Below are 52,988 nucleotides of genomic sequence, written 5' to 3'. Positions count from 1 at the left end.
CCGGGGTTGTATGACATCAATGGGTCGGCTGCATTTTACAACAAATGCGATTTTGGAATGACCGTAGACAGGGATGATCAGGCGAAGGTAGTGCGCATACATATACAAAAGGTGAAGTTTAAACATCTGGGAAGCAGAGGAGAGGTGGCGCTGAAATATAACGAACGCAATGGGAGGTATGGTGACGATAGTGAGCCGCTGCTGTAGTTTACCTGTTAAACAACTCGAAGGTTACTTTGAAGCCTATGCTTTCATATTTACAATTTATGCTGCCTACGAATATGCCGAAATCAAAGACATGGGTTCCGATGCCATAACCCAGTTCAATATAGGGGTTTAAGTGGGGCATGATCAAGACACCGGCATAAAGACGCTCATTTAGGACGTTACGGGTACGGCGCAATAGTCGTGGCATAGCCAGGAATGGTGCTTCATAAGTTACGTTTGCCCGCATATATTTTCGCGAAGCATTATACCATCGCCTGTCGAGCTCCTGGAATACACCACCTATTTCATCGTTCCAGCCCATAGGCAGATTATTGCGGGAGAAGTTCACAAAGTCGACAAAGTACATTTGATCTTGATCGGTAAACGCTCCCATTCCCGCCCGGTAATAAAGCGTCTGCATCAGCCCCAGCGAGATACGGTGTTGCATATCAAACTCAAGGCGTTCATACACCCCGGTACTGCCGAAAATGCCTTTTATGCCCCGCTCCCAGTCTACCGAAAAGGTTGGAAACTTTGAGTGAAGGTTTATTTTTCGTTCGCCATTCATATAATAGTATTGTCCCGGTGTCCAACTTAACACCAAACGGGGAGCAAAACTGGTGTAGGAATTACGGAATCTCTCCGTTACGTCCTCATCTGCATCCGTATCGGGCGATGGGTCTATTGGAGTAAAGTCGGATGTTTTTCCTGCTACTCTTTTATGCGTCGAGATACCCACATCCAGCGTCAACCCATTTACGATTTCTACGCGATGGCGAAGATCTACATAAAAGTCTTTAAAGTAATCCAGATGTATTCTATTGAAGTCGAAGATGGTATCCGGCATTTCTTTGATCTCATCCAACACCTCACTGGTATAAATGCGGTTACCATTACCTATACGTAGATGCAACGAAGCACGCTTACGGGGCCAGTAATCATAATCGCCCACTATTCGCCAGTAGAATTCCCGGTGCTTAAAGTTATAACCGATGCGAGGAGCTATACGCAATAGTCTGTCGTGCGAGAACAGACGGCTATATTTAAAGTCCTGCCGATACGAGAAGCCATCCCGTCCGCTATATTTTACCAGAAATGGATTAAGCAGAGGCGAACACTTTACACTGCCGATCTGATCAAGATCAACCGTGTAATTACTGATAAGCATATCTCCCATCTGCCCCCAGAACTGACGTGCCTGAGTTTTGTGACTTTTCACAGGCAACGTATCTTTATTCAAATAATAATTCTCGTAGATATGCAATTCGTTCTCCGAAAGCGGACAAGGGCGCAACTGGTTAAAGGTCAGGCTATCACTATAGTGACGTGCCGTATCAGTTTGCAGGTTATAAGATTCCGTCAGGTCATAGTTCGTACCTTTCTTCCAGGTAAAGAAGCCCTCATCGTCATCATCATTAGCATTCTCCTGCAATTCTATTGCACTATAATCCAACATTGCCGTATAACTGCCATCAATCGTATTGCCCAGATAATCAAAAGTCATATTCAGGTTATACTGTTGGGGCAAGTATTCATCATCACTCCCAACGCCACCCATCCTTATCAGATTTTCAAACCGCAAATATTCCGAGCGACCGGAGAACTGTAATTCACGTACACTCCAAACGCCATCACTAATAACCATATGGCCTTCCACCAACTGGTAGCTCTTGTTTTTGGGAGTAAAGGTTACACGGTAGGCCAGCTTATCTTCCCTGGTCAGTATGGAGTCTATTTTGTATGAATAGTATTTTTCGCCGCCAGGAGAAAGTGGAGACAGTAGCTTGGAGTGAAGCAAAAAGGGGGCATAAATGTTAACATGGAAATAATCGAGTACATCTCCTTCTACTCCCCTATACCTATCTACTGTTCCATATACGGCTTTCACCTTTTGATCGTATATATTAGGCGCGGTGAAATGAAGGTCGCTACAGGACTCTACAAGATATTCTTTTATTCCTTTCTTTAACCTGAATAAGGAAGGGACAAAACGAACCAGAACATTTTTCTTCCGGATATACATCCGGCCTTTGACGTACAATTCGGCCCGGTAATCGCGCACAATGCTTCCATACACAGGCGCTTTATCCATAGCATTTCCTACGATGGTTTCAACCGATATTGAACGGTTACGCAAGTCTCTCTGTAGCGTATCCGTTTGAAACTCTGACGCGAAGACAGAGCATGTGGTAAAAAGCAATATATATACTAATAATGTATGTTTCAAGAAGCTCCAAATTCTACTCTAGCAAACTTAAGAAAAATAATTTAGATTTCATTCGTTTGCTTGCGCTATGCATTATGTTTTAACTACAGATAAACAAGAATAAACCTTTTTTTGTTGCAAGGTGCCGCTGCCAGGCTTCCATGCGGATGGGGTTCGGTTGCTAATTTAAGGTTATATAAGGCCTGCCCCTACAACCAATAGAAACAACCCATAAAATAAAAACAACCCCTTAAATTTTAGGGTTAAAACATAAAAACCACACCATTTTCAGAAAATACCCCTAAAAATATAGGGGTACTCTCACAGAAAACATATAATTTTGCAGCAACAACCAATAAATATTGCATTTATATGTCAAAGATGAGATTTTTTGCTCTTCAAGAGCTTACGAACAGAACCGCTTTAGAAATCACCCCTCCTTCCAACAAACTATCCGATTATTATGGCAGCCATGTTTTCGACCAAAAGAAAATGCAGGAGTACCTTCCGAAGGAAGCGCTCAAGGCTATTAATGATGCGATAGAAAGAGGGCTTCCCATCAGCCGCGAGATGGCCGACCTGATAGCCAACGGGATGAAAAGCTGGGCAAAGTCGCTTAATGTGACCCACTACACCCACTGGTTCCAGCCTTTGACAGATGGTACAGCCGAGAAACACGACGGGTTCATTGAATTCAGCGATACGAACGAAGTGATCGAGCGCTTTTCGGGCAAACTTCTTATCCAACAAGAACCGGATGCTTCTTCTTTCCCTAACGGAGGTATCCGCAATACGTTTGAAGCCCGCGGATATACGGCATGGGATGTATCTTCTCCTGCGTTTGTGGTAGACACTACCCTTTGTATCCCTACCATATTTATATCGTATACAGGTGATGCACTGGATTATAAAACACCTTTGTTAAAAGCACTGGCCGCAGTAGACAAAGCCGCAACTGACGTTTGCCAGTTGTTCGACAAGAATATTACCCGTGTATACTCCAACCTGGGTTGGGAACAGGAGTATTTCCTGGTCGACCTGGATCTTTATAATGCCCGTCCCGACCTTTGCCTGAGCGGACGTACCCTGATGGGGCACTCTTCTGCCAAGGATCAGCAGTTGGAGGACCACTATTTTGGTTCTATCCCGCCACGGGTAACGGCTTTCATGAAAGAGCTTGAAATAGAATGCCATAAGCTGGGTATCCCGGCAAAAACCCGCCATAATGAGGTGGCGCCTAACCAGTTTGAGTTAGCGCCTATCTTCGAGAACACCAACCTGGCCAACGACCACAACCAGTTGGTTATGGACCTCATGAAACGGATTGCCCGCAAGCATCATTTCGCGGTATTATTCCACGAAAAACCATTTAGCGGAGTAAACGGATCGGGTAAGCACAACAACTGGTCGCTGTGTACAAGCACAGGTGTTAACTTGTTTGCACCGGGAAAGAATCCCAAAAGCAACATGCTTTTCCTTACGTTCCTGGTGAATGTACTGATGATGGTATATAAGAATCAGAATTTGCTACGCGCTTCTATTGCCAGTGCGGGCAATAGTCATCGTCTGGGAGCGAATGAGGCTCCTCCTTCCATCTTGTCGATATTCCTGGGCAGCCACCTTTCGTATATGTTGGACGAAATAGCCAAGCAGGTGGGCAATACCAAGATGACGCCGGAAGAAAAGACTACCTTAAAGTTAGGCATCGGACGTATTCCGGAGATTCTATTGGATAATACCGACCGCAACCGTACATCGCCATTTGCTTTTACCGGAAACCGTTTCGAGTTCCGCGCTGCCGGTTCTTCTTCTAACTGTGCCGCTGCCATGATTGTTATTAACGCTGCGATGGCTAATCAGCTTAATGAGTTCAAGGCGTCGGTAGATAAGTTAATGGAAGAAGGTGTGGGCAAAGATGAAGCGATCTTCCGCATTCTTAAAGAAACGATTATAGCTTCTGAACCTATCCGCTTTGAGGGTGATGGTTACTCGGAGGAATGGAAAGAAGAGGCTGCACGTCGCGGGTTAAGTAATATCTCGCATGTTCCGGAGGCCTTGATGCATTACACGGATGCACAATCGCGTGCTGTGTTGATTGGCGAGCATATCTTTAATGAGAGCGAGTTGGTGAGCCGTCTTGAAGTGGAATTCGAAAAGTATACCAAGAAAGTGCAGATCGAAAGCCGCGTATTGGGCGATCTGGCGATCAACCATATTGTGCCGATAGCCGTTAGCTACCAGAACCGTTTATTGGAAAACCTGAGAGGACTGAAAGAGATATTCCCGGCGGAAGAGTACGAGACGCTGAGCGCCGACCGCAAGGATCTTGTGCGTGAAATATCGCGCCGTGTGACGGCAATCAAAACGCTGGTACACGATATGACGGAAGCACGCAAGGTAGCGAATCAATTGGAGCACCATCAGGAAAAGGCGTATGCTTATGAGGAGCAGGTACGGCCTTATCTGGATATGATCCGCGATCATATTGATCATTTGGAAATGGAGGTGGACGATGAGATCTGGCCATTGCCGAAGTACAGAGAGCTGCTATTTAATAAATAGAGCAGCGAGACTTAATTATATTAAAAAAAGAAATACCTACCACAAGTATTTCTTTTTTTGTTTATATTTGTGTAGTAAATGCCACAACTATGAGATCTACCAATGAATACATTGAACTACTCAAACAGTTCAAAGAGAAGCATTCCAGTCAATATGGAATAAAACGACTGGGAATATTTGGCTCTGTTGCCCGTGGAGAGCAAACAGAAGACAGCGATGTTGATATCTGTGTAGAACTTGACTCACCCAGCTTATTCAAGCTCGTACATCTGAAAGAAGACCTTCAAAACCTTTTCAATACAAAGGTTGACATTGTGCGATTGCGCGATACAATGGACTCATTTCTCCGTGGTAGAATAGAAAAAGAAGGGCTATATGTTTGACAAAGAGCTGTTGACTCCGATTCTCGAGAAGATTGAATTTGCATTAGATCGGATTTTGGCTAATTCATCTGAAATAGTATCGCCTAGCTATTACCTCTTGACTGTTGCCGGCATGGAGCGACTTGAGAGCACCTGTATGTTGCTAATTGCCATTGGAGAAAGCATTAAGAATATAGACAAGATTACCGAAAAGAAATTATTGCCCAATTATCCAACAATGGATTGGAAAGGAGTAATGGGAATGAGAGATATCATTGCTCACCACTATTTTGATATTGATGCAGAAACTGTATTTGATGTACTAAAGAACTACTTACCAGAGCTAAAGACTGTTATCCATACAATCAAAGTAGATATCAACCTCCTTCACGATGAGCGAGAGTGAAATCAGAAAGCTACTAAATAAGCTCACCCATACCAATACCGAAACGATCTTCCGGCAGTTTTACTACCTCTGCTACGACCGTTTTTTCCGTATTGCTTATTACTATACGCACAACGAGGTATGGTCGCAGGAGATTGTGCTCGATGCTTTCATGAAACTCTGGGAGAAGCGGGATGCATTGTCCCTGATTTCGGGCATTGAAGACTATTGCTTTATTCTGGTAAAGAACACCGCATTGAACTATCTGGATAAAGAAGAAAGACGCGGGGCACACTTCTCCCGCAACGAGGCTGAGCCATCGGAAAGAGACAACTCTCCCGAAGAGGTACTCCTCTCGGAAGAGCTTTTCGCGGTTTATGTAAAAGCACTGGATACACTTCCCGAACGTTGCCGGGAAGTGTTCATCAGCGTAAAAGAAGAAAAGAAAAGCTATGCCCAAGTGGCCGAAGAAATGGGGATCAGCGTAAAAACGGTAGATGCGCAATTGCAGAAAGCTATCGGCAAACTGAAAGAAGCCATCCGGGGTTACCTGTAAGGATCGGCATATTGAATCTCCCCGTTGTCTACGAGCCGGATCATCTTCCCCTTTTCCGAACTAATCCCGACAAAACCATTTCCACCGTGCACATTACCCGGAATCTTTACCGGGTCGTTGATATAATCGTCGAGAATATCGGAATCAATCATATTCATCGTAGTGAGGTAATAGAACTCGGCTTCGGTAATGGACAGCAGCCGGACAACCAGGTCCAGATCCAGATATTGGGGAACGAAACCCAGCTCGGAAGAATAATAGCGGTTGCGCATTGGTATTTGCAGGTTCAGGATGTATTCGTTGTTCTGGAACCAACTGTCATCGAATACGCCGTAAATGTTAGTGACGCGTTCGAAAATATCCGCATTCAGTTCTTCGGAGGTTGCCGGGCGACCGTCCGTCAAGGCGATATCCTCCCACGGCCAGTAGGTGTAATCTTTCAGGTCGGCAGACATGGGCATGCCGGCGCTTCCGCCCTTCACGTGATGGCGTTGTTCGAGTACAATGCGATAATAATTCTTCTTATCCACCTCATCTTTGAAACGTACTTTCACCCGCAGGCTTTTATCGTAAGCATAAAAAGGTTTAGGCATCACAACCACCTGGCTGGTATCTATTTGTTGTATTTCTACCGGGTGAGGAACGGTTTCCTGTATCCAGGCATGGTATTCACCATCGGTGGTATAGGCATCTATGCGTACCACGTCGCCCGGTTGGAAACGGGTGGTAATCTCTACGGTTCGCAACTGGGTGCCCTCTTCGCGGATGGCATTCAGGGTTTCTTTCAGTTCATCATTCACGCGGACTTCTACCACGCTGTTGCTGACGGATTGAATGGTTGTCTCTCCGGTCATGCTGAGGTAGAGTTTATTTTTAAGACTATCCACGTAGATAAACGCATTCATGGTTAGTTTGGGAGTCGTTTCGCCCCCATTGTAAGATATTTCGTTCTCACAAGAGTGGATGAGCATCAACAGCAGCAGGATGCAGGGGACAAACAGGATATGTGGTTTACTGTTCATAGGCTAAAACTTATATGTATAGGTTACGGATGGAATACAGGGCAAGAGCGTGAGCTTTTTGAGCACAGGGCGGTAGACCACCTCGTTCGCTCCTTCATTATAAATGGTTACGGGGCGGTACGAGCGATGCACAAACGTTGGGGTCATGGCATTATAGACGTTATACAGGCTAACGTTCCACGTGCGCATGCCGTGTTTGGTTTTCTTGTGAAAGTTGATTCCGACGTTCAACCGGTGACTGGGCGGCAGGCGGAAATTATTGCGGTGTTCTACGTACTCCTGTTCTTTGATGACTTCGGGATCGGACGTTTCTATCGGGGCCCAGCCCGGGGTGTGGGGACGAATGGCGCCGGTTACTTCGCGCGCAATCGTTGTCGTGGCGCCGGAGGCAAAGAACCAGGAGCCGCTCACGTCGATACGGTCGTTGAATTTGTGGTTGACAACCAGGTTCACGTGGTGCCGGCGGTCGTATTTGTATGGAAAACGCTCTCCGTTGTTGATTCCGCCTTTGGCGAACTTCCGGTCGCTCTTGGCCAGGGTATAATTGAGCCATCCGGTGGTCTTGCCTACGGTTCGCTGTGCCATGAATTCCACCCCGAAAGAGCGGCCTTTGCCCATTTCAACCTTCTCTTCCCAACTGGCCGAACTGCCGATGAAACGGGTGGCGTCTTTATATTCAAGAATGTTGTCCATGTCTTTATAATAGCCTTCGACGGAGAATTCCCACCCTTTCGCGCCGGTGTAGTAAGTGCCCAGGGCATACTGCCGGGACAGCATGGGTTTGAGGTTCCTGGTCACTGGAACCCACAAATCGGTGGGCATGGATATGGGCGCCGAGGTGAGCAGGTTGATGTGCTGATTCATCTGCGAATAGGAGGCTTTGAGAATCACATCTTTATCCAGCTGGTACCGGGCAGACAGGCGGGGCTGCACTGAAAAGTAGCTTTTGCCTTGCACGTGGAATGACGAAAGATGCAGTCCGACATTCGCCCGCAACCGGGGCGTGAGGTCTACATTATCTTCCATATAGGCCGACAGCTCCCAGGCCTTGATCCGGCTGTTTGAATTGGCGTTGTAGGTACTATCCAGCTTGGATTCTTCGTCTACGGTAGATATTTTGGTTGTGACCACTTCGGGTTTGAAACTGTGGTTGGTGTAGCTGCCGCCAAACTTAATGTGGTGCCGGGGATTGGGCGTATAGTCAAAGTCGATTTGTGCCGACCAGTCGCGAATGCCCGAATTGTAATTGGTGCGGTACTTTTCGTCGAATGTGCCGTAACGCAACTCCGATTTGGCATTCGCCGCCATCTTGTACTGATTGTAGGAGATGGTGGTGTTGCTGAATAGTTTGTTATTAATGATGTTGTTCCAACGGAAGGAGGCAATGGTGTTTCCCCATTGAAGGTCCATATTGTAATTGTCCCAAGAGGTATTTTCGCTTCCGCCCCACTCGTTTTTAGACTCGCTGTCGAAGAAGTCTTTGCCGTGGTAAAGGCTAAGGTATATCCGGTTTTTATCGGAGAATTTATGGTTCACCTTGGCGTTGATGTCGTAGAAGTAGTATCCCAGTATATTATCGTCCGACATGAAGGGACGGGTAACGAGATCGAGATAAGACCGCCGCAGGGATACGTTGAACGAGGTTTTCCCTTTGATGATGGGGCCTTCGAGGTTGAGTTTGGAGGTGAGCAGGCCAATGCTCAGCGTGCCGTGATAGGTGTTCATGTCGCCATCGTTGGTGCGTACATCGACCACGGATGACAGACGACCGCCGAAACGGGCCGGGAAGGAGCCTTTGAAGAGGGTTACTTTCTTAACGGCTTCGGGTGTGAAAATGGAGAAGAACCCCAGAACGTGATCGACACTGTAAACGGGTGCTCCGTCTAACAGAATCAGGTTTTGGTCGGGACTGCCACCGCGAATGTAGAGTCCGGCCGATCCTTCTACCCCACTCTGCACACCGGGCATGAGTTGAATGGTTTTCATCACATCGGCCTCGCCCAATATGGTTGGTGTGTTTTTGATGTGGCTAAGGGGGATGTCAAGCGCTCCGGTATGGGTAGACATGAGTCCGGCTTCCACCCTGTCGGAGAGGATGAGGACTTCTTCGAGCCGGTTATCCGAAGAAAGCCGGATGTTGAGTACGGTGTCGCCGCGCAGTGCGAAGGAACAGACCTGCGAGTCGTAACCCAGATAAGAGAAACCTATGCGGGTTTCTCCTTCGGGCAACGTGATGGTGTAGAAGCCATAGGCATTGGTGGTGGTTCCGTTGCTGCTGCGGGTTTCGAATACGTTGGCACCGATCAGCGTTTCTTGCGATTGGCGATCGGTGATGTAGCCGCTGATGGTGTATTTGCGGCTTCCGGGTTTGGGCTTAGGTTTAGCTTTTTGCAGAAGAATGTGCTTGCCGGAGATTTTGTAACTTATGGGTTGGTAGGCAAAGGCTTCGTCCAGCACTTCTTCGAGGGTTTTATTGTTGAGATTCAAGGTTATGTTGTCGCCGATAGTCACGTCTTCGTTATATATAAAGGAGTAGTCGGTGGTGCGTTCGATGAATTGGATAAACTCGATAAGGGTAGCATCGCGGAGTTGCACGCTGATTTTCTTCGGGGGCTGCTGCGCACAGAGTTGAAGGCCGAACCAGAGCATCCAGCTTGTCAGGAAGAATTTCCTGACAAGCTGAAAGTGAGGACAGGGTTGGATCATGAATAGTTTGGATTAGATTGTACAATAAGTCAAGGAATGGCAGGCCAGTCTTTAGTAAACTTCTTCTCTTCCAGGTCGTTGATCTGAAGCTTATCGTTCTCATCAACCGACACATTGAATGTAATGATGGCGCTATGTCCTATTCCCCTGGGATAAGGTATGTCCATCCGGGTTTCATGCACTGGTTTAAGCCTTTTCTCATACTCCTTTCCACCCGTTTTGACGATGACATGGAGGGTGTAAAGATAGTTGCCCGGAAACACAAGAGCTTTGTAAGAATCCGGGTCTTCGGCATCGCGGAGGGGTGTTATCATTTGCCGATGATGCTCTTCGTGTATGTACACTTCCGCATCGGCAGGCAGATCTACCGTTTTAAACATCAGTAAAGCGTTCTCGTGAAAGAGGGAAAACGAGATGTTTTCCATTGCCGTTCCGCTATAATCCCCCCGCAGGACATCGCAGGAGAGGAACTTTTCGGGCGTGCTCTGATCTTTGATATTGGCGGGAAGAGAACCGGTGGCTCTGGTTTTGAAATAATCTCTGGAAATGAAAGTCATAATGGCATGACCGTTTTTATTATTTGCTGTGACCTCAAAGGCATACGGATTGGAGGGGTTTTGCGGTGTGGCCGACAGTTTGTTGCCATCTATTTCGAAGGCATACGGGTGGTTATAAACCAAGAGTTGCCAGTCTTTCCGGGCGGAGAGGTCGATATTGATACTGGCTTCCAGACCAAGGAGGCGGACAGTTTGCGGGGCGTCTTTGTACGGATCGGTACTGTCGCACGAATAGGTTGCGATACAGAAACAGCAGATGAAAGCGGTTTGCCAAAGTTTAGTTAAATTCATACGTTGGGTTCTTTAGGGTTGGACAGGATGTATAAGGTTGGGTTTTCTCTCTTTATCTCAAATTTGCCGGCATCTTGCAGGAGCGACAAAATGGTGTCTAACGTTTCGCCATGAATGAAGCGCCCGGTCAGCCGGTGTTCTTCCAACTGCTGGTCTTCAATGACGATCTCTACATTAAACGCGTTGGATAGCTGGCGGCTGATTTCTTTCAGGGAGATGTGGCTAAAGATCAATGCACCGTCTCGCCAGGCAATTTCATCGTTGGTTTTAGGGGCGGCAGACTTGCTCAGGAGCTTGGATGCTTTATTGTAAACAGCCAGTTCGCCGGGCACAAGGACGAGGCTGTTATCGCCTGGGGTATCTATAGCCACGGAACCTTCGAAGAGGGTGGTCCGGATTTGCTCGTCGCGGGGGTAAGCCTCGACGTTGAACTCGGTTCCCAACACGCGTACATCTACCGCGCCGGTCTGCACGATAAACGGATGGTTTTTGTCTTTGGTTACGGCGAAGTAGGCTTCTCCCGTCAGGGAAACCTGCCGGTTGCGGTCTTTAAAACGGTCGGGATAGGTCAGCGAAGTGTAACGGTTCAGCGTCACTTCGGTGCCATCGGGCAACTGAACGACTTTCGTCTCGGCCAGCGTGGAGACGATAATCATATCGGCGGGAGCCATATATAAATAGGTGTTCCAGCCCAGGACGCAAAGGACTACCACGGCAGCGGCAGCAGAAACCATGCGCAGGAGGCGGGTGCGGCGGCGTGCCGCGATGCGTTTTTCGAGCAATGGACGCGTGGCTTCCATCGAAAACTCGCCGCGGGGCGAACGGGTGGAGGTGGCCAGTTTGTCCAAGGCTTGTTCTATGCGTTGTTCTTTGTCATTCATATTTATTTTATTATAGGTATATAGGATGTATCGGTAACGGGCTTTCCGTTGAGGTATATATTATGGTGTACGGTGGGTTCGCGCTTGCTTTTCCAGGTGATATAGAGGTCGAAGGTTATTTCGTCCTTGCTCCCGTCTCCCCAGTATATTGTAAAGGGTTGTCCGTAATAGTTGCTTGATGGAGAAAATTCGCCGAAACAAAGATAGTATTCATTCTCTGTATTCTTCATCAGATAAAGCTCTAAAAAGCTGGGCGGAAGCTCACGGGTCCTGTCTTTGTATTGCGGATCTCCCTGATAGAGGTCGAACTTTTTATCTTTGTATATTACATAGGGGGGTTGCTCCCACGGGCCGCCGGGAGTCTCGGCACTGAACAGGTTGTTCCCGTCGGCATCTGTCACTTGCATGGGAATGCTGTGGCACAAAAAATCCCAGATAATGTCGTCATCATCATCAGGGTCAAGATTGTCGCATCCCGTAAGGACAAAAGACAATAATAGGAAGAAGGAAATAAATTTCTTCATATCGTTACTCGTGTTTAGTAATTATAAAACGTTTTTCTCATATTCTGATTATAAAGACAGAACGGAAGAAAAAACTCCCTATGACTACTTTCTAAAAATAAGTTAAAGCTATTTTCAGGCACACAAATAACAATCCGACAAAAATAACAAAATGATAATTAAAACCCGCCAGAATGGGGTGTTTCAACCCATAAGCCCGACACCACAAACCGAAGCAAAAACAGCGGCACAAACACAAAACAAATTGATTGCAAAGAAACAACAATCAAATCAAAACAACACAGACAGAACGATTGCATTAACAACACGACACAAAACAAACGCAGATACAGACAAAACAACAATCACAACACGCTCAAACTTTCAACACAACCAGAAGAGAAAAACCCGAAAACCCTCACTTTTTCATTCTGAAACTACCAAAACAGTCAAATGAAATAGGCATATTCACCAGATGCAAGTAGCATATCAAGCTCGAGAAACTTTCTTATGAACGAAATGCCGGTTTCTCAAACCCGGAATGATACTTGCAGATGAACGGTTTATCGGTATTTATTCGCATTTAACACAATATATCCCGTATTTTTATTCACTTTCGCTTCTGGAAGAAGAAAATTTAAAAACCAACGCGTTAGCGTTTTACGAAATACAAGAACTATTTGATATCAAACTACAGAAAATAAAACTTTTTTGATAATTTCACTTACATTTCAAGCTATTATTGTTTCATCTCCGCCATTATTCCAATTTAAAAATCATCCGAAAACTTACCACCAGCCATTGTAAAACGTTTGTAACCTTATTGCAAACTTTTCTTCCAATTCAATAAAAAATCGTTTTTTCTTGTTATATTTGTGCTTTATAACACAGTTTTGCAGCATTTATGGTAAAAATGAACTTATCGGACATTGTCGTATCGGATTACATTGCCGACATGTGGTCTCCGCTTACCACGGAGCAGAGAGAGTTTTTATCCAGCAACTTCACTTTACAGAATTACAAAAAGAACGAAACCATCTATTGCGAGGGCGATAGCGCAACACACCTTATGTGTCTTCTGACCGGGAAAGTCAAAATATACAAAGACGGTGTAGGAGGCCGGAGCCAGATCATTCGCATGATTAAACCCGTTGAATATTTCGGATACCGCGCCTACTTTGCAAAAGAAGGATACGTTACCGCAGCCGCAGCCGTGGAACCCTCCATCATCTGCATGGTACCCATGAGTGCTGTTGTGACACTGGTTCGGCAAAACCCCGAAATCGCCATGTTCTTCATTCGCCAACTGTCTGTCGACCTGGGAATAGCCGACGAAAGAACCGTCAGCCTCACCCAAAAACACATCCGCGGACGACTGGCAGAATCACTCCTTTTCCTCATGGAAAGCTACGGACTCGAAGAAGACGGCTCCACGCTGAGCATCTACCTGTCGAGGGAAGACCTGGCCAACCTGTCGAACATGACCACCTCCAACGCCATCCGCACGCTGTCCAACTTTGCCAACGAACGGTTAATTACAATCGACGGACGCAAAATCAAGATCATAGATGAAGAAAAGCTTAAGAAAATAAGCAAAATAGGATAGGTCGCTATCCACACTATTAATTTAACACACATTTGAACCATGAAACAAGGAATCTATCTCCTTCTTTTGTGCCTGATGTTCATCTCCCCCGGATGCCAACAGACAAAAGAGATCGTGAATGAGTACCAAATCATTCCGCAGCCCAACACCCTAGTTGCACACGAAGGGCGCTTTAAGTTGACCCCGAAAGTACAGGTCATCACAGCGCAATCCACCCCCGAAGTGAAAGCCATTGCCGATGCCTTCATCGAACGCATCAAACAAACCTCCGGCATCACACTAACAACAACCGAAGAAGAGCACCCACAGGGGCCTGCCATCCGCTTTATGACCATCGACGGCATGGAAAAAGAGGCATACGACCTGTCCATTACCCCTGAAAACATAACCATTACCGCCTCCCAGCCCAACGGATTCTTCTACGCCATACAAACCCTTTACCAACTACTTCCCGTAGAAGTCTACGGCGACCAGCTCAAGAAACGTGCCGAATGGTCCATTCCGGCAGCCGACATTGCCGATGCCCCACGCTTCGGATACCGCGGAATGCACCTCGACGTATGCCGCCATTTCTCAACAGTAGAGTATATCTATAAGTACATCGACATGCTGGCGATGCACAAAATGAATACCTTCCATTTCCACCTCACCGACGACCAGGGGTGGAGAATCGAAATCAAGAAATACCCCAAGCTCACCGAGATTGGCGCTAAGCGCAAACACACCCTCGTTGATTACTATTACGTAAACTGGCCACACGTTTTTGACGGAAAGGAATACGGTCCATTCTATTATACCCACGAGCAAATCAAAGATATCGTAGCCTACGCCGCCGAACGATACGTCAACGTCATCCCCGAAATAGAAATGCCGGGCCATGCCCTGGCAGCACTCGCCTCCTACCCCGAACTGGGTTGCGAACCGGCCAGCGGATACGAAGTGACAGGACTTTGGGGCATCTTCCCCGAAATCTTCTGCCCGAAAGAAGAAACATTCCAATTCATGGAAGGGGTAATAGACGAAGTGATCGAACTCTTCCCCAGCCCATACATCCATGTTGGTGGCGACGAAGCCCCTAAAACGGCATGGAAGAACTGCGCGCATTGCCAGGGACTGATCAGGAAGCTCGGCCTTAAAGACGATACCACCCCCAACCCCATTGACGGCATTAAACATACGAAAGAAGAAAAGCTGCAAAGCTACTTCATCACCCGCATGGAGAAATACATCAACGGTAAAGGAAGGCAAATCATCGGATGGGACGAGATCCTCGAAGGCGGACTCGCGCCCAACGCCACAGTCATGTCATGGCGCGGCGTAGAGGGCGGAATGAATGCCGCCAAAGCCGGACATGACGCCATTATGACCCCCAATCAGTACGCCTACCTGGATTATTACCAGGAAGAACCATCGACTGCCCCCACCACCATCGGCGGTCACAACACATTGAAGAGAACCTACAGTTACAACCCCGTACCGGACGATGCCGACGAACTAATCAAGAAACACATCATCGGCGTACAAGGCAACCTGTGGAACGAATACATCCAGACGAACGAACGCCGCGATTACCAAACCTTCCCACGGGCCATCGCCCTGGCCGAAACCGGATGGACACAGAACCAGAACAAGAACTGGCAAAGTTTCTGCGAACGGATGGTCAACGCTTACGAGCGCATGGAACTGAGGGACGTACACGCCTGCCGCAACTTCTTCGAAGCAAACATCAACACCCACGTAGACGAAAGCAACGAACTGAAAGTGGTATTGGAATCATTCTACCCTAACGCAGAGATACGCTACACCACCGACGGAAGCACTCCGACCGCCAAATCGGAACTGTACACCGCACCATTCACCTGGACGGGTGACATCAACCTGCAAGCCGCCGCATTTAAAGATGGTAAAATACTAGGTAAAGTAACCTCCAAACGCCTATACGCCAACCTGATCAGCGGTAAACCATTCACCGTTAACCCACGGATGGGATGGACCACAGGCGACATATTCGGAGAGAACGATGCACTGGGAGCGGACAAAACAACCTTCGGACTAACCAACGGCAAACGCGGTGATGTGGCATCCTACACCCCGTGGACGAGTTTCAGAGTGAGCCAGAACAACAACGAATTGGAGTTCACCGTAAACCTTGAAAAGCCTACTCAAATCAGTAAGGTAGTATTCGGTACGTTATACAACCCGGCATACCGCATTCTTCCGGCAAGTGCAGCCATCGTACAAATATCTGCCGACGGACAGGAATTCACCACCGTAGCCGAAGAATCATTCACCCGCGAATTCCCCGAAAGAGGTCGCAAAGCATTCACCGACGAGGTGTCCTTCAACCCGGTTGAAGCTACCTACGTAAGACTAAAACTAAAAAGCGGAGGTACAATAAGAAACGGCATCGACTGCCGGAAAGATACACCCGAAGATATTATTCCTTCGGATATGTATGTGGATGAGGTAGAAATCTATTAGATTTACGATTGGACGATTTACGATTTACGATTGGAGTTACTAAAAACAGCAAGTAAAGGTAACTTCAATCGTAAATCGTCCAATCGTAAATCATAAATCGTCCAATCGTAAATCCAAAAAGCTATTTGCTTTTTAGCCTGTATTCGCATTCCGACAAGTAGCGTTCCGCTTCTATAGCCGCCATACAGCCACTTGCAGCAGCCGTAATGGCCTGTCGGTAATTAGAATCAGCCACATCACCGGCAGCAAAAACTCCGGGAACCTTTGTGCAGGGAGTACCCGGTTCGGTGATGATATACCCAACCTCATCTGTATCCAGGTATGGTTTAAATATATCAGAATTAGGTTTATGGCCAATAGCCAGGAAGAACCCATCAATAGCCAGGTCATATTTCTCTTCGTCCGGTTCGCCGGCGCGCTTCACCAGATGCACACCTTCCACACCATGCTCACCAAACAAACCGATAGCATTGTGCTCAAACAGGATTTCGATATTCTCATGATGATGTACACGCGCCTGCATAATCTTGGAAGCACGCAGATAAGGCTTACGCACAATCAGGTACACTTTAGATGCAAGGCCAGCCAGATAAATAGCCTCCTCACAAGCCGTATCACCACCACCTACAACTGCCACCACCTTCTTGCGATAGAAAAAGCCATCGCAGGTAGCACATGCGCTAACACCCATTCCGGCATACGTATCCTCATCCGGCAATCCCAGATATTTGGCAGCAGCACCGGTAGCTATAATTACCGATTCCGCTTCAATTGTCTTTTCGCCATCAATCGTAATCTTATATGGAGGAGCGCTTAAATCGGTTGCTGTTGCAATCCCGAAACGGATATCCGCACCAAAGCGCTCGGCCTGCTCACGGAAATCTTCCATCATCATCGTACCCGAAGTCCCGGAAGGATATCCCGGGAAGTTTTCTATATCTGTAGTGGTAGTCAACTGTCCACCAGGCTGTATCCCTTCGTAAAGTACAGGACTAATGTTTGCACGTCCGGCGTAAATAGCTGCGGTGTATCCCGCAGGACCCGAGCCTATAATCAGGCATTTTACTTTTTCATTTCCCATATTATTATTCTTATTATTATATTATAACTATCATTCCTCACTATAGAACGTGCCATTCGTCCTTATAGCGCAGCGCGGCTTGCCGCACCTGGTTGCCGCGCCTCGCGGCCTAGCGAAGGTCGATGATTTCGGCACGGGGGTATTGTTTCTTATCGAATACAAAGATCGAATCGTCGAACTTTTGTCCCGCCCGGTAACTTGTTATTGTAATCTCGTTCCGACTGCCATTATTCAGTTCGGCTAATATATATAATGGTTGATACGTATCTTTGGCAACATACAATATCAACTTAGACATTTCCTTCGTTTTATCTGTAGGAGTAAGTACCACCTCATAAATAGAACGGCCCTGATACGTGCGGGTCTTACCCAACACATACGAGAACCCTTTCTCATAGATAGACAGCAAAGCATATGGATTTATGCCCTGCAATTCCTCCTCCGTCGGGTTACTGATATTCACCTCCTCACTATCCGTCAGATAGCTCCATTGCGTTTCGCCATCAAACCAGGTTATGGCATCTGTGGTTTTAAGTACAAACTTATCTCCTTTCAGGCGGATAGTTCCAACCATTAAGCCATCCGTCTGGCCTTTGGCCTTTATCCTAATCGTAAAGCCCGCCTCTACTCCACCTGCTTTGCGGAAATTAGCTGAGGTTTTGTCCAGTACATCCTTAGCTTCCTTTTGTTGGGCAAATACCGGCAAAGCAAGCAGACCGGCTATACATATTATAATTATACTTTTCATAACTCTTGTGTTTAAATAAAACTTCGCAGCGGCACGTTGCCGCGCCGTTATAGGTTGCTCAGGCGCATTTCCAGGTCAGTTTCGTCCATGCACATCACCTGACGCGCTTTACTTCCTTCGCTTGGTCCAACGATACCCGCTTTCTCCAGCTGATCCATGATACGACCGGCACGATTATACCCAATCGCAAACTTACGCTGTATCATAGACGTAGAACCCTGCTGGTGAATAACAATCAAGCGGGCGGCATCTTCGAACAACGGATCAAGACGATCCATATCCACATCGCCCAAATCACTGCCACCATCGGGGTTAACATATTCCGGCAAGTAAAATGCCGTAGGATAACTCTGCTGGCGGGCAATATACTTGGTAATATCCTCCACCTCGGGCGTATCTACAAATGCACACTGCACACGCACTGGATCAGCCCCCTGTAAGAAAAGCATATCCCCACGACCAATCAGCTGATTAGCACCCGGACGGTCGAGGATCGTACGCGAGTCCATCATGGCCGACACACGGAACGCCACACGAGCCGGGAAGTTAGCCTTAATCGTACCCGTAATGATATTCGTAGTCGGACGTTGCGTAGCAATAATCATATGTATACCAATGGCACGCGCCAACTGGGCAATACGGGCAATAGGCAATTCAACCTCCTTGCCGGCGGTCATAATCAAATCGCCAAACTCATCAATCACCACCACGATATAAGGCATATATTTATGTCCTTTTTCCGGATTCAGTTTACGGTTGATAAACTTCTCGTTATATTCCTTTATATTACGAACATGGGCCTTCTTCAGTAAGTCATAGCGGCTATCCATCTCCACACAAATTGAGTTCAAGGTCTGCACCACCTTGGTTACATCTGTGATGATAGCCTCTTCACCATCAGGCAATTTAGCCAGGAAGTGGTTCTCAATAACCGAATAGATGCTAAACTCTACCTTCTTCGGGTCGACAAGCACAAACTTCAACTCAGCCGGATGCTTCTTATATAATAAGGAGGTAATGATAGCATTCAGTCCAACAGATTTACCCTGTCCCGTAGCCCCCGCCACAAGAACGTGCGGCATCTTACACAGGTCAACCATAAACACCTCATTGGTAATGGTCTTACCAAAAGCGATAGGCAAATCAAACGTTGATTCCTGGAATTTCTTACTGCTGATAATAGATTGCATAGACACAATCTTCGGATTCGAATTCGGCACCTCAATACCAATCGTACCCTTGCCCGGTATCGGCGCAATAATACGAATACCCAGTGCAGAAAGGCTCAACGCAATATCATCCTCCAATCCGCGGATCTTCGAAATACGTACCCCCTGTTCGGGAGTTATTTCATAAAGCGTTACCGTAGGCCCAACCGTAGCTTTAATACTGTTGATTTCGATACCGAAACTACGCAGGGTATTGATAATGCGATCTTTATTCGCATTCTGTTCCTCCATATTGATCGTCGGCTCGTTATTATCATACCGCTTCATGAGGTCAAGCGTTGGGAAGCGATAGTTTTCCAGGTCCAGTTTGGGATTATAAGGCTCTCGTTCGGGTCCCTGATAATTTTCATCATCGCCCGATGCTGCTGCAATTTCAAATTCAGGTCCAAGTTCCTCTTCCTCATCTTCTGATGGAACGATTTCCGGCAACTCCTCCTCTCCGGCAGGTTCAAATTCCATTTTAAGGCCGTGGTCAGGTTCAGGTTTAGCAACTGGCTTGGGGGTGAGAGGCTCCTCCTGAGTGAATGTTCTATCCATCTTGAATTCCAGAGTCTGAGGTTCAGTTTGAACAGGAACAACCGGTGCTGTTATATCATCATCATCGGAATCATCAGAATCTACTCCTTCCGGTTCCGGGTCTTTCTTCTGACGTTTCAGGAAGCTCAGGCTAAGCATTTTACGCAACCAGATGATCGTCTGCGCGCTTACATAGATAAAGAAGCAGATAGCTGTGCCCAGCAGAATCATCCATACCCCAGGGGTACCGACTTGTGATTCCAGCCAACGGCTTACGTTATAACCATGTTGCCCGCCCCAGAAGAAAAATGATTCCTGATAATAATCCATGAAAGCAAATCCAAGGAAAATAGAGAACCACACCAGTAGCAATGAACAGCCAATGAACCATTTCCATAAACGGAATACACGCACGCGCATAAGTTTCAGTCCGGCTACAGCCAGAAAGACAATGATGAAGAAAGATGATATCCCGAAACAATCATTGATCAGGTAACTAGCCAACTGCGCACCACGCGAGCCGGCGTAATTTCGCACACCATTATTTACTGAAGAAAGTTCCTGAGGATCGGCTTTATCTATAATACTCTGGTCGTCGGCCCCGGTGAAGAAGAACGAAGAAAAAGCCAGCAACAGGTAAACCGCGAAGATTACCAGTGCCAGTCCGAGCACAAAGTGAGCGGTTTCGCTCTTGAAGAATGCAATAAACTTGTTGGTCGATTCAGGCTTCCTGGAAGCCTCTGTATCTGATTTCTTTTTAGCCATGTAGTGAAAGACGTTGAAACTATATTTGGGGATTAAGCATTTACTTATGCAAATGTAGTAAAAAAATAGATTCCCACTCCCTTTTTTTTCTTACCTTTGCGTTTCTATTCACATTCTATATGAAGAATTACAGTCAGGTCATATTTGATAAAAACACCGTAGAATTCGTAACCGTGGCAGCAGAGTTTTGTGGTTTTCTGGAACGTGCAGAGAACATGAAGCGCTCTACCTTTGTCGATACTACGCTGAAAATACTGCCTTTGCTCTACCTGAAAGCTTCCATGCTTCCGGAGGTTGACTTGTTCAACGACGAAGAGCAGGAACGTTATGTGACCGAAGAAATATATGAAGTGCTACGTATAAACATATCGGCCGTGTTGGCCGAAAAAGATGACTATCTGGAAGTATTCTTACCCGAGATGGCATACAGCGATACTCCAATAAAGAAAACCATATCCGAAGATCTGGCGGATATATATCAGGACGTCAAAGACTTCATTTTCGTATTCCAGCTGGGACTGAACGAAACGATGAACGATGCGTTGTATACCTGCAAAGAGAATTTTGGCCTATACTGGGGACAAAAACTGGTTAATACTTTACGGGCACTCCATGATATAAAGTACAATCCTGATACAGAAGATCAGGAAAATGATGAGGATGGCACCTACCCCAGCCTAGATGAGGACTAATTCAATATGGTAATTAAAAGAAGCATAAATAAAGAAGATCTGAAAGAAATGCCTAAAGCGGTTTTCCCGGGAAGGATATTTGTAATCCAAACGGAGGCCGAAGCGGAAAAAGCAATCAAATACCTCACCTCGCAAAAGGTGGTAGGGATTGATAGCGAAACGCGCCCATCTTTCACCAAAGGACAATCGCATAAAGTGGCACTGTTACAGATATCTTCCGAAGAATGCTGTTTCCTTTTCCGCCTGAATCACACTGGCCTTACAGCACCTATTATCGGATTATTAGAAAACCCTTCTGTAATTAAAGTGGGGTTATCTTTACGCGACGACTTTATGATGTTGCGCAAACGCGCTCCTCTTAAACAACAGTCGTGTATTGAGTTGCAGGAATACGTAAATGCGTTTGGCATTCAGGATAAAAGCCTGCAAAAGATATATGCTATCTTATTCGGAGAGAAAATATCCAAGTCGCAACGGTTGTCCAACTGGGAAACCGATGTACTTACCGATGCCCAAAAAGTTTATGCAGCAACCGATGCCTGGTCATGCCTTAAGATTTATAATCTGCTAGAGGGACTAAAGGTTACAGGAAACTATGTTGTCGAGAGCCCGGAACCCATATCAGCAGAGCGGATTGAAAAGTAACAATCAGCATCGCTAACCAGAATACCGCATGGTAAATCATCCAATCGTAAATCGTCTAATCGTAAATCAATATGTCTTATCATAAAGTATACCTGAAACCAGGAAAAGAAGAGTCACTGAAAAGATTTCACCCCTGGATTTTCTCCGGTGCCATAGCACGCATTGACGGAGAACCCGAGGAAGGGGAAGTCGTTGAAGTATATACTTCCAAAAAAGAATTCATAGCCGAAGGCCATTTCCAGATAGGAAGCATCGCCGTGCGTGTGCTTTCATTCAAACAAGAACCCATAGACCATGAGTTCTGGAAACGCAAACTGGGCGTTGCTTATGAAATGCGCAAAGGCATTGGTATAGCCACCAACCCAACAAACGACACTTATCGTCTTGTACATGGTGAGGGTGATAACCTGCCGGGACTGGTAATCGATGTATATGCGAAAACAGCCGTTATGCAGGCGCATTCAGCCGGCATGCACGTCTATCGTATGGCAATTACAGAGGCGTTATCGGAAGTGATGGGCGACCAGATTGAGAACATTTACTATAAGTCGGAAACCACCTTACCTTTCAAAGCCGACCTGTTCCCCGAAAACGGATTCCTGAAAGGAGGAAGTTCTGAGAATATGGCACAGGAGTATGGATTAAAATTCCATGTAGACTGGCTGAAAGGGCAAAAAACCGGATTCTTTGTAGACCAACGGGAGAACCGGGCACTGCTTGAACGCTATTCCAAAGGACGTTCTGTATTGAATATGTTCTGTTATACAGGTGGTTTCTCATTCTACGCCATGCGTGGCGATGCCAAACTGGTACACTCGGTAGACAGTTCTGCGAAAGCCATTGAACTGACAAACAGGAATGTGGAACTGAACTTTCCGGGAGATGACAGGCACACTGCATATGCAGAAGATGCATTCAAGTATCTGGATCGCATGGGCGACCAATACGACCTAATCGTTCTTGACCCTCCGGCTTTTGCCAAACATAAGGATGCACTCAGAAATGCACTGCAAGGTTACCGCAAGCTTAACGCCAAAGCATTCGAGAAAATTAAACCGGGAGGTATCCTGTTTACATTTTCTTGTTCACAAGTGGTCAGCAAAGATAATTTCCGCACTGCCGTATTTACGGCTGCTGCCATATCCGGACGTAGCGTACGTATTTTACATCAACTTACGCAACCGGCAGACCATCCGGTAAATATTTACCACCCGGAAGGTGAATACCTCAAAGGGCTGGTTTTATACGTCGAATAAGCACCGCGTAACAGAGTTTTTGGATTAACTCTATTAAAATAAGTTAAACTCCGATACTTTTTAGAGATAAAGTATGTTCTATAACATAAAAACACTTATCTTTGCAATGTGTTTTTCATGGTATTAGATTTAAGGTTAATAAAGATTGGATGCCCGTGAGGGTAGCCAATTTTTTTTGCCCATATTTTTAAGATTATCATAGGGCAAACATTAGAACCTGAAGGGATTTTGTATTTACGCACAAATTCTGGCTAATCTGACTCTTGGAATCCATGTTTAAAGCATCTTAAGAAATATCTAACCGATCCACATTCTCCAATATAACAATCAGATTGATTTATTTTCTGTTATTTTATTTTCTTTTTGACAATTCCCCAACACCAATTTTTACCTATTTAAAGTGCAGGACATGCTCCAGAAAGAGTATAAAGCCGATTTATTTATTATCCAAAAGAAGAATTTAAGCTAAAAAAGAGAGGAAAAAGTGTTTTTTCAACTCAAATAAGCTAATTTGCCGATAAAAAGCCGGAATATTTTGATAGTTCTCTCTTTTTTTGTGTTTAACAAGTCAACTCTCTGCTGTAACAGATCAACTCTGGTGTTAATAACTACCAGAGGCCGTGTTAAGTGTGACTGCTCACCGCGTTACTGTAGAAAGTTGACGTGTTAACGTAGCAAGTCTGTGTGTTTAACAAGAAAGCAAAAAAGGTTTTGATTCCATTTTTTCGAACATGAAAAGAGGAGAGAATTGGGAAGAAGAGTAAATTTTAAAGTTATATTTCCTACTTTAATCGTTTTTACCAGAAATCCAAAACAAGCACATTGTCAGAGAAATAGCCGATTAACCAGACCAACAAAACAAAACCATGCTATTCTCAAACAATTAAACAGACAACAGCCCAACACACTATCGTTTTGCATCCACCAAACCACAAATACGGAGCATTTTTCAGCTCACGAACAAAGGTAGGCAATTTTAAACGTTTGGGGACAGAACTAACAAAATGTAAGTTGTGAGTTGTATGGTTTAGAGGAATCAGAGATACAAAATTCGGGGCAAGCAGAAAGTTTAGTTGAAATGATGGGTTTCCCTCATACCCATCCAAGTTTTAACATTAATCCGCTATCATTTCGCTTAGTAGTTGCACATATTACCCACAAAACCACATTTTTACTGCATTTTTCATCCATTTCTCATGAACAAATTATATATTTGTAAGTTATTTATTTAATAACAACCACTTACTTTAGAAAACGAAACAATAATTATGCTTAACCGACTTTATTATTATGCCATTGTAAGCATGGCAGGATTGACCATGATGCTAACATCCTGTAGTGATAAAGACTATTACGACCCCGACTACATAGATGGAGCTGTTGGAGAGAAAGTTTCCACCTTAACCTTTCAGACTGCCAAAGAAGTGCGGATGTACTTCAACTACCCGGTAGCCGAAGGCTTTGTTTCCCAGTTTGAACTATACGACACGAATCCTTACACAAAGGAATCTGGTAGCGGTAGATGGTACAAAGATAAAAATGTGAAACCGATCTCATCGGGTATACATGTTCAAGGCTCGTCTGTTGTGGTGAGAACCATTCCGGCAAATGTAACAACCTTGTATCTATATTCTCCCAGCTTGTTTGTACCCACGCTAATGGTTGCAACGATAAGAGGTACCGAAGCCTCATTTGAAGTATTCAATGTCAATGACCCGATTGAATCGACTTCATCACGCGCCGGTGCCGGTACCCGGAGCGTAACTACACAGAGCGTAGACCAGTATCTATTCCGGGGAGCGCCGGAGATAAGCAAACGGGCAAACATCCCTACGGAAATTCTAAACCAAATAGCCAATACCTTCCCCGAAGATACACCTGTAACAGACTTAAACTATTATCAGGATGCATCCATTGAATTAAAACGGGATGATGCCGGAGAAGGCATTGAGGTATTCCTTTCAGTAATCGCTTCGGCCAGTGGATTCAACAACTCACTTAGTTATTTTTGCTATGACGGACCCAAAAGCGACCTACCCACATTAAGCGAGGCACAGAAAGCAAATCTAACAGTCATTTCAGCCTTCCAATATGCAAAGCTAGTTGATGGCGGGTTAAAAGCCGGCGATTATATCAAACTGAAATATTGGAATGGTTCCGAGCTGGTCGATAAATTCCCCCAGGGCGTCACTATCGGTTGGGTATTAGGTGCCAATAGCTTTATGCAGGAGTGGGATTATGGAACGAATTCATACAATTATTTAATCCACCCCAACTCAGAGCCTTATCCTTGGTTCTACTCGGTAGCAGAATGGAATCCGGAAACAAAAATAAATCCGTCAACCACAGTAAACAAACATACCATTCGGTTTAGCGTAGAAGACAATAGTGGAGTGAACTATATCTGCTTTGGTTTCGAAGACTTAAACAGAGAAAAATCGCAATTAGCCTGGTGGAATAGTGATGGAGACTGCAACGACGTCATGTTCCACGTTGTAACCAACCCGATCAATGCCCTTGATCCTCCACCTTCAATTACAATAGAAGATATTGAATCTGGTGACAACAGAAAAGGAATCGTTGCATTCGAAGATAACTGGCCCAGAAGAGATGATTATGATATGAATGATGTGGTGGCAAAATACAACTCTGATGTAACTTATGTTCAAAGAACAGAAAACGGTGTAGTTACCGGAAATCAATTTGTATCTGCCGTCAAAGACGAATATACACTGATACACACAGGTGCCGATTACCACAATAGCTTTAGCGTTCAGTACCAGATTCCTTATGATTATGTGGAGTCATTGAATATACAAGTAATTGGTAAATCGCAACCGGAATCGACTGTTTATCACGATGGAGATGGCTTTGTACTGCACCTTTGCGAACTCGTTAAAGATGTTATCGACCCCTATGTAACAACCCCTACACCTCAGAGATATATAGTTGATATCAAATTCAAAGAGGGCACAGTAGTTGCCAATGAATTTGACAACAACCGGTATATGCATGCTCCTTATAATATATATATATCGCCATCTCCACACATCCAGGTGCATCTACCCGACTATCCACCGGTGTGGGATGATGAGATGAACACCAATGGAATTGCCTTATTCGGAACAGGTACCGACAGATCCAGAATCAAAGATTCGTCAGACAACTGGCAATGGACCGGCAGATGGTATATCAGTGGTGAAAGAAATTACTACCCCTACGCTATTCATCTTTCCGGGGAGACGTCTTATGCTCTTCCTAAAGAGAAAGTGGCCATTGGCTTCGCATACCCTGACTACATTAAATGGGTAGAAAGCGGATGCCTTGATTTTACAGACTGGTATAAGCGTCCTGGAACACAGGTTCAAAGATAAGTAACGAGAGGCGCACTGCCCAAGTTTCATGCGGCAAGATATCACCACCAAGCCTTCATAAGGAGGCATCAAAACCTGGTAGTGACATCTTGCCGCCTGCTTTTTTCACATTATCCCGGCTATTCTTCGCGGAAAGTATTATATTTGTGGTCATATATTTATAAGTAAACACTTAAATCAGCAATAATATGAGCATGAAATTCCGCTTGATTATCATGAATTTCCTCCAATACTTTATTTGGGGAGCATGGTTAATTTCTTTTGGCAGTTATGTAGGCAATAATCTGGGGTTTGATGGCGTTCAGATCGGTAGTTTCTTTGCTACAATGGGAATTGCTTCGCTGTTCATGCCCGGTCTGATGGGAATCATAGCCGACCGCTGGATGCCCGCCGAGAAATTACTCGGAATATGCCATCTGATTGGTGCGGGATTGCTCGTTACCGCTTCCTTTCAAACGGAATATGTGCCTCTATATACCTGCATGCTATTAAGCGTAATGTTCTATATGCCTACCTTGGCTTTAAGTAATTCTGTAGCTTATAATGCGCTGGAAAAAGAAGGGCTTGACATTGTCAAAGATTTCCCTCCCATCCGTGTATGGGGTACAATCGGGTTTATCGCTGCCATGTGGGTGGTAGATTTCAGCGGATTCAAATATTCGGAGATGCAATTGCTTCTTGCCGCCGGTGCTGCATTAATACTGGGGATCTACGCGTTTACACTGCCCAAATGCGATATCAATAAAAACATTGGAACCTCACTGGTTGATTCCCTTGGCCTGAGAGCGTTCACCTTATTCAAAGACAAGAAGATGGCCATCTTCTTTATCTTCTCCATGCTGCTTGGCGCCGCATTGCAAATCACCAACGGATTTGGAGACTTATTCTTAAGCAGCTTTGCCAGTGTACCGGAATATGCAGAATCTTTCGGAGTAAAACATTCGGTTGTACTGCTTTCCATATCACAGATATCCGAGGTAGCATTTATCCTCACCATACCATTCTTCCTGAAACGATTTGGAATTAAGAATGTGATGCTCATCAGTATGCTTGCCTGGGTATTGCGTTTCGGACTATTCGGTGCAGGCAACCCGGGAGCAGGACTATGGATGCTATTGCTATCGAACATAGTTTATGGAATGGCATTTGATTTCTTCAACATTTCGGGATCTTTATACGTTGAAAAGAATACAGGTTCTGGCATCCGTGCCAGTGCGCAAGGCGTATTTATGATCATGACCAACGGAATCGGAGCCATCGTAGGTTCGTATGCCGCCGGATACGTCGTGAATTATTTCACCAACACACAGGAAGTAGCAGGGAAAATGGTCGAGGTAACCAACTGGCCGAATGCCTGGTTTACCTTTGCAACATACATGATCGTAGTGGCTATACTGTTTGCCATCATATTTAAATACAAGCATGAACCGGAGATTGCTCCCAAAAAGTAAAAATGGATAAGAAGATTGAATTAAGAGTAGTGAATATCTCAAACAGCCAGGCGCAGGTACCAGCCTTTGCCATGCTGTTACAGGAAATGGATGGCGAACGGCAGCTACCTATTATTATAGGGCCGGCCGAGGCACAAGCCATAACCTTTAAGTTAAATAGTATCAGACCCATACGTCCGCTCACCCATGACTTGTTCACGAGTACGCTGAACGTATTTGATATCACCATAGCCGAAGTACTTATTTACAAAGCACAGGACGGGGTTTTCTATTCGCACATTTTCTACAAAAGAGAAGAAGAAATTGTACGCATCGATTCCCGCACCTCCGATGCTATCGCCCTTGCTCTACGTTTTAATGCTCCAATATACATTTATGATTCTATTCTGGAGAAAGAATGTATTTCAATGAGCGATGCATTAGAGAAAGAAGAAGCCGAAATGGATGACAACAGCCTGGCAAACAAAGACATCCAATCTCTGAAGAAAGAACTGGCCAGAGCCGTGAAAGAAGAAAATTATGAACTGGCATCCGTTCTGAGAGACGAGATTGCACGTCGGCAATAATCCATGCACGTATTTTATACACCCGACATATCGACCCAGGCAGAACTTCCTACAGAGGAAGCGCAGCACTGCACCCGTGTGTTGAGACTATCACAAGGCGATGAAATTACATTGACCGACGGCAAAGGCCATTTCTATAAAGCAGAAATTACAGCCGCCAACAATAAACGTTGCATGGTTGCTATAAAAGAAACCATTTTTCAGGAACCTCTTTGGCCTTGCCATCTGCACATGGCGGTAGCCCCAACCAAGAACATGGACCGGAACGAGTGGTTTGCCGAGAAAGCAACTGAAATCGGATTTGATGAACTGACCTTTCTGAACTGCCGTTTCTCAGAGCGCAGAGTAATCAAGACCGAACGTATTGAAAAGATTCTGGTATCGGCCATGAAACAGTCACTCAAAGCACGCCTCCCGAAACTCAATGAGATGATGGACTTTGACGCGTTTATCGAACAGGAGTTCTCAGGCCAGAAGTTCATTGCCCATTGTTATGAGGGTGAGAAGCCCTTATTAAAGAACGTCATTCGTAAAGGTGAAGATGCTTTGGTGCTGATAGGGCCTGAAGGAGACTTCAGCCCCGAAGAAGTAGAAAAAGCTTTAGCTAAGGGGTTCGTTCCTATAAGTTTAGGTAAGTCGCGGTTGCGTACCGAAACCGCTGCGCTGGTAGCCTGTTGCACATTGAATCAAGCAAATGAAGAATAATTCTGAACTTAAAAAAGAATAGTATGAAAAAAAATCTGATTGCCCGGCTATTCACGCTGGTAGTTTTGGTAGCATGCATGGCGTCTTGCTCCGAAAAGTCGTCCGAGTATACAAATGTTATCCCGGCCGATGCCTCTGCGGTTGTCGCCATACACTTTCAATCGCTGGTTGATAAGAGTGGCGTAAGCAATGACGATAAGCAGAAACTTATTGATGCGATGAAAGGCGAGTTGAACGCTGCGACTTTCCAGCATGTTGAAAAGATCATCAAAGATGGTTCAGCTTCCGGTTTATCGATCAAAGACCCCGTTTATTTCTTTACCAGCAGTCTGATTCCATCGGCTGCCGTGGTTATGAAGGTGAGCGATATGGATAAGCTGAACAAAACATTCGAGGTGATGGCTTCCGAGCAAATCAGCGATCCTGTAACCAAGATTGACGGATACTATCTGGTTAAGATTAAGGGAGCAAGCGTATGCGCATTCAACGAATCAACACTACTGATTACGGAAGAACGTAACAGCGACAAGATCGTTGCCGACCTGATGAAGCAGACTAAGGACGAAAGCATCGCGAAGAGTGCATACTTCCAAAGCATGGCCAAGAAGAAAGGAGAAATTACATTCTTCTCTACTATGGATGCACTTCCAAGCATGTACAAACGTCAGATGGATATGACTCTTGGTAGCATGGATAATATTGATCCTAAAGATATAGGGGTTGCCGGTGGACTTAACTTTGAAAAAGGAAAGATTGCACTTCATTTTGAAGCTGTTTCTGAAAATGAGAAGGTAAAGGAAATGTTCAAGAAGCAAAACGATATCAGTGGTAAGCTGAGCGAAGCATTCCTTGCCAATTTCCCTTCTTCGACATTGATGTACATGTCTGTTAATGTGAACGGAGAGAAGCTGTATGATATGCTTCAGGAAAACAAAGACTTCCGCGAAGGATTGTCATTGGATAAGGCCGAAAAGGTTAAAGCCATTTTTGGTTCTTTCAAAGGAGATATCTCCGGTGGACTTATCAATGTGACCATGAGCGATATGCCAACTTTTGCCGCCTATGCCGAAGCCAAAAACGGTGCTGCACTTGAGGCATTGTATGAAGCGAAGGGCGACCTCGGCCTTCGTCGTTCGGAAGACATCGTTAAGTTGGGGGATAATGAATATGTGTACAAATCCCGCCAGATGAACGTGTTCTTTGGCTACAAAGATAACTACATGTATGCTACCAATGATGAGTTGCTTTATAAGAACATTGGCAAGAAAGAAGATAAATCGCTGAAAGAGGCTGCTTATGCTTCGAACATGAAAGGCAAGCACCAGTATGTTGTGATCGACATGAAAGCTATTCTTGACCTTCCGGCTGTTAAAATGTTGTCGGCTATGGGTGGTAAAGAAGCTGCAAGATATATTGATATGGCTTCTAAAGTATCTTATTTTGAGGTAATCGGCGAAGGCAATAATCAATCGAACATCAACCTTTGGTTGGTCGATAAAGACACCAACTCGCTCAAACAAATTATTGATTTGGCAAAACAATACGCCGGAATATAATAAACTGCGTATGAATAGTATACATTTACGGCAAACACTCCCTGGAGTGTTTGCCGATCGTACTCATATCACATCCGATGTGTGGCATAAAGAAATCGTATTCAGCAAGGAAAAGACGTATCTTGTTGAAGCGGCTTCCGGCACAGGAAAGTCTTCTTTGTGTAGCTACATTTATGGTTACCGTAAGGATTATCAGGGTATTATTTGCTTTGACGAGATGAATATTACCTCCTTGTCCGTTACGGAATGGGTGGATATCAGGCGCCATTCGTTAAGTATACTATTTCAGGACCTCCGACTGTTTTCCGAATTGACAGCGCTCGAAAACATTCTGATCAAAAACGATCTTACCGGTTATAAGAAGAAAGACGAGATTATCACGCTGTTTGAGCAACTGGGCATAGAAGATAAGCTGAATATCCGGACAGATAAACTCTCTTTTGGACAGCAACAGCGCGTAGCCTTTATCCGCTCGCTCTGCCAACCCTTCGACTTTATCTTACTTGACGAACCTATCAGCCACCTGGACGATGCAAACGGACAGATCATGGCCGGGCTGCTCACAGCAGAAGCCGGCAAACAAGGTGCCGGGATCATCGTTACCTCTATCGGTAAGCATATTAACCTGAACTACGACAGTGTGTTAAAACTATGAACAGATTTATCGGAAAGCTTCTTCGCCAACACATCAGCATAGGGCAACTGACCGGCTTTTTCTTCGCCAATCTCTTCGGCATGGTCATCGTATTGCTCAGTATCCAGTTTTATAGGGATATAGCACCTGTTTTCACGCAAGGCGACAGTTTCATGAAGAAGGATTATATCATTGCTACTAAAAAGGTTAGCACGCTTGGCAACCTGGCCGGCAAAAGCAGTACCTTCTCCTCTGCCGAGATAGATGATTTGAAGAAACAATCATTCACCCGGAATGTAGGCGTTTTTACATCTACACAGTTTAGTGTATCGGCAGGCCTTACGATGGAAGGCACCGGAGTGCAAATGTCTACCGCGATGTTCTTCGAGTCGGTGTCCGATGAATATGTGGATGTAAAGCTGGATAAATGGCACTTTGATGAGAATAACCCGACGATACCTATTATTATTCCCCGCAATTATCTGAATCTTTATAACTTTGGTTTTGCACAATCGCGCAACCTTCCAAAACTTTCGGAGGGTTTGATGGGATTGATCAATATGGATGTTGTTTTACGAGGCAATGGGCAGGTAAAACGGTATAAAGGAAATATTGTTGGGTTCTCTAACCGGCTGAATACGATTCTTGTTCCACAATCTTTCATGGATTGGGCAAACAAGACATTTGCTCCCCATACTGAGCCGGCACCGTCGCGGTTGATTGTGGAAGTGAAGAATCCGGCCGACGCTGCTATTGCCACCTACTTCCAACAAAAAGGCTACGAAACGGAAGACGGAAAGCTTGATGCCGGAAAAACCACTTATTTCCTTAACCTGATTGTAGGGATAGTTCTGGCTGTTGGCCTGTTGATCAGTGCTTTGTCATTCTACATTCTGATGTTGAGCATCTTCTTGTTACTGCAAAAGAACACCACCAAACTGGAAAGTTTATTGCTCATCGGCTACAGTCCTAAACAAGTAGCCCTGCCCTATCAGGCGCTAACCATAGGGCTTAACCTTTTAGTTCTGGCTTTATCGGTGGGTATTGTACTGTTTTTACGTTCGCTCTATGCGGAGCCAATCGGCTTGCTGTTTCCTCAATTGGAAATGGGTTCCGTCCTACCGGCTATGGCAATAGGAGGGGCACTGTTTATCGTAGTGTCCTGGATAAATATTATTGCTGTGAAAAAGAAGGTAGATAACCTGTTCTTCAGCTAGGGGCAGATATCCCGTTAATATAAATGCAATGCATCGAGTACTATTTTCAATAAGAATAGTACCCCGATGACGTACATCGTGATCGACACGTCTTTAAATTTACCTGTACAGACTTTAATCAGCGTATAACTGAGCATACCGAATACAATCCCCTCGGCAATGCTGTATGTAAAAGGCATAAATGCAATGGTGAGGAATGCCGGGAGCCCATCGCTCATGTCGCTGAAATTGATCTTTACCACGGAAGATATCATAAACAATCCGACAATGATAAGCGCCGGGGAAGTTGCAGCGGCGGGTACCATCAAAAACAATGGGGCAAAGAACAGCGCCAATACAAACATCAATGCTGTGCCGACGGAAGTTAGCCCTGTCCGCCCACCAGATGCCACTCCGGATGCACTTTCTACATAGGCGGTAATGGTGCTCGTTCCCAGTATGGAACCAACAGTGGTGCCCAGTGCATCGGCAAAGAGTGCTTTTTTCATTTGAGGGAAATTGCCGTTCTCGTCTGCCAATCCGGTTTTAGAGATTACTCCAATCAAGGTTCCAACAGTATCGAACAGATTCACGAACAACAGCGAAAATACGACAATCACCATGTTGAGTGAAAGAATATGATCCCACTCGAACTGGGCAAATATGTGTGCGATAGAAGGAGGAAGACTGATTATACTGGCTTCGGGAAGTTTCACATCGCACAGAATAAGTCCAAACAGGGTGGCTGCTACAATACCTATTAATATAGAGCCATTGACATTTCTGACAAACAAAATTGCAGTTACCAGAAGTCCCAGAAAAGCAATCCATACGCCGTGTTGCGAAAAATCGCCCAATGCCAACAGGGTAGACGGATTGGCAACAACAATTCCCGCATTCTTCAATCCGATGAGTGTAATAAAAAGGCCGATTCCCACAGGAATTGCATCTTTCAGCACTTTCGGAATGCTTTTTACAATTAGTTCGCGAACATTGAAGAAAGTAAGCAGTATAAAGATCAATCCCTCAATAAATACCGCCGTCAAAGCAAATTGCCAGGAGTAGCCCATTGCTCCACAAATGGTGAAAGCAAAAAAAGCATTCAACCCCATGCCAGGCGCCTGGGCAATGGGAAGTTTGGCATAAAGAGCCATCACCAGAGTTGCAAATATCGCCGCCAAGGCAGTCGATGTGAAGAGCGCATCTTTATCCATACCCGTGGTAGACAATATACTCGGATTAACGATCAGGATGTAGGACATGGTAAGGAAAGTGATAAGTCCGGCTGCCAGTTCTTTACGTATTGTCGTATTATTCTCTTTTAACTTGAAGGTTCTCTCTAATATACTTTTCATAATCATTAAAATTGGGTGTTATGCTAAACGCCGACGAAAATACGGTATTTTTCTGTTTTAATGATAACACCAAAGCGTTTTTTCTCCTCAAAAGCCTCATTTTTCACCCGGAAATGGTGCACTGTCTCAGTGATGTTTATCCAGTGCCTGAGCCGGACTGATGCACTGGATCAATCTCCCTGACGCACTGGATGAATCTGGTTGAGGTACTGGATGAATCAGATTGATCTACTGCATCAGGGAGATTGACCTACCGGTTGAAGCAGATTTAGCCTATGGCTGGGGGAGATTGAACTACTGGCCGAACCTCATTAAGGCAGTGCTCTATTCGATAACAACCTGACTTTTCGGATTGCCCCAAAACTGATTTTAGCTGAATCCTTAAAAAAAACGAGCATCTCACGATGCCCGTTTTTGTTTATGTACACTTCAACAATTATAACTATTATTGATTAATTTGTGTTCATAACATTGTAAAACAGTGTATTTATATTTAGTTCCTAATCGTATTAAATAAAGAACCTTCTAGGAAGATATTATTAATGGTAAACCTATAATTATATGAATGAAGAGAAATCTCCCCATAAGTGATCTGGGATTTTTTTACATAAGATTTAAACAAAAAAAACGTATCAGACAGATAAAATATTCACAATTTAGTCTATTCTCGAACTCCACTATTCATCTAAACACAGACAAAGGTATATCATTAATTTAAGAATAACCCGGCCCGAATAATGCCCATGTACCCAAATCGGGATTTTTCATACACGAACCAACAATATACAGACTCAACCTAACACATTTTTAGCTCAAACAGAAGAAAAAAGCCAAAATCGACCAAATAAAACCAAAACATTCATATATAAACCACTATTTTCCCTGCAACTATACATATAACTTGCAAAGTTTTTATACATTTGCAACAATAGCATGCTGCTAGCTCAAAACAACTTAATACTAATTACGAATTTTTGGATAAATGATGGTGTATAATATACTAATCATAGACAGTGATCAGTCCTTCCAAATGCATTTAACGGAATTATTAGATCGCACAATACCCAGCTCGCACGTATTCCGGGCACAAAGTTTCCTAAACGCTATTGATATACTCGAAGAAAAGGAAATAAACCTTATGTATATTGATATTAATATATCAAAAGCCAATAGCAATCTTATTTCTGATAAAATGCAGAAATTTAACCAAAAGCCTCTTACCATTTTTCTATTATCCGAACAAGAAGGCATTCAATCCCCAAAAATCATAGGGGTTGAACCCATTGGCTATTTCATTAAGCCCAAAGAGTATCAGGTTTCATCTAAAGCCGAAAACATCGCCCACAAAGAACACATCGGAAAGAAAAAAGATTTGGATAAGGGAAAAGAAACCATTATGCTATCTACAGCAACCGGCGTATATCCTATCGTAAAAGACTCGATCCTGGCTATCGAAAGAACACAAAGAAACTTTCTGAATGTGTACACAGCCAAACGAACACTGAAACAAGCAAGAGGAACATTAGCCGAGTTTTCAAAAACACTGCCCGAAGATTTCGTCTTCATCAACCGGCAATGTATTGTCAACCGGACAGCAATAACCCGGATTATGCCTAAAACGCGGGAACTTTTTTTAGATATAGGATCTAGTGAAGTAACTTTCTCTTGCAGCCAGGATAAGATCAAGAACATTCTCACCTGGTTCAACTCCTTCAAAAGCTCATAATAAGCAGATAAGATCGGCGGTATGCCTTGCCTTTAATCGGCACGGCGGCTTGCTGCACCTGGCCGCCCCGCCTCGGGGCCGGGGCATAAAAAAAGGGATCACGCCTGACCCCAACCTTTGTTAACCTTAAATCTAATACTATGAAAAACACATTGCAAAGATACGGACTTTTTCCAAATCCGCAAGTTCCGTGTGCGAAAACAATCGTATTATAACACACTTTAAGACTTCCCGACTGTAAACCTTTAGAAATGTAAACGAAAAGAGTTTCCTGCCTATGATATCTTTTCAGTTATAAAGCATCGAACTTTCGGTGTCTTTTTCCTATCTTTGTGAAAATATCAACAAATAACCCCATGCCAAACTATGATTTAATCACCATATTAGGTCCTACAGCCTCGGGTAAAACACCCTTTGCTACTGCATTGGCATACGAGCTTGACGCAGAAATCATCAGTGCCGATTCGCGACAACTTTACCGGGGCATGGATCTAGGAACAGGCAAAGATCTGGATGATTATACCATAAATGGAAGGCAAATCCCCTATCACCTGATAGACATCGCCGAACCGGGATACAAATACAACGTATTTGAGTATCAACAAGACTTCCTTAAAGCATACGAAGATATACAGGAAAAGGGTAAACTCCCTATTCTGTGCGGTGGAACAGGCATGTATCTGGAATCCGTACTTAAAGGATACAAGCTCATTCCTGTACCCGAAAACCCGGAACTGCGACAAAAGCTGGCCGGTAAAACACTAAGCGAACTGACCGAAATTCTAAGTTCATACAAAACCCTACACAACAGTACAGATGTAGATACCGCCAAGCGGGCCATCCGGGCCATCGAAATTGAAGAATATTACGTAACAAACGATACGGAACAGAGAGAATTTCCGCCAATAAAGAGCCTCATCATCGGCTTAGACATAGAACGTGAGTTGCGTAGAGAAAAGATTAGTCGCCGGCTCAAACAACGTATAACCGATGGAATGATAGAAGAAGTGAAAGGACTGCTAGAGAAAGGAGTACCCGCTGCCGACCTGATTTACTATGGGCTGGAATACAAATTCCTCACATTATACGCAACCGGGCAAATAGAATATGACGAAATGTATAACGGATTGGAAACAGCCATTCACCAATTTGCCAAACGGCAAATGACCTGGTTCAGAGGAATGGAACGCCGCGGATTTGACATCTACTGGATTAATGCCAGCTTGCCAATGGAAGAAAAAATACAAGAAGCCAAAGCATTGCTCAACAGATAGAGTAAATAGTAATAAACAACGTAAGACCTAAAACGAGATATATAGTATGAGTGTAAACCCTGGGAAATGGGGGGTAATCTACAACCCTAAAGCCGGAACACGAAAAGCGCATAAACGCTGGAAGGAAATCAAAGAGTACATGGATAGCAAAGGAGTATCCTACGACTATGTACAATCCGAAGGTTTCGGGTCTGTGGAGAGACTGGCCGGAATCCTTGCCAACAATGACTATCGCACAATCGTAATAGTAGGTGGCGATGGTGCGCTTAATGATGCCATCAACGGCATCATGATGTCCAACGTGGAAAACAAAAGTGATATTGCCATTGGTATCATTCCCAATGGTATAGGCAACGATTTTGCCAGATATTGGGACGAAGACCTTGACTATAAAAAAGCTGTAGACTGCATTATTGATAACAGACAGAGAAAGATAGACGTAGGCTTTTGCCGCTATTACAACGGCAAAAGCCACGAACGCCGTTTCTTCGTGAATGCCGTTAACATCGGATTAGGAGCGCGTATCGTAAAGATCACCGACCAGGCCAAACGTTTCTGGGGAGTTAAATTCCTCTCCTACCTCACTGCTTTCTTCTTATTGTTCTTCGAGCGCAAACTATACCGTACACACCTGAAAATCAACGGTGAGCACATCCGCGGACGTGTAATGACGATCTGCGTTGGCAGCGCCAGCGGATATGGGCAAACACCAAGCGCCGTACCGTATAATGGTTGGTTGGACGTGTCCATCATCTATCGTCCCGAAGCACTGCAAATCTTCTCCGGGTTATGGATGCTTATTCAGGGACGCATACTGAATCATAAAGTAGTGAGGTCATACCGAACAAAAAAAGTAAAGGTATTACGTGCACGTAATGCATCTGTCGATCTGGACGGACGCTTACTACCCAAACATTTTCCTATAGAAATCGGGATTAAACCGGAAGCGGTTTCATTGATTATTCCGAAATAAAGAGTCCTCAGCCTCACCCCAGCCCTCTCCAAAGGAGAGAGAGAAGGGATAGTGGGGATAGAAACTATAGAGGCATTTTGAAAAATAGAAGCATAACAAAAAAAACATCAAATGAACAATAAAACAAGAGTAGCCCCCTTTCCCCTCTCCTTTGGAGAGGGCTGGGGTGAGGCTGTAAGTTCTTCTTTCTTCCTTCTGGCAGGCCCCTGCGTCATTGAAGGCGAAGATATGGCGATGCGCATTGCCGAACGAATCGTTACCATAACCGATAAGTTGAGAATACCTTATGTATTCAAAGGCTCATACCGCAAAGCAAACCGCTCCCGTTTGGATTCTTTCACCGGCATCGGCGATGAAAAAGCGTTGAAAGTATTGGAAAAGGTAAACAAAACTTTCGGTGTACCTACCGTAACGGATATCCATGCTCCCCACGAAGCCACCATGGCCGCTGAGTATGTTGATGTACTGCAAATTCCGGCTTTCCTCTGCCGACAAACAGACCTATTGGTTGCCGCTGCCGACACCGGAAAGATCGTAAATATAAAGAAAGGACAATTCCTGGCTCCCATGGCCATGCAGTTTGCCGTAGATAAAGTAGTAGAAGCCGGCAACCCCAATGTAATGATCACAGAACGGGGAACCACCTTCGGCTATCAAGATCTGGTGGTAGACTACCGCGGAATTCCGGAAATGAGAACAATCGGCTACCCCGTAATTCTTGATGTGACACACTCCCTGCAAAAGCCAAATCAAACCAGCGGAGTTACCGGAGGTATGCCCGAGCTTATCGAGACTGTAGCCAAAGCCGGTATTGCTGTGGGTGCGGACGGTATTTTCATTGAAACACATGAGAACCCGGCAGTAGCCAAAAGTGATGGTGCTAATATGCTGAAACTCGATCTTTTCGAAGACTTATTAGTGAAACTTGTTCGTATCCGCGAGGCTATCAAATAATAGTCTAAAATCTTATCATATTTTGAAACACAGATTAACGCAGATTTACACCGATTACTTATTAATTTAAAACTAATCAGTGTAAATCTGCGTTAATCTGTGTTTCAGAATAAAAAAAACAATTTCCCTTGTGATTTATTGAAAACCACAACGACAGATAAAGAAAAAAACAATTTTAATTATAACAATATGAAAAGATTCGTTTATTCTTTATTTATCGCTGCATTCATTTTATGCTGTGGTTTTACTTCGGTTTTTGCGCAACAGCAAATGCCTCCTATTCCTCTCGACCCTAACGTACGCGTAGGAAAACTGGACAATGGTCTTACCTATTATATACGTAAGAACAGTCTGCCCGAAAACAGAGCCGATTTCTACATCGCACAAAAAGTCGGTTCCATTCAGGAAACACCCGAACAAAGCGGATTGGCCCATTTCCTTGAGCACATGTGTTTCAATGGTACCACCCATTTCCCAGACAATCTCCTGAGAGAATATCTCGAAAGCATCGGCGTAAAGTTTGGCTATAATTTGAATGCCTATACTTCCGTTGACGAAACCGTATACAACATTAATGATGTTCCCGTTACCCGCGAAGGTGTAATCGACTCATGTCTGCTTATCCTGCACGACTGGGCAAACGACCTCACCCTCGATCCTAAAGAAATAGACAAAGAACGCGGAGTTATCCATGAAGAATGGCGCAGCCGTATGAGCGCCATGCAACGTTTAATGGAAAAATCTCTTCCTGTTATGTTTGAAGGCACAAAATATGCCAATTGTTTCCCTATCGGTAACATGGACGTTGTACTCAATTTCAAACCACAAACCCTGAGAGATTATTACGAGACATGGTATCGTCCCGATCTGCAAGGTATCGTCGTTGTTGGAGATATTGATGTAGACATGATCGAAAACAAGATTAAAGCATTATTTGCCGATATACCTGCACAACCTAATGCCCCTGAACGCATCTATTATCCTGTAAATGATAACGTTGATCCTATCGTTTTCATCGGACAAGACAAAGAGCAACCCAACATCCAGATCTTGCTTTTCAACAAACATGAAGCAACCCCTAACGCTCAAAAGGGAACGATGGATTATATGGTTATGGCTTATATCAAAGGACTTATTTCCGATATGTTTAATGCCCGCCTGAATGAAATACGCCAATCGGCCAACCCACCTTTTGTTTACGCAGGAGGATATGACAGCGATTTCTTTGTGGCTAAGACCAAAGATGCATTCACCGGATACGTGGTTTGTAAGGAAGATAATATCGAAGGCGGCTTTGCCACCCTATTGCGTGAAATCGAACGTGCCCGCCGCTTTGGATTCACCGAATCGGAATACAACCGTGCACGCGCCGAATACCTGCGACAAATAGAATCAAAATATAACGAAAGAGATAAAGAAAAGAACAGCAACTATACCTCTACATACGTGCGTCACTTCCTGGATAACGAACCTATGCCAGGTATCGAAAACACCTATGCTATTCTTAACCAGATTGCTCCAATGATTCCGGTACAAGCGGTTAACCAACTTTTCCCCGCATTGGTAACCGGAAGCAACCAGGTAGTTGCCCTGTTCGGACCTGAAAAAGAAGGTTTGACTTACCCAACTAAAGAAGCGCTTATTGATATCATCAATAAAATCAAGGCAGAGGAGCTCACTGCTTACGAAGACAAAGTATCCGATGAGCCACTCATTGCCAACATGCCAACACCTGGTAAAATTGTATCTGAAAAGAAAAACGAAATCTTCGGTACAACCCTACTAACACTATCAAACGGTGTGAAAGTGTTTGTGAAGCCCACCGACTTCAAAGCTGATGAAATCAGAATGACCGGAACCAGCTTCGGAGGTACCTCTTTATACCCTGTTTCTGATATAGTGAGCATCATGAATCTGAACTCTGTTGTTGCAGCAGGAGGATTAGGAAACTTTAGTCCGGTGGATCTGGAGAAAGCTTTAGCAGGCAAAAAAGCATCGGCTTCAGCATCTGTAAACCAGCTTACGGAAGATATTTCCGGTAATTGTTCGCCGAAAGACTTCGAAACAATGTTGCAACTGACCTACCTGTCATTCACCGCACCACGTAAAGATGCAGAAGCCTTTGAGTCTTTCAAGAGCCGTACAAAAGCTGCATTACAGAATCAAGAGTTACACCCGATGATGGCATTTGTAGATTCCGTTGGCTCTACCATCTATATGGGACACCCCAGAGCTAAACGTATGAAATCATATATGGTAGACCAGATTGATTACGATAAGGTATTGGAAATGTATAATGATCGTTTCAAGGACGCCAGCGACTTTACATTTACATTCGTAGGTAACATCAACCTTGAAGAAGCCAAACCATTAATCGAACAATACCTTGGCTCGCTTCCGGCTATCAACAGAAAAGAAACATTTGCCGATGTAAATCTTGTGCCACGTAAAGGCAGCTACAAAAACGAATTCATCAAAGAACAGGAAACTCCTAAGGCTTCGAATTTAGTTTACTATCATGGTGCATGCCCATACTCAATTAAGAATGTTGTGATGATGGATATATCGCATCAAGTCCTGAATCTGGTTTATACCGAGAAGGTACGTGAAGATGAAGGAGGAACATACGGAGTAAGTGTACAAGGTAGTCTGGGTAAATATCCACGTGAAGAATTCTCACTCGAAATATTCTTTGAAACATCTCCAGCCAAAAGAGATAAACTGATGGAAATAATCTTTGCCGAAGTACAAAGACTTGGTACAGAAGGACCATCGGAAACAAACCTCAATAAGGTAAAAGAATACATGCTGAAAAAACATGCCGAAAACCTGAAAGAGAACAATTACTGGATGGGTGCAATCAATACTTACGTTAAAAACGGAATTGACACAGTAGATGGATATGAATCCCTGATCAATAGTATCTCCATAAACGATATCCGTAATTTTGCTAATGACTTATTCGTAAAACAAAAGAATGAGATCGAAGTAAGCATGGTAAGCCCTGAAAAGAACTAAAAAAACATTTGTTCAATGCTATTTAACGAATTACGCCGACACAGCAAATTAGCCGCCAAAAGGCACCCGATGTACGAGAAGAACCGTTTTGGTAAATTCTTCATGTACTTCATGTCTGCCTTTTGGATTGGGTACCTGATCTTCTTTGGAGTATCATTTGCCACACTCTTCAAGGAGTCAGCACCCAATATGGAGCCATACCATCTCTTGAATTCCGGGTTGATATTTGTTCTTATCCTGGACTTCATTATGCGGTTTCCTTTCCAAAAGACACCTACGCAAGAGGTAAAGGCCTATTTGTTGCTTCCGGTAAAGAAAAACCGGTTGATTGATTTCCTGCTTATCCGCTCAGGATTAAGTTCGTTCAACGCCCTATGGTTGTTTTTCTTTATTTCATTCGCTATATTCAGCACCATCCCCAGATACTTCGGTATCTGGGGTATCATAACCTACGGTATAGGAATCTATCTTGTAATGATATTCAATAATTACTGGTTTCTGTTATGCCGTACGCTGATGCGCGAAAGGATTTGGTGGATACTACTTCCAATCGCCGTTTATGCCGTATTGGGTGCACTGGAGTTCACTCTCGATAGTTCACCAATCAGTACGTTTACAATGAATCTGGGCGAAGGATTTATCGAAGGAAACATTCTTGCCTTTCTGGTAGTTATCCTTGCTATCGTTATTATGTGGTTCATTAACCGTGCAATGATGTCTGGACTGATATATACGGAAATAAATAAGGTAGAAGATACGAAGGTAAGAACCATATCCGAATATAAATTCCTTGAACGTTATGGTGAAATTGGAGAGTACTTCCGTTTGGAGCTGAAAATGCTATTCCGCAATAAGCGCTGCAAATCTTCTTTGCGCAGTATAGCCATCATCGTTGTATTGTTCTCTGCCATACTCAGCTTTGCAAATGTTTATGACGGGGTTTTTATGAAAAACTTTATCGGCATATACAGCTTTGTTGCCTTCGGGACTGTTATCCTAACCCAAATTATGGGGTATGAAGGGAACTATCTTGATGGACTGATGACGCGTAAAGAATCCATCTACAGTTTACTGAAAGCCAAATATTATCTGTATAGTTTAGGCGTAATCATACCATTTATCCTGATGATACCGGCCATGATCATGGGAAAACTTTCGCCACTCAGCGGTTTCGCTTTTGCTTTCTTTGCCACAGGTCCTGTATACTTTATGCTATTCCAAATGGCCGTATACAACAACAAAACCGTTCCCTTAAATGAAGGACTAACAGGCCGGCAATCCTCAGGAACCGGATTTCAGACTCTAGTCAGTTTTGGTTCGTTTGGTTTGCCGATGATCGTTCTTTTCTCTCTCAATACCATATTCGGAGAAGTTGTGGGACAATGGATATTATTGGGCATCGGACTTGCCTTTACCCTGACATCACACATCTGGATAAAGAACGTATACAACCGGTTCATGAAACGCAGATATACCAATATGGAAGGTTTCCGTGATACCAAATAACTCATAACTCAAAACTTTATGATCACCATTAATAACCTCCAAAAACTCTTCGGACAAAAGAAGGCCGTAGACATTGAAAACTATACGATCAATCAGGGAGATATGCTTGGACTCGTAGGCAACAACGGAGCAGGCAAGACCACTCTCTTCCGTTTAATACTTGATTTACTTAAAGCAGATCAGGGAACAGTAACAATCAATGACATTGACGTCAGCAAGAGTGAAGACTGGAAAAATTTCACTGGTGCTTTCATTGATGATGGTTTCCTGATAGATTACCTTACGCCCGAAGAGTATTTCTATTTCATCGGTAAAATGTATGGCCTTAAGAAAGAAGAAGTTGACCAACGGCTCGCACCTTTCGAAAGATTTATGAACGGCGAAGTCATTGGACAAAAGAAATTTATTCGTAACTTTTCCGCCGGAAATAAGCAAAAGATTGGAATCATCTCCGCTATGCTTCACAAGCCACAGTTATTGATACTGGACGAACCATTCAATTTTCTTGACCCTAGTTCGCAATCCATCATCAAAAACATACTCAAGAAGTATAATGAAGAGACAAATGCAACCGTGCTCATTTCCAGCCATAATCTGAATCATACGGTCGACGTATGCCCAAGAATTGCATTATTGGAACACGGCATCATCATACGCGATATTGCCAACGAAAACAATTCTGCAGAAAAAGAACTGGAAATATATTTCAATGTAGTAGAAGTTACCGATGAAGAAATATCTGATACAGACTCTCCTATTGACAACCCTGGTGATGGGGCTGAGCTCCTGCCGGACAACAACACCGAAAGTTGACTATAAAGCTCTGGCCAAAGCCTCCATTAAACTTGGAATGGACATTGGGTATGAGGATAGCCATGTTTTATACACCGAGGCATCCGGCTGGCTGGGAACACGTTACCGATCGGGAGGCAGTAGCAAGAACGGAACAGACTGCTCCGGACTGGCATCACAGATATACCATAAAGTATATCGCATCAGGCTACCACGAACCTCGGATGCACAGTATAATAACAGCAACAAGATAACCAAACGCAATCTGCGCGAAGGAGATCTGGTCTTCTTTACAAGTAACCGGTCGGGAAAACGGGTAGCACATTCCGGAATTTATCTTAAAGACGGGAAGTTTATTCATGCCAGCACTAGCCGCGGAGTTATTATCAGCAGTCTGAATGAAGATTATTATCGAAAACACTGGAAATCAGGTGGAAGATATAAATAGCGACAACGTGCCGCAGCGAGGTGTCGGCAAGCCGACCTACACAAACTTTTTAAACCCAATACAAAAAATGAAAAAGATTATAGGAACTTTATTCTTTATAGGCCTTGCACTAAGTGCAAATGCACAACTTTTATGGAAGGTATCAGGTAACGGGCTTGAGAAACCTTCATATATTTTTGGTACACACCATCTTGCATCATACAGTATTCTGGAGAAAGTTGAAGGTTTAATGCCGGCATTCGACGAAACATCACAAGTAGTAGGCGAGCTCAAAATGTCGGATATGCAATCGTCGGCTGCCATGCAGATCATGCAGCAACAAATGATGATGACTGGCGATCAGACCATCAAAGGTCTGTTTACTGAGGACGAATATAACATGGTCAACAAGTTCGTAAAAGAAAACATGCAGTTTGACCTTGCCATGATGCCTAAACTGAAACCTGCATTCATCACAAACAATATTGTATTGTTGCTATATATGAAGAATGTGAAAGGATATAATCCACAAGAACAACTCGATACTTATTTCCAGACCAAAGCACAGGAAAAAGGGAAAGAGGTAGCCGCATTGGAAACGATGGAATTCCAGGTGAACCTGCTTTTCAATTCAACGCCGGTAGAAAGGCAAGCAGAAGTTCTTGCATGTACACTTAGCGATGTAGACAAAACACTTAGCGATACACAAAAACTTGCCGATGCTTATATGGCGCAAGATCTTAAAACCATACTGGAACTTGCAACAAAGAAAGATGGTACGAAATGCGATCCACTTCCCGGAGAACTGGAAGCATTGACCGATAACCGCAATGTGATATGGATGGAAAAACTTCCGGGTATGATGAAAGAACAACCCACTTTCGTTGCTGTGGGCGCACTCCACTTGGTAGGCAAAAAAGGACTGATCAATCTATTCAAAGAAGCCGGATATACTATTGAACCGGTAAAATAAGAAACTCCCAGAATACTTTCACCGTAGGGGCGGTTCGCGAACCGCCCAATGCGCAGAATACACAGTAAACCATTTTCGGGCGGTTCGCGAACCGCCCCTACAGAAAACATGAACTTTTCTTGCACAAAACAAATATAAACACTAATTTTGTGCCCTGATTATTCCGCACCGGGTAGAAAAGTGCTCTCTAAGTGATTAAAGACCACCCGACGGAGAAAACCTGTATATATAATAACAGATGTACGCAATCGTAGAAATCAACGGTCAACAGTTCAAAGCTGAAGCCGGAAAGAAATTGTTCGTTCACCACATCCAAAATGCAGAAAATGGTGCGACAGTAGAGTTTGACAAAGTTCTTTTAGTAGACAACAACGGCACAATCACCGTAGGCGCTCCTACAGTAGAAGGCGCAAAAGTTGTTTGCCAAGTGGTGTCGGGCATGGTAAAAGGTGATAAAGTTCTTGTTTTCCACAAGAAAAGAAGAAAAGGTTACAGAAAATTGAACGGTCACCGTCAACAATTCACAGAGTTAACAATTACAGAAGTAGTAGCTTAATCATTAAACAAGTAAGAAGAAATGGCACATAAGAAAGGTGTCGGTAGTTCGAAGAACGGCCGCGAATCAGCAAGTAAGAGATTAGGCGTTAAGATATTTGGTGGCGAAACTTGCAAAGCAGGTAACATCATCGTTCGTCAAAGAGGTACAGAATTCCACCCAGGTGAAAACATGGGTATGGGTAGAGACCACACTCTTTTCGCTTTAGTAGATGGAACAGTTAGCTTCAAGAAAGGTAAAAACGATAAGAGATCAGTTTCTATCGTTCCAGCAGAAACCGAAGCATAAGAAGATTTAAAATCTTAAAACATAAAAGAAGAGTGGTAATCGTCAGGTTATCGCTCTTCTTCTTTTTTGAACCGCAGAGTTACGCAGATTAACGCAGAGTTATAAACTAAAAGAAAACCCTGCGTTAATCTGCGTAACTCTGCGGTTCAAAACAAAAACGACAGATACAAGCATCTTAATCTCAACCGCTTAGTGGACTATTTGACGGAAAAGGCGTAATAATTGGTTTTTATAAAAACTCCCCTACTCTTTCCAGAAGTTTTCGTATATATTTGTTCTCAGACTAATTAATTTATTCGTTCAACCAAGAAAAACGCATACTATGGACAGACGAAAATTTCTGAAAACAAGCGGAGCAGTAGCCGGAGGATTGATGGCACATTCCGCACTAGGCTTCACCCCGGATAAGGATGAGAAAGCCAACCCCAAGAGCAAAAAAATACGTTATGCAATGGTAGGCTGCGGACACCGCGGAGCCGGAATGTGGGGTAAACAACTCGTTGATACCGGTTACAAAGATTACATTGAGTTTGTGGGATTATGTGACACTAATCCGGGAAGAATCGAATACACGAAGCAAGTAATCAATGAACCAAACTGCCCCGGATTCTCGGACTTCAACGAGATGTTGAAAACAACCAAGCCCGATGTGGTTATGGTGACAACAACCGACGCTACCCACGATGAATTTATCGTCAAAGCACTGGATGCAGGAGTAGACGTGATCACAGAAAAGCCAATGACTACGGATGAGGATAAGTGCCAGGCTATTCTTGATGCACAAAAACGCTCGGGCAAGAAAGTAACCGTAACTTTCAATTACAGATACTCACCTCACCGGGCCAAGATTTATGAATTACTTCGTGAGGGAGAAATAGGCGAAATCACATCTGTTGATTTCCATTGGTATCTGGATACAAGCCACGGAGCAGATTATTTCCGTCGCTGGCATGGATATAGGAAACACAGCGGTAGCTTGTTGGTGCACAAGTCAACGCATCATTTCGACTTACTGAATTGGTGGATTGCTTCAGAACCGGAAGAAGTTTTTGCTTACGGGGCGCTTGAATTCTATGGAAAGAATGGCAAATTCCGTGGAAAGAATTGCCGTCTATGCGACCATAAAACCGAATGCCAGTTTTACCGGGATATCACCAAAGAGAAACGGCTTATGGACTTGTATGCCGAGAATGAAAAGTACGATGGTTATTTCCGCGATGGCTGCGTATTCCGCGAAGATATTGATATTTTCGACAAAATGGCTGTACAGATCCGATATGCAAACAAGGTACAGGTCAGTTATTCATTGACCACTTATTCTCCTTACGAGGGGTATCGCATAGCTTTTAACGGAACCAAGGGGCGCATAGATGCCTGGATAAAAGAACGCCAACCGTGGGAAGAACTGGAAGATGGAGATGTAATCCGTCTGACAAAGAACTTCGGTAAAGCTAAGATTATTCGTGTTATGCCGCAAAAGGGAGGACACGGCGGAGGCGACCCGATTCTGCACGCCCACTTGTTTAAAGATCAGGATTTACCTGACACAATGAAGCAGGCTGCCGGAGTACGCGAAGGAGCGATGTCAATATTGACAGGTGTTGCAGCGCGTAAGAGTATTGATACGGGAAAACCGATCAAGATAGAATCGTTGACTACGTTAAAACCGAAAGTTAATACGCTGGAATAGGGGTGACTCTAGTTTGTTGATCTTTTTATTTAGCCACGGATTTCACGGATTGCGCGGATTAAGAAACACGGATTTTTTTATATTTAAATTTATCCGTGGCATTATAATCCACGCAATCCGTGAAATCCGTGGCTATACTATTTAATTCACATTCAACGCATAGCCAACCGATTGAAAAAAGTTTTATCTTTGTGCATTCTTAAAAGAAAACTAAAAAACAAATAAGATATGCTCACCATTAAACAAATTACGGAGAATACCGAAGCCGTTCTAAGCGGGCTGGAAAAGAAGCATTTCAAGAATGCCAAAGAAACGATAGAGAAGGTTATTGAAGTTAACGAAACCAGAAGAAATACCCAGACCGGGCTGGATAATAGTCTGGCAGAAGTAAACGCACTTTCAAAAACCATCGGACAGCTCATGAAAGAGGGTAAGAAAGAAGAAGCCGAATCTGCCCGTGCACGCGTTGGTGAGCTAAAAGAGAAAAATAAAGCGCTGGAAGCGACTCTCAGCGAAGCAGTAAATGAGCTTCAGGAGCTTCTGTATACCATTCCCAATATCCCTCATGAAAGCGTGCCCGAAGGCACAAGCGCCGAGGACAATGTGGTTGAACGTACCGGAGGACACGATGCTGATCTTCCCGCCGATGCCCTGCCCCACTGGGAACTGGCCAAGAAATATGATCTGATTGACTTTGAGCTTGGTGTTAAAATCACCGGAGCCGGTTTTCCTGTATATAAAGGCAAAGGCGCCCGCCTGCAAAGAGCATTGATTAACTTCTTCCTGGACGAAGCCCGCGATGCCGGATATCTGGAAATCGAACCGCCTTATGTGGTTAACGAAGCTTCCGGTTACGGAACGGGGCAGTTGCCGGACAAAGAAGGACAGATGTATCATGCAACAGCGGATAATCTATACCTGATTCCAACAGCCGAAGTACCTGTGACTAACATCTATCGCGATGTTATTCTGGAAGAAAAAGACCTGCCGATCAAGAACTGTGCATACTCTGCCTGTTTCCGTCGTGAAGCCGGATCTTATGGTAAAGATGTACGTGGTTTGAACCGTTTGCACCAATTTAATAAAGTGGAAATTGTTCGTATTGATAGGCCGGAACATTCTTATGAGTCACTCAATGAAATGATTGCCCATGTAGAAAACCTGGTTTCAAAGCTGGGATTGCCTTATCGCATTCTTCGCCTTTGTGGTGGTGATATGAGTTTCACTTCTGCTATCACTTTCGACTTTGAGGTGTATTCGGCTGCACAAAAACGTTGGTTGGAAGTTAGTTCTGTTTCTAACTTCGAGTCTTATCAAGCTAATCGTTTGAAATGCCGTTACCGCAATGCAGAAAAGAAAACAGAGTTATGTCATACGTTGAATGGTTCTGCACTGGCACTCCCACGTATTGTTGCCGCATTGCTGGAAAATTATCAAACACCGGAAGGCATCCGCATACCCGAGGTATTGGTACCTTATTGTGGGTTTGATATAATTGATTAATGCTATAGTCTTATAAAGGTTTTAGCGTATAACGGATTGGAAATGAATTAAAAGTAAATGGTTAACTGTAGGGGCGGTTCGCGAACCGCCCAATGCACAGAATACACAGGAAACCATTTTCGGGCGGTTCGCGAACCGCCCCTACAGTAAATCATTTACATCAAAACCAATTAAAAAGGAGTGAACCATAGATAAGAAAATATCCCCGCCTGGTTCAACCTTCATACAAGTCTTTTATCTCAAAAGAAGTGTCACATCTAACACACCCTTCCGGAATGGCGATGGACAGGGAGAGATAGAGAACCATATATTACACAGAAATATCATTCTAATATCACAAGTATCATTTGGAGTTCTTTGCTTTTGCAGTTGCATTTTCTATGTCGGAAACGCAATTAAGCAGAAGATGCTTATACAATTGGCTTGCTGACACCCGGGTGTCAAGCCTCTTCACACCCGGGTGTTAGCTCTATTGAGACCCGGGTGTGAACAGGTTTGACACCCGGGTCTCAGAAGCAAAAAGAAACTGCATTTTCAAAACCGCTTCACTGTGTATTTAAAACTAAGCCGTAATATTCTTAAAACTAAGCCGCAATGTTAGCTCAGAAACACTGTATTTCTTTCATATTTCCCAAATAAGCAGTATCTTTGCACGGAATATCATAATGACAGCAAGTACGTAATAAAAATAACTAATTTGATAGGCAATGAACAAAATCATTAGCAAAGAACAATTCTCCGACAAGGTTTTCAAACTCGAGATCGACGCACCACTCATTGCAAGATCGCGCAAAGCAGGACACTTCGTTATCGTACGCGTGGGCGAAAAAGGCGAACGTGTGCCGCTCACCATTGCAGGCGCCGATACACAAAAAGGCACCATCACACTGGTGGTACAAGAAGTAGGCCTTTCGTCGAAACGACTTGCAGCATTGGAAGTGGGCCAGTACATCACCGACGTAGTGGGACCGCTGGGGCAAGCCACGCATATCGAAAACTTCGGAACCGTGGTATGTGCCGGAGGAGGCGTAGGTGTTGCACCCATGCTACCTATTGTTCAGGCATTGAAAGCAGCCGGCAACCGGGTAATCACCGTATTGGCAGGACGTACGAAAGAACTCATCATTCTTGAGAAAGAAATGCGTGAGAGCTCCGACGAAGTGATTATTATGACCGACGACGGATCATACGGACGCAAAGGACTCGTCACCGAGGGCGTTGAAGAAGTCATCAAGCGCGAAACGGTGAACAAATGTTTCGCCATCGGCCCGGCCATTATGATGAAGTTCGTTTGTCTGCTTACTAAAAAATACGACATACCTACCGATGTTTCGCTAAACACCATTATGGTCGACGGTACGGGGATGTGCGGCGCCTGCCGTATAACCGTGGGCGGAAAGACCCGCTTTGTTTGCGTAGATGGTCCCGAATTTGACGGACATCAGGTAGATTTCGACGAAATGCTGAAACGCATGGGGGCGTTCAAATCTATCGAACGCGAAGAAATGAACAAGCTCGGCGCTACATGCGAAATCGCCCAACCCGCCGACGAGAAAGACCGTAATGCACCGTGGCGCGAAGAGCTTCGCAAAAGCCTGAAAGCCAAAGAGCGCAGCAGCATCAGCCGCATTCCGATGAACGAACTTACACCGGAATACCGCATCGCAAACCGCATGGAAGAGGTGAACAAGGGGTTGACCAAAGAGCAGGCCGTGGTAGAAGCCAAGCGCTGCCTGGACTGCGCCAATCCCGGATGCGTACAGGGCTGCCCGGTCGAGATTGACATTCCGCGCTTCATTAAAAACATAGAACGTGGCGAGTTCCTCGAGGCCGCCAAGACGTTGAAAGAGACAAGCGCTCTGCCCGCCGTTTGCGGACGGGTTTGTCCACAGGAGAAACAGTGCGAAGCCAAATGTATACACCTCAAAATGGGTAAAGAGGCCGTAGCCATCGGCAACCTCGAACGCTTTGCAGCCGACTACGAACGGGAGAGCGGACAAATATACATCCCCGAAATCAAAAACAAGAACGGAATCAAAATAGCCGTCATCGGCTCCGGTCCCGCCGGGCTTTCCTTCGCCGGAGACATGGTGAAATACGGGTTCGACGTAACGGTATTCGAAGCCTTGCACGAAATCGGCGGGGTACTGAAATACGGTATCCCCGAATTCCGTCTGCCCAACAAAATTGTCGATGTAGAGATTGAAAGCCTCGGCAAAATGGGCGTCAAATTCGAGAAAGACTGCATCGTAGGTAAAACCATCAGTGTAGAAAACCTGAAAGAAGAAGGCTTCCAGGGGTTCTTCGTTGCATCCGGAGCCGGACTGCCGAACTTCATGAACATCCCGGGCGAGAACTCGATCAACATCATGTCGTCCAACGAATACCTCACCCGCGTCAACTTGATGGATGCCGCAAGCCCCGACTCGGACACTCCGGTTACCTTCGGGAAGAATGTAGCCGTTATCGGTGGTGGTAACACGGCTATGGACTCCGTGCGCACAGCCAAGCGCCTGGGGGCGGAAAGGGCCATGATCATCTACCGTCGCTCGGAAGAAGAAATGCCGGCACGTATCGAGGAAGTGAAGCATGCCAAGGAAGAGGGAGTTGAATTCCTCACCCTCCACAACCCCATCGAATATATTGCCGACGAAGAAGGAAAGGTAAAACAAGTGATCCTGCAAAGAATGGAACTTGGCGAACCCGATGCTTCGGGACGCCGCAGGCCGGTTGCCATTCCGGGAGCTACGGAAACCATAGACATCGACCTGGCTATTGTGAGCGTGGGCGTGTCGCCCAACCCCATCGTGCCAAGCTCAATCAAAGGACTGGAAATGGGTAAGTGGGGCACAATCAACGTAGACGACAATATGGAGTCGTCCATCCCGATGATCTATGCCGGAGGCGATATTGTACGCGGTGGTGCTACCGTGATTCTCGCCATGGGCGATGGCAGGAAAGCCGCAGCGGCAATGGCAACGAAGTATCGCAAATAAGGTTAATATATTTTAGCCACGGATTACACGTAATCCGTGCAATCCGTGGCTAATAAACAAAAGAAATCCCGTTCCAATCAAGTTGAAACGGGATTTCTTTATCTGTTATATCAAACCACCTCCTGAGTTTGGCGCTGGGACACCCAAATCAAAATCCGAACATTTTGGCAAGCGCTTTTTGCTCTTCGGATAGAAGCAGTACTCTTTTTATAGTCCTA

General features: G+C 44.6%; 40 protein-coding genes and 2 pseudogenes. 32 read left to right on the top strand and 10 right to left on the bottom strand.

From position 1 onward, the window contains the following. Positions 1–207 (top strand): annotated as a pseudogene (locus tag D0T87_RS18990) (DNA primase); the annotation flags it as partial. Between the two features lies 1 nt (position 208). Here D0T87_RS18990 and D0T87_RS18985 read toward each other — a convergent pair. Continuing rightward, positions 209–2,434, bottom strand: coding sequence for a DUF5686 family protein (locus D0T87_RS18985; RefSeq protein WP_239063768.1), 2,226 nt, complete (start codon positions 2,432–2,434; stop codon positions 209–211). 351 nt (positions 2,435–2,785) lie between these two features. Between D0T87_RS18985 and D0T87_RS18980 the strand changes: the two genes are divergently transcribed. The 4 genes from D0T87_RS18980 (at position 2,786) to D0T87_RS18965 (ending at position 6,278) form a co-directional block, all read left to right on the top strand. Then, positions 2,786–4,975: a glutamine synthetase III gene (locus D0T87_RS18980; protein ID WP_163177000.1), complete on the top strand. Its 2,190-nt coding sequence runs from the start codon at positions 2,786–2,788 to the stop codon at positions 4,973–4,975. An 89-nt stretch (positions 4,976–5,064) separates the two neighbouring features. Next, positions 5,065–5,358, top strand: a complete 294-nt coding sequence (locus D0T87_RS18975; protein ID WP_163176998.1) for a nucleotidyltransferase family protein — start codon at positions 5,065–5,067, stop codon at positions 5,356–5,358. Next, positions 5,351–5,743, top strand: a complete 393-nt coding sequence (locus D0T87_RS18970) for a DUF86 domain-containing protein (RefSeq protein WP_163176996.1) — start codon at positions 5,351–5,353, stop codon at positions 5,741–5,743. The genes D0T87_RS18975 and D0T87_RS18970 overlap by 8 nt, the downstream gene beginning before the upstream one ends. Next, positions 5,730–6,278 (top strand): RNA polymerase sigma-70 factor, encoded by a 549-nt coding sequence (locus tag D0T87_RS18965; protein ID WP_163176994.1) that lies wholly within the window; start codon positions 5,730–5,732, stop codon positions 6,276–6,278. The genes D0T87_RS18970 and D0T87_RS18965 overlap by 14 nt, the downstream gene beginning before the upstream one ends. Here the strand turns inward: D0T87_RS18965 and D0T87_RS18960 are convergent. From D0T87_RS18960 to D0T87_RS18940, 5 genes are all read right to left on the bottom strand, one after another. After that, positions 6,269–7,300: a DUF4249 domain-containing protein gene (locus tag D0T87_RS18960; protein ID WP_163176992.1), complete on the bottom strand. Its 1,032-nt coding sequence runs from the start codon at positions 7,298–7,300 to the stop codon at positions 6,269–6,271. The two genes, D0T87_RS18965 and D0T87_RS18960, sit on opposite strands and share 10 nt — an antisense overlap. Positions 7,301–7,303: 3 nt before the next feature. Continuing rightward, on the bottom strand, positions 7,304–10,006 hold the full coding sequence (locus D0T87_RS18955; protein ID WP_163176989.1) for a TonB-dependent receptor: 2,703 nt from the start codon (positions 10,004–10,006) through the stop codon (positions 7,304–7,306). Positions 10,007–10,035: 29 nt separating this feature from the next. Then, positions 10,036–10,854, bottom strand: a complete 819-nt coding sequence (locus D0T87_RS18950; RefSeq protein ID WP_163176987.1) for a hypothetical protein — start codon at positions 10,852–10,854, stop codon at positions 10,036–10,038. Further along, entirely contained in the window at positions 10,851–11,654 is an 804-nt protein-coding gene (locus D0T87_RS18945) for a FecR family protein (RefSeq protein ID WP_370526926.1), read from the bottom strand. Before D0T87_RS18945 ends, D0T87_RS18950 begins: the two co-directional genes overlap by 4 nt. 83 nt (positions 11,655–11,737) lie before the next feature. Then, positions 11,738–12,259, bottom strand: coding sequence for a hypothetical protein (locus tag D0T87_RS18940; protein WP_163176983.1), 522 nt, complete (start codon positions 12,257–12,259; stop codon positions 11,738–11,740). 151 nt (positions 12,260–12,410) lie between these two features. On the opposite strand from D0T87_RS18940, the gene D0T87_RS18935 reads away from it, so the two are divergent. The 3 genes from D0T87_RS18935 to D0T87_RS18925 all read left to right on the top strand — a co-directional run bounded on the left by D0T87_RS18935 (position 12,411) and on the right by D0T87_RS18925 (position 16,325). Beyond that, entirely contained in the window at positions 12,411–12,695 is a 285-nt protein-coding gene (locus D0T87_RS18935; protein ID WP_163176981.1) for a hypothetical protein, read from the top strand. Between the two features lie 447 nt (positions 12,696–13,142). Next, on the top strand, positions 13,143–13,844 hold the full coding sequence (locus D0T87_RS18930; RefSeq protein ID WP_163176979.1) for a Crp/Fnr family transcriptional regulator: 702 nt from the start codon (positions 13,143–13,145) through the stop codon (positions 13,842–13,844). A gap of 39 nt (positions 13,845–13,883) precedes the next feature. Then, positions 13,884–16,325 carry a glycoside hydrolase family 20 protein gene (locus D0T87_RS18925; RefSeq protein WP_163176977.1) on the top strand — a complete coding sequence of 814 codons (2,442 nt, stop codon included), beginning with the start codon at positions 13,884–13,886 and terminating at the stop codon, positions 16,323–16,325. 121 nt (positions 16,326–16,446) lie between these two features. On the opposite strand, the gene trxB is transcribed toward D0T87_RS18925, so the two are convergent. The 3 genes from trxB to D0T87_RS18910 form a co-directional block, all read right to left on the bottom strand. Beyond that, positions 16,447–17,406 (bottom strand): thioredoxin-disulfide reductase, encoded by a 960-nt coding sequence (trxB, locus tag D0T87_RS18920; RefSeq protein ID WP_163176975.1) that lies wholly within the window; start codon positions 17,404–17,406, stop codon positions 16,447–16,449. Between the two features lie 109 nt (positions 17,407–17,515). Further along, the gene (locus D0T87_RS18915) at positions 17,516–18,154 is read right to left on the bottom strand and encodes a LolA-like putative outer membrane lipoprotein chaperone (RefSeq protein ID WP_163176973.1); all 639 of its coding nucleotides are present in this window, start codon (positions 18,152–18,154) and stop codon (positions 17,516–17,518) included. 47 nt (positions 18,155–18,201) lie between these two features. Continuing rightward, positions 18,202–20,664 (bottom strand): DNA translocase FtsK, encoded by a 2,463-nt coding sequence (locus D0T87_RS18910; protein WP_163176971.1) that lies wholly within the window; start codon positions 20,662–20,664, stop codon positions 18,202–18,204. Positions 20,665–20,783: 119 nt separating this feature from the next. On the opposite strand from D0T87_RS18910, the pseudogene D0T87_RS18905 reads away from it, so the two are divergent. From D0T87_RS18905 to D0T87_RS18860, 10 genes and pseudogenes are all read left to right on the top strand, one after another. Beyond that, a pseudogene (locus tag D0T87_RS18905) lies at positions 20,784–21,353 on the top strand (DUF5063 domain-containing protein); the annotation flags it as partial. 9 nt (positions 21,354–21,362) lie between these two features. Beyond that, positions 21,363–22,001: a 3'-5' exonuclease gene (locus tag D0T87_RS18900; RefSeq protein WP_163176966.1), complete on the top strand. Its 639-nt coding sequence runs from the start codon at positions 21,363–21,365 to the stop codon at positions 21,999–22,001. Positions 22,002–22,072: 71 nt separating this feature from the next. Then, positions 22,073–23,257 carry a class I SAM-dependent rRNA methyltransferase gene (locus D0T87_RS18895; RefSeq protein WP_163176964.1) on the top strand — a complete coding sequence of 395 codons (1,185 nt, stop codon included), beginning with the start codon at positions 22,073–22,075 and terminating at the stop codon, positions 23,255–23,257. A 1,268-nt stretch (positions 23,258–24,525) separates the two neighbouring features. Beyond that, the gene (locus D0T87_RS18890; protein ID WP_163176962.1) at positions 24,526–26,631 is read left to right on the top strand and encodes an LruC domain-containing protein; all 2,106 of its coding nucleotides are present in this window, start codon (positions 24,526–24,528) and stop codon (positions 26,629–26,631) included. A 188-nt stretch (positions 26,632–26,819) separates the two neighbouring features. Beyond that, on the top strand, positions 26,820–28,082 hold the full coding sequence (locus D0T87_RS18885; protein WP_163176960.1) for a nucleoside permease: 1,263 nt from the start codon (positions 26,820–26,822) through the stop codon (positions 28,080–28,082). Positions 28,083–28,084: 2 nt separating this feature from the next. Further along, on the top strand, positions 28,085–28,648 hold the full coding sequence (locus D0T87_RS18880; RefSeq protein WP_163176958.1) for a bifunctional nuclease family protein: 564 nt from the start codon (positions 28,085–28,087) through the stop codon (positions 28,646–28,648). 3 nt (positions 28,649–28,651) lie between these two features. Beyond that, the gene (locus tag D0T87_RS18875; RefSeq protein ID WP_163176956.1) at positions 28,652–29,353 is read left to right on the top strand and encodes a 16S rRNA (uracil(1498)-N(3))-methyltransferase; all 702 of its coding nucleotides are present in this window, start codon (positions 28,652–28,654) and stop codon (positions 29,351–29,353) included. A gap of 23 nt (positions 29,354–29,376) precedes the next feature. Beyond that, entirely contained in the window at positions 29,377–30,909 is a 1,533-nt protein-coding gene (locus D0T87_RS18870) for a DUF4836 family protein (protein ID WP_163176954.1), read from the top strand. A gap of 10 nt (positions 30,910–30,919) precedes the next feature. Then, positions 30,920–31,564, top strand: coding sequence for an ATP-binding cassette domain-containing protein (locus D0T87_RS18865; RefSeq protein WP_163176952.1), 645 nt, complete (start codon positions 30,920–30,922; stop codon positions 31,562–31,564). After that, entirely contained in the window at positions 31,561–32,760 is a 1,200-nt protein-coding gene (locus tag D0T87_RS18860) for an ABC transporter permease (protein ID WP_163176950.1), read from the top strand. The genes D0T87_RS18865 and D0T87_RS18860 overlap by 4 nt, the downstream gene beginning before the upstream one ends. 14 nt (positions 32,761–32,774) lie before the next feature. On the opposite strand, the gene D0T87_RS18855 is transcribed toward D0T87_RS18860, so the two are convergent. After that, the gene (locus tag D0T87_RS18855) at positions 32,775–34,094 is read right to left on the bottom strand and encodes an NCS2 family permease (protein ID WP_163176947.1); all 1,320 of its coding nucleotides are present in this window, start codon (positions 34,092–34,094) and stop codon (positions 32,775–32,777) included. A 1,192-nt stretch (positions 34,095–35,286) separates the two neighbouring features. On the opposite strand from D0T87_RS18855, the gene D0T87_RS18850 reads away from it, so the two are divergent. The 14 genes from D0T87_RS18850 to D0T87_RS18785 all read left to right on the top strand — a co-directional run bounded on the left by D0T87_RS18850 (position 35,287) and on the right by D0T87_RS18785 (position 52,770). Further along, positions 35,287–35,820 carry a LytTR family transcriptional regulator DNA-binding domain-containing protein gene (locus tag D0T87_RS18850; protein ID WP_203558734.1) on the top strand — a complete coding sequence of 178 codons (534 nt, stop codon included), beginning with the start codon at positions 35,287–35,289 and terminating at the stop codon, positions 35,818–35,820. Positions 35,821–36,176: 356 nt separating this feature from the next. Continuing rightward, positions 36,177–37,094 (top strand): tRNA (adenosine(37)-N6)-dimethylallyltransferase MiaA, encoded by a 918-nt coding sequence (gene miaA, locus D0T87_RS18845; RefSeq protein ID WP_163176943.1) that lies wholly within the window; start codon positions 36,177–36,179, stop codon positions 37,092–37,094. A gap of 46 nt (positions 37,095–37,140) precedes the next feature. Next, positions 37,141–38,067 (top strand): diacylglycerol kinase family protein, encoded by a 927-nt coding sequence (locus tag D0T87_RS18840; RefSeq protein ID WP_163176941.1) that lies wholly within the window; start codon positions 37,141–37,143, stop codon positions 38,065–38,067. Positions 38,068–38,178: 111 nt separating this feature from the next. Beyond that, positions 38,179–39,021 carry a 3-deoxy-8-phosphooctulonate synthase gene (gene kdsA / locus D0T87_RS18835; protein ID WP_163176939.1) on the top strand — a complete coding sequence of 281 codons (843 nt, stop codon included), beginning with the start codon at positions 38,179–38,181 and terminating at the stop codon, positions 39,019–39,021. A 189-nt stretch (positions 39,022–39,210) separates the two neighbouring features. Beyond that, entirely contained in the window at positions 39,211–42,039 is a 2,829-nt protein-coding gene (locus D0T87_RS18830; protein WP_163176937.1) for a pitrilysin family protein, read from the top strand. Between the two features lie 15 nt (positions 42,040–42,054). Further along, positions 42,055–43,545, top strand: coding sequence for a DUF5687 family protein (locus tag D0T87_RS18825; protein WP_163176935.1), 1,491 nt, complete (start codon positions 42,055–42,057; stop codon positions 43,543–43,545). A gap of 18 nt (positions 43,546–43,563) precedes the next feature. Next, positions 43,564–44,358, top strand: a complete 795-nt coding sequence (locus D0T87_RS18820) for an ABC transporter ATP-binding protein (RefSeq protein WP_163176934.1) — start codon at positions 43,564–43,566, stop codon at positions 44,356–44,358. Continuing rightward, positions 44,273–44,785: a C40 family peptidase gene (locus D0T87_RS18815; protein WP_163176931.1), complete on the top strand. Its 513-nt coding sequence runs from the start codon at positions 44,273–44,275 to the stop codon at positions 44,783–44,785. Before D0T87_RS18820 ends, D0T87_RS18815 begins: the two co-directional genes overlap by 86 nt. A 67-nt stretch (positions 44,786–44,852) precedes the next feature. Next, the gene (locus D0T87_RS18810; RefSeq protein ID WP_163176929.1) at positions 44,853–45,737 is read left to right on the top strand and encodes a TraB/GumN family protein; all 885 of its coding nucleotides are present in this window, start codon (positions 44,853–44,855) and stop codon (positions 45,735–45,737) included. Positions 45,738–45,975: 238 nt separating this feature from the next. Then, positions 45,976–46,293 (top strand): 50S ribosomal protein L21, encoded by a 318-nt coding sequence (rplU, locus tag D0T87_RS18805; RefSeq protein ID WP_163176926.1) that lies wholly within the window; start codon positions 45,976–45,978, stop codon positions 46,291–46,293. A 21-nt stretch (positions 46,294–46,314) separates the two neighbouring features. Next, entirely contained in the window at positions 46,315–46,581 is a 267-nt protein-coding gene (gene rpmA, locus D0T87_RS18800) for a 50S ribosomal protein L27 (protein ID WP_163176924.1), read from the top strand. 322 nt (positions 46,582–46,903) lie between these two features. After that, positions 46,904–48,271, top strand: a complete 1,368-nt coding sequence (locus tag D0T87_RS18795) for a Gfo/Idh/MocA family protein (RefSeq protein ID WP_163176921.1) — start codon at positions 46,904–46,906, stop codon at positions 48,269–48,271. A gap of 228 nt (positions 48,272–48,499) precedes the next feature. After that, positions 48,500–49,774 (top strand): serine--tRNA ligase, encoded by a 1,275-nt coding sequence (gene serS, locus D0T87_RS18790; protein WP_163176919.1) that lies wholly within the window; start codon positions 48,500–48,502, stop codon positions 49,772–49,774. A 707-nt stretch (positions 49,775–50,481) separates the two neighbouring features. Beyond that, positions 50,482–52,770: a bifunctional dihydroorotate dehydrogenase B NAD binding subunit/NADPH-dependent glutamate synthase gene (locus D0T87_RS18785; RefSeq protein WP_163176917.1), complete on the top strand. Its 2,289-nt coding sequence runs from the start codon at positions 50,482–50,484 to the stop codon at positions 52,768–52,770. Positions 52,771–52,988: the final 218 nt, after the last annotated feature.

It is taken from the genome of Bacteroides sp. 51 (assembly GCF_010500965.1).
Lineage (GTDB): Bacteria > Bacteroidota > Bacteroidia > Bacteroidales > Bacteroidaceae > Bacteroides.
Note: the sequence above shows the minus strand (reverse complement) of the source record. Positions and strands in the feature narration are given on the sequence as shown.

Excerpts from the sequence above, each read along its gene's own strand:
- D0T87_RS18840 (WP_163176941.1), top strand. The coding sequence starts at position 37,141 with ATGAGTGTAAACCCTGGGAAATGGGGGGTAATCTACAACCCTAAAGCC.
- D0T87_RS18965 (WP_163176994.1), top strand. The coding sequence starts at position 5,730 with ATGAGCGAGAGTGAAATCAGAAAGCTACTAAATAAGCTCACCCATACC.
- D0T87_RS18950 (WP_163176987.1), bottom strand. The coding sequence starts at position 10,854 with ATGAATTTAACTAAACTTTGGCAAACCGCTTTCATCTGCTGTTTCTGT.
- D0T87_RS18820 (WP_163176934.1), top strand. The coding sequence starts at position 43,564 with ATGATCACCATTAATAACCTCCAAAAACTCTTCGGACAAAAGAAGGCC.
- D0T87_RS18975 (WP_163176998.1), top strand. The coding sequence starts at position 5,065 with ATGAGATCTACCAATGAATACATTGAACTACTCAAACAGTTCAAAGAG.
- rplU (WP_163176926.1), top strand. The coding sequence starts at position 45,976 with ATGTACGCAATCGTAGAAATCAACGGTCAACAGTTCAAAGCTGAAGCC.
- kdsA (WP_163176939.1), top strand. The coding sequence starts at position 38,179 with ATGAACAATAAAACAAGAGTAGCCCCCTTTCCCCTCTCCTTTGGAGAG.
- D0T87_RS18860 (WP_163176950.1), top strand. The coding sequence starts at position 31,561 with ATGAACAGATTTATCGGAAAGCTTCTTCGCCAACACATCAGCATAGGG.
- miaA (WP_163176943.1), top strand. The coding sequence starts at position 36,177 with ATGCCAAACTATGATTTAATCACCATATTAGGTCCTACAGCCTCGGGT.
- D0T87_RS18890 (WP_163176962.1), top strand. The coding sequence starts at position 24,526 with ATGCTTAACCGACTTTATTATTATGCCATTGTAAGCATGGCAGGATTG.
- D0T87_RS18865 (WP_163176952.1), top strand. The coding sequence starts at position 30,920 with ATGAATAGTATACATTTACGGCAAACACTCCCTGGAGTGTTTGCCGAT.
- D0T87_RS18850 (WP_203558734.1), top strand. The coding sequence starts at position 35,287 with ATGCAGAAATTTAACCAAAAGCCTCTTACCATTTTTCTATTATCCGAA.
- serS (WP_163176919.1), top strand. The coding sequence starts at position 48,500 with ATGCTCACCATTAAACAAATTACGGAGAATACCGAAGCCGTTCTAAGC.
- D0T87_RS18925 (WP_163176977.1), top strand. The coding sequence starts at position 13,884 with ATGAAACAAGGAATCTATCTCCTTCTTTTGTGCCTGATGTTCATCTCC.
- D0T87_RS18980 (WP_163177000.1), top strand. The coding sequence starts at position 2,786 with ATGTCAAAGATGAGATTTTTTGCTCTTCAAGAGCTTACGAACAGAACC.
- rpmA (WP_163176924.1), top strand. The coding sequence starts at position 46,315 with ATGGCACATAAGAAAGGTGTCGGTAGTTCGAAGAACGGCCGCGAATCA.
- D0T87_RS18970 (WP_163176996.1), top strand. The coding sequence starts at position 5,351 with ATGTTTGACAAAGAGCTGTTGACTCCGATTCTCGAGAAGATTGAATTT.
- D0T87_RS18945 (WP_370526926.1), bottom strand. The coding sequence starts at position 11,654 with ATGGAAGCCACGCGTCCATTGCTCGAAAAACGCATCGCGGCACGCCGC.
- D0T87_RS18855 (WP_163176947.1), bottom strand. The coding sequence starts at position 34,094 with ATGAAAAGTATATTAGAGAGAACCTTCAAGTTAAAAGAGAATAATACG.
- D0T87_RS18785 (WP_163176917.1), top strand. The coding sequence starts at position 50,482 with ATGAACAAAATCATTAGCAAAGAACAATTCTCCGACAAGGTTTTCAAA.
- D0T87_RS18935 (WP_163176981.1), top strand. The coding sequence starts at position 12,411 with ATGATAATTAAAACCCGCCAGAATGGGGTGTTTCAACCCATAAGCCCG.
- D0T87_RS18960 (WP_163176992.1), bottom strand. The coding sequence starts at position 7,300 with ATGAACAGTAAACCACATATCCTGTTTGTCCCCTGCATCCTGCTGCTG.
- D0T87_RS18810 (WP_163176929.1), top strand. The coding sequence starts at position 44,853 with ATGAAAAAGATTATAGGAACTTTATTCTTTATAGGCCTTGCACTAAGT.
- D0T87_RS18930 (WP_163176979.1), top strand. The coding sequence starts at position 13,143 with ATGGTAAAAATGAACTTATCGGACATTGTCGTATCGGATTACATTGCC.
- D0T87_RS18870 (WP_163176954.1), top strand. The coding sequence starts at position 29,377 with ATGAAAAAAAATCTGATTGCCCGGCTATTCACGCTGGTAGTTTTGGTA.
- D0T87_RS18795 (WP_163176921.1), top strand. The coding sequence starts at position 46,904 with ATGGACAGACGAAAATTTCTGAAAACAAGCGGAGCAGTAGCCGGAGGA.
- trxB (WP_163176975.1), bottom strand. The coding sequence starts at position 17,406 with ATGGGAAATGAAAAAGTAAAATGCCTGATTATAGGCTCGGGTCCTGCG.
- D0T87_RS18885 (WP_163176960.1), top strand. The coding sequence starts at position 26,820 with ATGAGCATGAAATTCCGCTTGATTATCATGAATTTCCTCCAATACTTT.
- D0T87_RS18900 (WP_163176966.1), top strand. The coding sequence starts at position 21,363 with ATGGTAATTAAAAGAAGCATAAATAAAGAAGATCTGAAAGAAATGCCT.
- D0T87_RS18955 (WP_163176989.1), bottom strand. The coding sequence starts at position 10,006 with ATGATCCAACCCTGTCCTCACTTTCAGCTTGTCAGGAAATTCTTCCTG.
- D0T87_RS18830 (WP_163176937.1), top strand. The coding sequence starts at position 39,211 with ATGAAAAGATTCGTTTATTCTTTATTTATCGCTGCATTCATTTTATGC.
- D0T87_RS18910 (WP_163176971.1), bottom strand. The coding sequence starts at position 20,664 with ATGGCTAAAAAGAAATCAGATACAGAGGCTTCCAGGAAGCCTGAATCG.
- D0T87_RS18825 (WP_163176935.1), top strand. The coding sequence starts at position 42,055 with ATGCTATTTAACGAATTACGCCGACACAGCAAATTAGCCGCCAAAAGG.
- D0T87_RS18880 (WP_163176958.1), top strand. The coding sequence starts at position 28,085 with ATGGATAAGAAGATTGAATTAAGAGTAGTGAATATCTCAAACAGCCAG.
- D0T87_RS18940 (WP_163176983.1), bottom strand. The coding sequence starts at position 12,259 with ATGAAGAAATTTATTTCCTTCTTCCTATTATTGTCTTTTGTCCTTACG.
- D0T87_RS18815 (WP_163176931.1), top strand. The coding sequence starts at position 44,273 with ATGAAGAAATATCTGATACAGACTCTCCTATTGACAACCCTGGTGATG.
- D0T87_RS18875 (WP_163176956.1), top strand. The coding sequence starts at position 28,652 with ATGCACGTATTTTATACACCCGACATATCGACCCAGGCAGAACTTCCT.
- D0T87_RS18895 (WP_163176964.1), top strand. The coding sequence starts at position 22,073 with ATGTCTTATCATAAAGTATACCTGAAACCAGGAAAAGAAGAGTCACTG.
- D0T87_RS18915 (WP_163176973.1), bottom strand. The coding sequence starts at position 18,154 with ATGAAAAGTATAATTATAATATGTATAGCCGGTCTGCTTGCTTTGCCG.